Source organism: Rhizorhabdus antheiae (genome assembly GCF_049889055.1).
GTDB lineage: Bacteria > Pseudomonadota > Alphaproteobacteria > Sphingomonadales > Sphingomonadaceae > Rhizorhabdus.
Genome location: NZ_JBLTWO010000002.1, coordinates 55,403 through 111,438, shown reverse-complemented (window position 1 = coordinate 111,438; position 56,036 = coordinate 55,403). Strand labels below are relative to the sequence as shown.

General features: G+C 66.2%; 56 protein-coding genes (1 of these 56 cut by a window edge). 23 read left to right on the top strand and 33 right to left on the bottom strand.

Going from position 1 to position 56,036, the window contains the following annotated elements; all coding sequences use genetic code 11:
* Positions 1-2,538, top strand: the 3' portion of a protein-coding gene (locus ACNI3R_RS04875; RefSeq protein WP_426180448.1) for an MSCRAMM family protein. 147 nt of this gene lie to the left of the window's left edge; the window shows 2,538 of its 2,685 coding nt (coding positions 148-2,685); its start codon lies beyond the left edge, outside the window; the stop codon is at positions 2,536-2,538.
* A complete protein-coding gene (locus ACNI3R_RS04870) occupies positions 2,535-3,533 on the top strand; it encodes a DUF4402 domain-containing protein (RefSeq protein ID WP_426180446.1) in 999 nt (332 codons plus the stop codon). The genes ACNI3R_RS04875 and ACNI3R_RS04870 overlap by 4 nt, the downstream gene beginning before the upstream one ends.
* Before the next feature lie 27 nt (positions 3,534-3,560).
* On the opposite strand, the gene ACNI3R_RS04865 is transcribed toward ACNI3R_RS04870, so the two are convergent.
* The 9 genes from ACNI3R_RS04865 to ACNI3R_RS04825 form a co-directional block, all read right to left on the bottom strand.
* The gene (locus ACNI3R_RS04865; RefSeq protein WP_426180444.1) at positions 3,561-4,145 is read right to left on the bottom strand and encodes a 2OG-Fe(II) oxygenase; all 585 of its coding nucleotides are present in this window, start codon (positions 4,143-4,145) and stop codon (positions 3,561-3,563) included.
* A 76-nt stretch (positions 4,146-4,221) separates the two neighbouring features.
* The gene (queA, locus tag ACNI3R_RS04860; protein ID WP_426180442.1) at positions 4,222-5,253 is read right to left on the bottom strand and encodes a tRNA preQ1(34) S-adenosylmethionine ribosyltransferase-isomerase QueA; all 1,032 of its coding nucleotides are present in this window, start codon (positions 5,251-5,253) and stop codon (positions 4,222-4,224) included.
* A 1-nt stretch (position 5,254) separates the two neighbouring features.
* Positions 5,255-6,118 carry a peptidylprolyl isomerase gene (locus ACNI3R_RS04855; protein ID WP_426180440.1) on the bottom strand — a complete coding sequence of 288 codons (864 nt, stop codon included), beginning with the start codon at positions 6,116-6,118 and terminating at the stop codon, positions 5,255-5,257.
* Between the two features lie 78 nt (positions 6,119-6,196).
* Positions 6,197-6,697 (bottom strand): pantetheine-phosphate adenylyltransferase, encoded by a 501-nt coding sequence (coaD, locus tag ACNI3R_RS04850; RefSeq protein WP_426180438.1) that lies wholly within the window; start codon positions 6,695-6,697, stop codon positions 6,197-6,199.
* An 18-nt stretch (positions 6,698-6,715) separates the two neighbouring features.
* Positions 6,716-7,606 carry a polyprenyl synthetase family protein gene (locus tag ACNI3R_RS04845; RefSeq protein WP_426180436.1) on the bottom strand — a complete coding sequence of 297 codons (891 nt, stop codon included), beginning with the start codon at positions 7,604-7,606 and terminating at the stop codon, positions 6,716-6,718.
* Between the two features lie 4 nt (positions 7,607-7,610).
* Positions 7,611-7,856, bottom strand: a complete 246-nt coding sequence (locus tag ACNI3R_RS04840) for an exodeoxyribonuclease VII small subunit (protein WP_426180434.1) — start codon at positions 7,854-7,856, stop codon at positions 7,611-7,613.
* A gap of 140 nt (positions 7,857-7,996) precedes the next feature.
* Entirely contained in the window at positions 7,997-8,680 is a 684-nt protein-coding gene (locus tag ACNI3R_RS04835; RefSeq protein WP_426180433.1) for a DUF1013 domain-containing protein, read from the bottom strand.
* 120 nt (positions 8,681-8,800) lie between these two features.
* Complete coding sequence (locus ACNI3R_RS04830) at positions 8,801-9,829, bottom strand: glycosyltransferase family 4 protein (RefSeq protein ID WP_426180431.1); 1,029 nt, start codon at positions 9,827-9,829, stop codon at positions 8,801-8,803.
* Between the two features lies 1 nt (position 9,830).
* On the bottom strand, positions 9,831-10,673 hold the full coding sequence (locus ACNI3R_RS04825; protein WP_426180429.1) for a UDP-2,3-diacylglucosamine diphosphatase: 843 nt from the start codon (positions 10,671-10,673) through the stop codon (positions 9,831-9,833).
* Between the two features lie 233 nt (positions 10,674-10,906).
* Between ACNI3R_RS04825 and ACNI3R_RS04820 the strand changes: the two genes are divergently transcribed.
* Complete coding sequence (locus ACNI3R_RS04820; RefSeq protein ID WP_426180427.1) at positions 10,907-11,485, top strand: glutathione S-transferase family protein; 579 nt, start codon at positions 10,907-10,909, stop codon at positions 11,483-11,485.
* A 59-nt stretch (positions 11,486-11,544) separates the two neighbouring features.
* On the opposite strand, the gene ACNI3R_RS04815 is transcribed toward ACNI3R_RS04820, so the two are convergent.
* From ACNI3R_RS04815 to ACNI3R_RS04780, 8 genes are all read right to left on the bottom strand, one after another.
* Positions 11,545-12,099 carry a peroxiredoxin gene (locus tag ACNI3R_RS04815; RefSeq protein WP_426180425.1) on the bottom strand — a complete coding sequence of 185 codons (555 nt, stop codon included), beginning with the start codon at positions 12,097-12,099 and terminating at the stop codon, positions 11,545-11,547.
* A 176-nt stretch (positions 12,100-12,275) separates the two neighbouring features.
* Positions 12,276-13,034: an ABC transporter ATP-binding protein gene (locus ACNI3R_RS04810; protein ID WP_426180423.1), complete on the bottom strand. Its 759-nt coding sequence runs from the start codon at positions 13,032-13,034 to the stop codon at positions 12,276-12,278.
* On the bottom strand, positions 13,034-13,816 hold the full coding sequence (locus ACNI3R_RS04805) for an MlaE family ABC transporter permease (RefSeq protein WP_426180421.1): 783 nt from the start codon (positions 13,814-13,816) through the stop codon (positions 13,034-13,036). The genes ACNI3R_RS04810 and ACNI3R_RS04805 overlap by 1 nt, the downstream gene beginning before the upstream one ends.
* A gap of 13 nt (positions 13,817-13,829) precedes the next feature.
* A complete protein-coding gene (alr, locus tag ACNI3R_RS04800; RefSeq protein WP_426180419.1) occupies positions 13,830-14,873 on the bottom strand; it encodes an alanine racemase in 1,044 nt (347 codons plus the stop codon).
* A 27-nt stretch (positions 14,874-14,900) separates the two neighbouring features.
* Complete coding sequence (locus ACNI3R_RS04795; protein ID WP_426180417.1) at positions 14,901-16,481, bottom strand: MFS transporter; 1,581 nt, start codon at positions 16,479-16,481, stop codon at positions 14,901-14,903.
* 75 nt (positions 16,482-16,556) lie between these two features.
* Positions 16,557-17,465: a tyrosine-type recombinase/integrase gene (locus ACNI3R_RS04790; RefSeq protein WP_426180415.1), complete on the bottom strand. Its 909-nt coding sequence runs from the start codon at positions 17,463-17,465 to the stop codon at positions 16,557-16,559.
* A gap of 53 nt (positions 17,466-17,518) precedes the next feature.
* Positions 17,519-19,351 carry a hypothetical protein gene (locus ACNI3R_RS04785; protein ID WP_426180413.1) on the bottom strand — a complete coding sequence of 611 codons (1,833 nt, stop codon included), beginning with the start codon at positions 19,349-19,351 and terminating at the stop codon, positions 17,519-17,521.
* A complete protein-coding gene (locus ACNI3R_RS04780) occupies positions 19,332-19,469 on the bottom strand; it encodes a hypothetical protein (protein ID WP_426180411.1) in 138 nt (45 codons plus the stop codon). Before ACNI3R_RS04780 ends, ACNI3R_RS04785 begins: the two co-directional genes overlap by 20 nt.
* 82 nt (positions 19,470-19,551) lie before the next feature.
* Here ACNI3R_RS04780 and ACNI3R_RS04775 point away from each other — a divergent pair, with 82 nt between their 5' ends.
* The 4 genes from ACNI3R_RS04775 (at position 19,552) to ACNI3R_RS04760 (ending at position 23,587) form a co-directional block, all read left to right on the top strand.
* Positions 19,552-20,094, top strand: a complete 543-nt coding sequence (locus ACNI3R_RS04775) for a shikimate kinase (RefSeq protein WP_426181447.1) — start codon at positions 19,552-19,554, stop codon at positions 20,092-20,094.
* Complete coding sequence (gene aroB, locus ACNI3R_RS04770) at positions 20,091-21,191, top strand: 3-dehydroquinate synthase (protein ID WP_426180409.1); 1,101 nt, start codon at positions 20,091-20,093, stop codon at positions 21,189-21,191. The genes ACNI3R_RS04775 and aroB overlap by 4 nt, the downstream gene beginning before the upstream one ends.
* Positions 21,192-21,272: 81 nt before the next feature.
* Positions 21,273-21,890 (top strand): YqiJ family protein, encoded by a 618-nt coding sequence (locus ACNI3R_RS04765; protein WP_426180407.1) that lies wholly within the window; start codon positions 21,273-21,275, stop codon positions 21,888-21,890.
* The gene (locus ACNI3R_RS04760) at positions 21,887-23,587 is read left to right on the top strand and encodes a flotillin family protein (RefSeq protein ID WP_426180405.1); all 1,701 of its coding nucleotides are present in this window, start codon (positions 21,887-21,889) and stop codon (positions 23,585-23,587) included. Before ACNI3R_RS04765 ends, ACNI3R_RS04760 begins: the two co-directional genes overlap by 4 nt.
* Positions 23,588-23,623: 36 nt before the next feature.
* Here ACNI3R_RS04760 and ACNI3R_RS04755 read toward each other — a convergent pair whose 3' ends face one another.
* The 6 genes from ACNI3R_RS04755 to mutM form a co-directional block, all read right to left on the bottom strand.
* The gene (locus ACNI3R_RS04755; RefSeq protein ID WP_426180403.1) at positions 23,624-23,977 is read right to left on the bottom strand and encodes a DUF423 domain-containing protein; all 354 of its coding nucleotides are present in this window, start codon (positions 23,975-23,977) and stop codon (positions 23,624-23,626) included.
* Positions 23,964-25,760 carry a cation:proton antiporter domain-containing protein gene (locus tag ACNI3R_RS04750; protein ID WP_426180401.1) on the bottom strand — a complete coding sequence of 599 codons (1,797 nt, stop codon included), beginning with the start codon at positions 25,758-25,760 and terminating at the stop codon, positions 23,964-23,966. The genes ACNI3R_RS04755 and ACNI3R_RS04750 overlap by 14 nt, the downstream gene beginning before the upstream one ends.
* Positions 25,757-26,218, bottom strand: a complete 462-nt coding sequence (locus tag ACNI3R_RS04745) for an iron-sulfur cluster assembly scaffold protein (RefSeq protein WP_426180399.1) — start codon at positions 26,216-26,218, stop codon at positions 25,757-25,759. The genes ACNI3R_RS04750 and ACNI3R_RS04745 overlap by 4 nt, the downstream gene beginning before the upstream one ends.
* A gap of 89 nt (positions 26,219-26,307) precedes the next feature.
* On the bottom strand, positions 26,308-27,717 hold the full coding sequence (gene dnaA / locus ACNI3R_RS04740; RefSeq protein ID WP_426180397.1) for a chromosomal replication initiator protein DnaA: 1,410 nt from the start codon (positions 27,715-27,717) through the stop codon (positions 26,308-26,310).
* A 441-nt stretch (positions 27,718-28,158) separates the two neighbouring features.
* Positions 28,159-28,422, bottom strand: a complete 264-nt coding sequence (gene rpsT, locus ACNI3R_RS04735; protein WP_426180395.1) for a 30S ribosomal protein S20 — start codon at positions 28,420-28,422, stop codon at positions 28,159-28,161.
* Between the two features lie 110 nt (positions 28,423-28,532).
* A complete protein-coding gene (gene mutM, locus ACNI3R_RS04730) occupies positions 28,533-29,345 on the bottom strand; it encodes a bifunctional DNA-formamidopyrimidine glycosylase/DNA-(apurinic or apyrimidinic site) lyase (RefSeq protein ID WP_426181444.1) in 813 nt (270 codons plus the stop codon).
* Between the two features lie 134 nt (positions 29,346-29,479).
* Between mutM and ACNI3R_RS04725 the strand changes: the two genes are divergently transcribed.
* From ACNI3R_RS04725 to ACNI3R_RS04700, 6 genes are read left to right on the top strand one after another with little or no spacing between them, the layout of a single operon-like run.
* Positions 29,480-30,211: a class I SAM-dependent methyltransferase gene (locus tag ACNI3R_RS04725; RefSeq protein ID WP_426180392.1), complete on the top strand. Its 732-nt coding sequence runs from the start codon at positions 29,480-29,482 to the stop codon at positions 30,209-30,211.
* Complete coding sequence (ubiB, locus tag ACNI3R_RS04720; protein WP_426180390.1) at positions 30,208-31,740, top strand: 2-polyprenylphenol 6-hydroxylase; 1,533 nt, start codon at positions 30,208-30,210, stop codon at positions 31,738-31,740. Before ACNI3R_RS04725 ends, ubiB begins: the two co-directional genes overlap by 4 nt.
* Positions 31,741-31,744: 4 nt before the next feature.
* Positions 31,745-32,962: a bifunctional phosphopantothenoylcysteine decarboxylase/phosphopantothenate--cysteine ligase CoaBC gene (gene coaBC, locus ACNI3R_RS04715; RefSeq protein WP_426180388.1), complete on the top strand. Its 1,218-nt coding sequence runs from the start codon at positions 31,745-31,747 to the stop codon at positions 32,960-32,962.
* On the top strand, positions 32,949-33,398 hold the full coding sequence (gene dut, locus ACNI3R_RS04710; protein WP_426180386.1) for a dUTP diphosphatase: 450 nt from the start codon (positions 32,949-32,951) through the stop codon (positions 33,396-33,398). Before coaBC ends, dut begins: the two co-directional genes overlap by 14 nt.
* A gap of 6 nt (positions 33,399-33,404) precedes the next feature.
* Positions 33,405-34,154: a HesA/MoeB/ThiF family protein gene (locus tag ACNI3R_RS04705; RefSeq protein ID WP_426180384.1), complete on the top strand. Its 750-nt coding sequence runs from the start codon at positions 33,405-33,407 to the stop codon at positions 34,152-34,154.
* Positions 34,142-34,498 carry a DsrE family protein gene (locus ACNI3R_RS04700; RefSeq protein ID WP_426180382.1) on the top strand — a complete coding sequence of 119 codons (357 nt, stop codon included), beginning with the start codon at positions 34,142-34,144 and terminating at the stop codon, positions 34,496-34,498. The genes ACNI3R_RS04705 and ACNI3R_RS04700 overlap by 13 nt, the downstream gene beginning before the upstream one ends.
* 6 nt (positions 34,499-34,504) lie before the next feature.
* Here the strand turns inward: ACNI3R_RS04700 and ACNI3R_RS04695 are convergent, their stop codons facing one another.
* On the bottom strand, positions 34,505-34,774 hold the full coding sequence (locus ACNI3R_RS04695) for a type II toxin-antitoxin system HicB family antitoxin (RefSeq protein ID WP_426180381.1): 270 nt from the start codon (positions 34,772-34,774) through the stop codon (positions 34,505-34,507).
* Positions 34,775-34,995: 221 nt separating this feature from the next.
* Complete coding sequence (locus ACNI3R_RS04690; RefSeq protein WP_426180379.1) at positions 34,996-36,099, bottom strand: NAD(P)/FAD-dependent oxidoreductase; 1,104 nt, start codon at positions 36,097-36,099, stop codon at positions 34,996-34,998.
* A 48-nt stretch (positions 36,100-36,147) separates the two neighbouring features.
* Between ACNI3R_RS04690 and ACNI3R_RS04685 the strand changes: the two genes are divergently transcribed.
* The 8 genes from ACNI3R_RS04685 to ACNI3R_RS04650 all read left to right on the top strand — a co-directional run bounded on the left by ACNI3R_RS04685 (position 36,148) and on the right by ACNI3R_RS04650 (position 43,835).
* Positions 36,148-36,621, top strand: coding sequence for an A24 family peptidase (locus ACNI3R_RS04685; RefSeq protein WP_426180377.1), 474 nt, complete (start codon positions 36,148-36,150; stop codon positions 36,619-36,621).
* Positions 36,622-36,688: 67 nt separating this feature from the next.
* Positions 36,689-37,690, top strand: coding sequence for a Flp pilus assembly protein CpaB (gene cpaB / locus ACNI3R_RS04680; RefSeq protein WP_426180375.1), 1,002 nt, complete (start codon positions 36,689-36,691; stop codon positions 37,688-37,690).
* Positions 37,690-39,276, top strand: coding sequence for a type II and III secretion system protein family protein (locus ACNI3R_RS04675; RefSeq protein ID WP_426180374.1), 1,587 nt, complete (start codon positions 37,690-37,692; stop codon positions 39,274-39,276). The genes cpaB and ACNI3R_RS04675 overlap by 1 nt, the downstream gene beginning before the upstream one ends.
* Positions 39,277-39,296: 20 nt before the next feature.
* Complete coding sequence (locus ACNI3R_RS04670) at positions 39,297-39,923, top strand: CpaD family pilus assembly protein (RefSeq protein WP_426180372.1); 627 nt, start codon at positions 39,297-39,299, stop codon at positions 39,921-39,923.
* Entirely contained in the window at positions 39,920-41,188 is a 1,269-nt protein-coding gene (locus tag ACNI3R_RS04665; protein WP_426180371.1) for an AAA family ATPase, read from the top strand. The genes ACNI3R_RS04670 and ACNI3R_RS04665 overlap by 4 nt, the downstream gene beginning before the upstream one ends.
* 21 nt (positions 41,189-41,209) lie before the next feature.
* Positions 41,210-42,184: a type II secretion system F family protein gene (locus ACNI3R_RS04660; protein ID WP_426180370.1), complete on the top strand. Its 975-nt coding sequence runs from the start codon at positions 41,210-41,212 to the stop codon at positions 42,182-42,184.
* A gap of 7 nt (positions 42,185-42,191) precedes the next feature.
* The gene (locus ACNI3R_RS04655; protein ID WP_426181442.1) at positions 42,192-43,184 is read left to right on the top strand and encodes a type II secretion system F family protein; all 993 of its coding nucleotides are present in this window, start codon (positions 42,192-42,194) and stop codon (positions 43,182-43,184) included.
* A 78-nt stretch (positions 43,185-43,262) separates the two neighbouring features.
* The gene (locus ACNI3R_RS04650) at positions 43,263-43,835 is read left to right on the top strand and encodes a hypothetical protein (RefSeq protein ID WP_426180368.1); all 573 of its coding nucleotides are present in this window, start codon (positions 43,263-43,265) and stop codon (positions 43,833-43,835) included.
* A gap of 12 nt (positions 43,836-43,847) precedes the next feature.
* Here the strand turns inward: ACNI3R_RS04650 and ACNI3R_RS04645 are convergent, their stop codons facing one another.
* From ACNI3R_RS04645 to ACNI3R_RS04625, 5 genes are all read right to left on the bottom strand, one after another.
* Positions 43,848-45,020: a DUF418 domain-containing protein gene (locus ACNI3R_RS04645; protein ID WP_426180366.1), complete on the bottom strand. Its 1,173-nt coding sequence runs from the start codon at positions 45,018-45,020 to the stop codon at positions 43,848-43,850.
* A gap of 96 nt (positions 45,021-45,116) precedes the next feature.
* Entirely contained in the window at positions 45,117-47,786 is a 2,670-nt protein-coding gene (gene ppdK / locus ACNI3R_RS04640) for a pyruvate, phosphate dikinase (protein ID WP_426180364.1), read from the bottom strand.
* Positions 47,787-47,845: 59 nt separating this feature from the next.
* Entirely contained in the window at positions 47,846-49,936 is a 2,091-nt protein-coding gene (gene glyS, locus ACNI3R_RS04635; protein ID WP_426180363.1) for a glycine--tRNA ligase subunit beta, read from the bottom strand.
* The gene (locus ACNI3R_RS04630) at positions 49,936-50,064 is read right to left on the bottom strand and encodes a hypothetical protein (protein WP_426180361.1); all 129 of its coding nucleotides are present in this window, start codon (positions 50,062-50,064) and stop codon (positions 49,936-49,938) included. Before ACNI3R_RS04630 ends, glyS begins: the two co-directional genes overlap by 1 nt.
* A 191-nt stretch (positions 50,065-50,255) precedes the next feature.
* Entirely contained in the window at positions 50,256-51,131 is an 876-nt protein-coding gene (locus ACNI3R_RS04625; RefSeq protein ID WP_426180360.1) for a glycine--tRNA ligase subunit alpha, read from the bottom strand.
* A gap of 127 nt (positions 51,132-51,258) precedes the next feature.
* Between ACNI3R_RS04625 and ACNI3R_RS04620 the strand changes: the two genes are divergently transcribed.
* Entirely contained in the window at positions 51,259-52,185 is a 927-nt protein-coding gene (locus ACNI3R_RS04620; RefSeq protein ID WP_426180359.1) for a TraB/GumN family protein, read from the top strand.
* Between the two features lie 364 nt (positions 52,186-52,549).
* Positions 52,550-53,245 (top strand): response regulator transcription factor CtrA, encoded by a 696-nt coding sequence (gene ctrA, locus ACNI3R_RS04615; RefSeq protein WP_426180357.1) that lies wholly within the window; start codon positions 52,550-52,552, stop codon positions 53,243-53,245.
* Positions 53,246-53,318: 73 nt separating this feature from the next.
* Here the strand turns inward: ctrA and ACNI3R_RS04610 are convergent, their stop codons facing one another.
* Genes ACNI3R_RS04610 through ACNI3R_RS04600 form a run of 3 tightly spaced genes read right to left on the bottom strand, consistent with a single transcriptional unit; the run spans position 53,319 to position 55,911 of the window.
* A complete protein-coding gene (locus ACNI3R_RS04610) occupies positions 53,319-53,795 on the bottom strand; it encodes a GreA/GreB family elongation factor (RefSeq protein ID WP_426180356.1) in 477 nt (158 codons plus the stop codon).
* Positions 53,792-54,568, bottom strand: coding sequence for a DUF1365 domain-containing protein (locus ACNI3R_RS04605; protein WP_426180354.1), 777 nt, complete (start codon positions 54,566-54,568; stop codon positions 53,792-53,794). The genes ACNI3R_RS04610 and ACNI3R_RS04605 overlap by 4 nt, the downstream gene beginning before the upstream one ends.
* Positions 54,565-55,911: an NAD(P)/FAD-dependent oxidoreductase gene (locus tag ACNI3R_RS04600; protein WP_426180352.1), complete on the bottom strand. Its 1,347-nt coding sequence runs from the start codon at positions 55,909-55,911 to the stop codon at positions 54,565-54,567. Before ACNI3R_RS04600 ends, ACNI3R_RS04605 begins: the two co-directional genes overlap by 4 nt.
* Positions 55,912-56,036 lie beyond the last annotated feature (125 nt).

Genomic DNA, 56,036 nt, shown 5'->3' with positions numbered 1-56,036 from the left:
ACCGACTCGCTGCCAGTCTATGCCTCGCAGGTCGGTCTGCTGATCCCGGTCGGCGAATTGTCGCGATTGCTCGATGCCGATCTGAACGTGCAGCTGGGTGAGAAACGGATCGTCGGCACGATCGGTGAGGCCCGGCGCTCGGTCGTCGCGGATCTGCCCAGCGGGGTCGTCCGGGTCGACGGCAATCTGCAACTGCTGCTCGCCGGCGACATGGTGGTCGGCGCCAACGATATCTATGTCAGGGCGTCATTGCTCGAAAAGCTGCTGCCGGTGCGTGTCCGGCTGGATGAAGCGGCCCTGCGTCTGGAGCTTGTCGCGCGCGAACCGCTGCCGATCCAGTCACGCCTCGACCGGTTGGCAAAGCTCCGCGGGCTGCAGAGCGGAGGCAGCACGCCCGCCGACGTTTATCGCGTCGACTCTCCGCCTGCGCTGGTGACCCTGCCCAGCTTCGATGTGCTGGTCGAGGCCGGCGCGCAGGAGCGCCCGCCCCCCTACCCCTATCGCTACGATGTCCGCGCGGGCGGCGATCTTCTGTTCAGCAACTTTCAGGGCTATGTCGGATCGGATCAGAAGGGCCGCCCGGTCACCGCGCGGATGCTGCTCGAACGGCGCGATGCCGATGGCGAAGCGCTCGGACCGCTCGGTTTCACCCGCGCTTCGGCCGGCGACATCTTCACCCCGGCCCTGCCCCTCGGCGCGCGCAGCCTTGCCGGACGGGGCGTGTCGCTGAGCACCGCGCCGCTGACACAGACCAGCATTTTCGGCCGGGTCGACCTGCGCGGCGAACTCCCGCTGGGCTATGATGTCGAACTCTACGTCAACGACGTGTTGCGCAGCGGCCAGTCGACCCCGGTTCAGGGGCGCTACGAGTTTCGCGACGTACCTCTGCAGCGCGGTGTCAACATCATCCGAATCGTCGCTTATGGCCCGCGCGGCGAACGCACCGAGGACGTGCGGGTCGTGAATGTCGGCGGCGGCCAGCTCGAACCGGGCCAGTTCAACGTCGACCTCGGCGTCGCGCAACAGGAGCGGACGGTGATCCGCTTCCCGTCACGCGACTCCAACGTGATCGCCAGCCCCGGCGTCGGCGACATGCGGATTACCGCCAACATGGCCTATGGCCTGTCCGAGAATGTCACGCTCGCCGGCGGCGTCGCCAGCTATTCGCCCAGCGGCAGGGGCGAACGGCTGTTGGCCACCGCCGGGGTGCGCACCTCGATTGCCGGCGTCGCGACCCAGATCGACGGCGCGGCCGACGAGCGCGGCGGGACGGCGGTCGCGCTGGCCCTGGCCGGCGAATGGATGAAGATCTCGACGATCGTCCGCCATTCGGAATATGGCGGCGGCTTCGTCGACGAGACGATTCCCCGGGGCGGCGACGGCAGACCATTGCGGCGGTCGAGCGAGCTCAACCTCGACTGGCAGCTGCGCCCGTCGCGCGGTTTCTCCATTCCCTTCTCGTTCCGCATGACGCGCGACCAATTTGCCAATGGCGACCGGAACTGGGCCGGCCTGTTGCGCGCCTCTGCGCCTATCGGCGGCCTCTATGTGTCCACCGGTTTCGATTTCGAACGGACCGAACCGGTGCTGGGCAGCGCGATCAACCGCCTGTCGGGACTCATCAGCCTGTCCTCCTTCGCCCTGTTCCAATGGCAGCTGCGCGCCGCAGTCGACTATCAGCTGCTGCCCGACCTGCGCCTCGGCGCGCTCTCGATCGTCGCCGATCGCAACATCGGTGAAAGCACCGCCGTGCGCATCGGCCTGGGCCAGAGCTTTCAAGGCGACCGGGACAGCACGATTCAGGTCTCCGCGATCCGGCGCCTGCCCTTCGCCGACCTGTCGCTCGACGCGCAGTATAGCCGCCCGCGCAACGACTGGCGGCTGGGGCTCCAGCTGGCGTTCAGTCTGGTTCCCGATCCGCTCGGCGGCGGCTATCTGCCGCGCAGGCCGGGGGCAGCCTCGGGCGGCAACGCCGCGATCCAGGCGTTCCTCGACGATAATGGCAATGGCCGCTTCGACCGGGGCGAGGAGCCGGTTGCCGGTGTCGTGACCAGCGGCTCGGGCGGTGAGGAGATCGTCACCGACGACAAGGGCCGGGCGCTGGTCACCGGCCTCGGCTATGGCACGGTCGCGCAGGTCCGCACGAGCCTCGACAACGTCCAGCTCGACAATGTCGCGGGACCACCGCCGGTGGCCGAATTCACGCCTCGCGCCGGCACCGTTGCTGTTATACGCTATCCCATCCAGGCGAAGGGCGAGGTGATGATCACCATCACCGTCCGGCGCGGGGATCGGAAGGTGGGGCTTTCGGCTGTGATGCTGCGTGTCGTGAATGAGAATGGGGAAGCCCATGAGGGCCGGACGGAGTTCGACGGCAGCGCGCTGTTCGATGCGCTGCGACCTGGAACCTACCGGCTGGAGATCGAGGAGACGCAGGCTCGCCGGCTGAACATGCGGCTAGCCGAACCGGTCAGCTTCACGATCGGCGCGCAGGGCGGTCCGGCACCGGATGTTCAGGCAATGGTGATATTCGAATGAGCGGCCGCTATATCCTGGTGGCGTTGGTCGCCCTTTTCGGCGTGGCATCCTATCCGGTGGTGGCGCAGACCTATACCGTCAATGCGATCAGCCCGATCACCGCCTATGGCGAAGTCGCGGCTGCGGTGTCCGGCACCACGGTGTTCGCCCAGACCAATACGACGGTGACTGTGCAGTCCGGCAGCGGCGCCCGGATCAAGGGCACGGTCCGTCGCGCGACGGTGACGATACGTTGCGCCGGCAGCGGCTCCCCCAACACCTGCTCCGTCGCCGGCAACCGGGCCCGGATTCGCGTCGGCGCGTTGAGCAGCACCGGTCGGGCGGGACTGATTCAGGAGTTCACGGCGATCAACGGGACCGGGACGATCACCGGGACGACGACGGGTTCGCTGCTCGATTTCACGATGACCGGCTGGACGAGCACCGGCAACCTCACCTTCCTGCTCGACACCAAGCTGCCGGTAGCGGGCGACAATACCGGCGGCGCGACCGGGGCCCAGACGAGCACCTTTTACGTCTATGTCGCCAAGGATCCGACGGTACCGACCACGGGTTCGACGGCAGCTGCAACCATCACCATTCGTCGGCCGCTGCAGATGGTGAAAGTGTCGGACCTCAGCTTCGGCACCCTGGTCCGCCAGCCTTCCGGAGCTTCGGCTTCGGTCATCGTCAACAACAGCACCGGCATCAGAACCCAAACCGGCAACGTCAATCTCATCGCCCTGCCGAGCCCAGCTCCCAGCCGCGCTCAGTACACCATCACCGGCCAACCGAGCACGACATTCGCGATCAGCTATTCGCCCACCGGCAATATCGTCATGTCGAACGGAGCCAGCACGTTGAGCGTTACGACGTCGAAGACCGCAACCGGCAATCAGACGATGCCGGCGACAGGCACGCTGACCCTTGGCGTCGGCGGGACGATCAGCGTGCTCTCGACTACGGCCCGCGGGCAATATTCGGGCAACCTCACGGTGACGGTGACCTACAACTGACGTCCAGGCCTCAGCTTCGGTGAAGCCTCAAGGCCGGTAATGCGCGGGGTCGCGGGTGTACCAGCTGCTCAGGGTCACGCGGTCGTTGCCGACCACCGGCCTCACACCGTGCGCCGCGCGTTCGTCGCTCGGGTAAAAGACGAGGCTGCCCATCCTGGGCCGGGACACATAGTGCCCACCCTGCCCGTTCCGGATGAAGGTCTCGCCGCCTTCGAAATCGTCGTTGCAATAGGTGACCGCCGAATAATGGCGGACCCCCAGCAGCGGATCGTCGCCGGGATAGCCGTCATCCTTATGCTCGGCCATCGCCTTGCCGGGGCGCCAGCGCACCAGATCGGTGAAATGGGGATAGACCACCTCGCGCTGGCACAGGCAGATCAGCTGGGCGATCAGGATACGGTAGGCGCCGATCGCCCTTCGCAGCTCGCCCTGCTCCCAATGATCGAAGGAAAAGGTATCGCCCGCATGCCATGGCAAGCGCTGATCGCCCGCCGCCAATATCTGCGGCCCGGTCCTCTGCCCGAGCAAAGCGCATAGCTGCTGGCACAGGACCGGATCGAGCGCATCGTCGAACCTGTGGATGAAGGGACTGCCCGTATCGATCTTCTGCACGTCTTCACCAGCCCCCCGATGGAGCACGACGCATAGCGCGTTTCAGCTGCCTTTCCACCCCGCCAATCCGAGCGGATCAGGGTATCAGCAGCGAGCTGTCGCCATAGCTGTAAAAGCGATATCCCTGTGCGATCGCATGCGCATAGGCCGCCTGCATCCGTTCCCGGCCCATCAGCGCGCTGACGAGCATGAACAGGGTCGACTTCGGCAGGTGGAAGTTGGTCATCAGACCATCGATCGCGCGAAAGCGATAGCCGGGCGTGATGAAGATCGAGGTGTCTCCGGCAAAGGGTCGGATGACCCGGTCCTCACCCGTGGCGCTCTCCAGCAGCCGAAGGCTGGTCGTGCCGACCGAGATCACCCGCCCGCCTGCGGCGCGGACGGCGTTGAGGCGATCGGCGACGTCGGCCTCGATCCGCCCCCATTCGGCGTGCATCCGATGGTCGTCTGTATCGTCGGCCTTGACCGGCAGGAAGGTGCCTGCGCCGACATGGAGCGTCAGCGTCTCGCTGGCGATGCCCGCCGCCGCCAGCGCCTCCATCAGGCGCGGGGTGAAGTGCAGCGCGGCGGTCGGAGCCGCCACCGCGCCCTTCTCGCGCGCGAACATCGTCTGATAATCGTCGAGGTCACGCTCGTCGGCGGCGCGCTTGCCGGCGATATAGGGCGGCAGCGGCATCGTTCCCGCCCGCTCAAGCAGAAGCTCGACCGGTTCGTCGCCCTCGAACTCGAGCAGAATCGAGCCATCGCCTCCACGATCGACCGCAAGGGCGAAGACGTCCTGGCCGAAATCGATGCGATCGCCGATCTTCACGCGCTTGGCGTTGCGGACGAAAGCACGCCAGCTGCGCAGCCCCTCGCGCTTGTGCAGCGTCGCGCCGATGCGCGCTTCGCCGCGTCGCCCTTCCAGCTGCGCCGGAATGACCCGCGTATCGTTGAACACCAGGCAATCGCCCGCGCGAAGGAGTTTCGGCAGGTCGCTGACCCGCCAATCGTCGAACGGCGCGCTCGGCCCGCGCACGTTCAGCAGCCGCGCGCTGTCCCGTGGGTCGGCGGGCCGGAGCGCGATATTCTCTGCGGGAAGGTCGAAGTCGAAGAGATCAACGCGCATATCAGTTCGGTTTGGCCGGAGCCTCTTCGGTTGCGACCTGATCGACCGCATTTGCGGTAGGCGACGGGCTGATCGCGTCGACGGCGGCGGCGGTACCGGTGGCCGGGCGGTCGCCTTCCTCACGCGCAGCCTTGGCCTGTTCCTTGGCCGCCTTGCGCTCGGACTTTTCCTGTTTCTTCTTCGCCTTGGCTTCGGCCTCGGCCTTTTCCTCGGCGTCCTTGCGCGCCTGCTTGGCCGCCTTGCCGGTCAGGACCGGAGCCGCCTCTGCGGCCTTTGGCGGCGGCGGCACGAACGCGGCCGGGGCCTGGCCGAGATCGTCGGATTCAATCGAGGCATGGACGATCTTCGACGGATTCGCGGGCGGTTCGCCCCGCTCGAGCGCATCGACGAACTGCATGCCCGACACGACGCGACCGATCACCGTATAGTTGCGGTCGAGCGTCAGGTTTGGCTGAAGCATGATGTAGAACTGACTGTTGGCGCTGTCGGGGGACTGGGCGCGCGCCATCGCCATCGCTCCGCGGACGTGCGGCAGATCGTTGAACTCGGCCTTCAGGTCGGGAAGGTCGGACCCACCCTCTCCGGTGCCCTGCGGATCGCCGCCCTGCGCCATGAAGCCCTCGATGACGCGGTGGAAGATCAGGCCATCATAGAAATGGCGGCGCGTCAGCGTCTTGATCCGGTCGACCGAATAGGGCGCCTGATCCGGGCGCAGCTGGATCTTGACCCGGCCGCCGGTGGAAAGGTCGAGGTTCAGGATATTCTGCGGGTCCTGCGGCGGAGGCACGTCCCCCGCGACCTGTGCGACACTGGTTCCGGCCATGAACAGGCCGGCAAGGGCCGCGACAATCAACTTCGAACGCATCAGATCCATTCTCCAACCGCGCAGGGCGCGGGTTCCTTACTCGCAGCGGGCTTGCGGTCGGCTGAACCGCCCGGCCCTTCAGCTACCCTTCTTACCGATCTTTTCGACGCGCGCGACGACTTCCTGCACCACCTGCGCGGGAACGAAACGATCGATCGCGCCGCCATAGAGCGCGATTTCCTTGACCAGGCGGGATGCGATCGGCTGCAGGGCGACATCCGCCATCAGGAAGACCGTCTCGACCCGGTTGTTCAGTTGCTGGTTCATCCCCGCCATCTGATACTCATATTCGAAGTCGGCGACGGCGCGCAGGCCGCGGACAATGATCGACGCGCCCATGCGCTCGGCGAAATCCATCAGCAGCGAGTCGAATGCGACGATCTCGATCCGGTCGCTCAGATCGGCAGTTTCCCTGCGGACCATCGCCAGCCGCTCGTCGAGTGTGAACATCGGCGACTTGGAAGGGTTGGTGGTTACCCCGACGACCAGCCGGTCGACCAGCTTCGCGCCCCGTCGGATGATATCCATATGACCCAGGGTGACCGGGTCGAACGTGCCCGGATAGACGCCGATGCGCATGTGCATTCCCCCCTTATATCAGCGGTCTCGCCGGACCGTGTAGGCGGCGATATCCCGCAACAGATCGGCTTCCGCGCCGAAGGCGGACAGATGGCCGATCGCCTGTTCGCTCAACAGCGCCGCCTGTGCGCGTGCGCGTTCGATGCCGAGCAACGAGACGAAGGTCGCCTTGCCGGCTGCTTCGTCCTTGCCCACCGCCTTGCCGGTCGTGGCGGCATCGCCCTCGACGTCGAGAAGATCGTCGGCGATCTGGAAGGCGAGACCCAGATCATGCGCATAGCCGCGCAGCCGCGCCCTGCCTTCAGGCGGCACGCGCCCCAATATCGCCCCCGCCTCGACCGAGAAGGCGATCAGCGCGCCGGTCTTCAGCTGCTGCAGCCGCGTGACGATGCCGAGGTCCTGCACGAGCGAGGGCGCCGCCATGTCCATCGCCTGCCCGCCGACCATGCCGGCCGGGCCGGCCGCCGCCGCAAGCGCGGTGACGAGTTCGCAGCGCACGAAGGGATCGGGATGAGTCGCCTCGCTGCCGATGATCTCGAACGCGAGCGCCTGGAGCCCGTCACCGACCAGGATCGCCGTCGCCTCGTCATAGGCCTTGTGGACGGTCGGCTTGCCCCGACGCATGTCGTCGTCGTCCATCGCCGGCAGGTCATCATGGACGAGGCTGTAGACATGCACCGCCTCGATCGCGAGACCGACCCGCAGCGCGCATTCGGGGTCGACCGCGAACAACCGGGCAGCAGCCGAAACCAGCAAAGGACGCAGCCGCTTGCCTCCGCCGATCGCTGCGTGGCGCATCGCCTCATAGAGCGGGCGGCGGCTGTCCTCGGGCGGCGTCAGCAAAAGGTCGAAGCGGGCGTCGATCTCCCGCGCGATCGCGGCTATTTCGGTGGCGAGGCGGTCGCTCATCCGCTCAGCCCGCGTCGAAGGGCTCGGTTCCCCGGGGCACGCCATCGGCACCGAGACTGATCTTCTCGATCCTGGCCTTTGCCGCATCGAGGCGCTGCTCGCACAGCCGCTTCAATGCGTCACCCTTGGAATAAAGCGAGATCGACTGGTCGAGCGGGACCTCGCCCGATTCCAGCTGCCGGACGATCGTCTCCAGCTGCTTCAGGGCATCCTCGAAAGAGAGGTCGGCGATGGCGGCACTGTCATCCATGGGCGAGGCTTTTGGGCTGGCGCGCGCCGGGGGTCAAGCCGGGACTGGCGATGACGGCCGGGCCTGCGCGCACCGAACGCGCGAATGGACCGCAGCGGGTGAACCGGGAACGGGCCGCCAGCGCGGCGGCCCGTTCGGCGTCAGATCTTCTTGAACGGATCCTGGAAGGTCGCACCACCGAAGGTCGACGACTGGTCGGCATGGACTTCGTCCACGCGGCGCGCGGCGGCATCGCGCTGGGCCCGCAGTTCTTCGATCAGAGCCTCGCGATCACCCTCCAGCCGGGTATCAGGAACGGCCTCGATGCCGGCGGCCTTCGCCGCCTTGGCGACGATCGCGTCGAGTTCGCGCTGCGAACAGAGACCGAGCGTGACCGGGTCCTTCGGAACAATGTTGGAGATGTTCCAGTGCGTCCGGTCGCGGATCGCCGCAATGGTGGTGCGGGTCGTGCCGATCAGCTTGGAAATCTGGCCGTCCGAAACCTCGGGATGGTTGCGGATGATCCAGGCGATGCCGTCGGGCTTGTCCTGACGCTTCGACACCGGCGTGTAGCGCGGGCCCTTGGTGCGGCGCAGCTGATCGGGGCCCTTCTGCATCACCAGCCGGTAATTGGCGTCCTTCTGGCCCTTTTCGATCTCGCTCATGGTCAGCTCGCCCGCGCGGACCGGATCGCGGCCGGTCAGCTTGGTAGCCGCCATGTCGTCGGCGATGGCCTGGATCTCGAGGATGTGCAGACCGCAGAACTCGGCGATCTGCTGGAAGCTGAGCGCGGTGTTGTCGACCAGCCACGAAGCGGTGGCGTGGGGCATGAGCGGCTGGGCCATGGCGGTCCTCCAAATAAAAGGGCCGCCCCTTCACGGAGCGGCCTGAGCGTTGCCATGATGTACTGAACCCGCGCGCGAAGCACAAGGCTGGACGTGCGATGGGCGGTTCCGGCCCAGGCGTCACGCGGCCTGGCGACTGCGCCCTACGCCTTGAGGGACCAGCGCCGCGAGAAACTGCTCCGCGCTGCGGCGCCAGCCGAAGGTCGCTCCATAAGCCGCGGCGGCGCCCCGATCGCATGTCAGGGCCTCGCGGATAGCGACCGACAGATCCTCTTCCATCGCGGAGGATGCGCGATCGAGCACGTCGATGGGACCGGTTACCGGAAAGGCTGCAACCGGCGTGCCGCAGGCAAGCGCCTCGATCATTACCAGCCCGAAAGTATCGGTGCGGCTGGGGAAGACGAAGACATCGGCTCCGGCATAAGCGGAGGCGAGATCCTCACCATGCAGCGCGCCCAGGAAGACCGCATCGGGGTAGCGCCGTTCGAGCCCCGCCCGGGCGGGACCGTCGCCGACCACGACCTTGGTGCCTTCGACACTGCCCGAGAGGAAGGCCTCGACATTTTTCTCCACGGCGACGCGCCCGACGTAGAGCTGAATTGGACGCGCCAAAGCGGCGAAAGCGGGATGCGCCGGACGGTCGGGGCGGAACAGCGCAAGGTCCACCCCCCTGCCCCAGCGCCGCACCGGGCCGATCCCGCGTGCATCGAGGACCGCCTCGATCGACGGCGTCGACGCCAGGATCGCAGCGGACGGGCCGTGGAACCAGCGGATGTAGCGCCAGAACCAGTCGGCCGGCATGCCGGTGCGCTCGGCCACATAGTCGGGAAACTGCGTGTGATAGGCGCTGGTGAAAGCCAGTTGGCGCGACAGGCAATAGCGGCGGGCCGCCAGACCGATCGGCCCCTCGGTCGCGACATGGATGGCATCGGCGCCGAATTCGGCGATGCGCCGGCCGACCCCGCCATGGGTGGTCAGCGCCAGTCGGATCTCGGGATAGCTGGGACAGGGCAGCGTGCGGAACTGGTCGGGCGCGATGACGCAGACCTCATGGCCCATAGCTGCGAGTTCGGCGGTCACTGCCTGCAGCGTCCGGACCACGCCGTTCACCTGCGGCGACCAAGCGTCGGTGGCGATCGCGATGCGCATCTCAGGCCGCCATAGCCGGAGCGATTTCGCGGCGGGCCGCGATCTCGTCGGCCCAGTGGAGCACCTCGAGCCGGCCGTCGAAATGTTCGACCAGCGCAGTGCAGCCTTCGACCCAGTCACCGTCGTTGTAATAGACGATCCCGCCGAAATCGCGGATTTCGGCCGTGTGGATGTGGCCGCAGACCACGCCGTCGACGCCGCGATCGCGCGCCTCATGCGCCACCGCTTCCTCGAAGCGGGAGATGAACTCGACCGCGTTCTTGACCTTGTGCTTGGCGTGCTTGGACAGCGACCAATAGGGGAGGTCGAGCCGCTGCCGCACCGCGTTGATCACGATGTTCAGCCGCATCAGCCCCGAATAGGCAGCGTCCCCCAGGAAGGCGAGCCAGCGATGGCACATGACGACCGCGTCGAACTCGTCGCCATGCGTTACCATCAGGCGGCGGCCATCGGCGGTATCGTGGATCGCCTGACGCCGGATCTCGATCCCGCCGAAGGTCAGGCCGGAGAATTGCCGGAACATCTCGTCATGATTGCCGGGAATATAGACGACCCGCGTGCCGCGCTTCGCGCGCTTCATCACCCGCCAGACGATGTCGTTGTGCGCCGAAGGCCAGTACCAGCTGCGGCGCAGCTTCCAGCCGTCGATGATGTCGCCGACCAGATACATGGTCTCGCTGTCGGTCGAATCGAGAAAGTCGATCAGCATCGCCGCATTGCAGCCGCGCGTGCCCAGATGGACGTCCGAAATCCAGATCGTCCGGAAACGCTTCCGCTTTCTGTCCGCTTCCGGAATGGTCGGGCGCAGATCCTGGAAGTCCGCGATCCGGGTGATGGCATTCATCGCTCGTCTCCTGGCTGGATGACGTGCGAAGCCTATGATTCAACATTGTTACAGCCGCCTTGGGGTTTCGCTTACGGCTTTGTGACAGCTGTTGAGGCCTCGTCTCAGAAGGCGGCAAATTATCCCAGTCAGTCCAATTCGATAACCAAACAACGTCAGATCGGCGAACAAGTCGGTTTCTGTCCGGGAAAGGAGCGGCTAAGCGCACGCCGGGCCAAGAGGGAGGCGCAAACATGCAGGTCTATGGCGATTCGATCTCGGGCAATTGCCTGAAGGTCAAATGGGCGGCGGCGATTCTCGGCATCGCGATCGAGTGGATCGAGACCAGCGTGCTCGCTGGATCGACACGCAGCGCAGCCTTTCTGGAAAAGAACCCGGCCGGCCAGGTGCCCCTCCTCGTCCGCGACGACGGCAGCTGTCTGGCGCAGTCCAATGCGATCATGCTGCATCTGGCCGAGGGCAGCCCGCTCGTACCGACCGATCCGATTCTGCGGGCGAAGATGTACGAGTGGCTGTTCTGGGAGCAGTATAGCCACGAGCCCTATGTCGCCGTGGCGCGCTTCCAGATGCATTATCTGGGCAAGGCGCAGAGCGAAGTGGAGCCGAAAATCGTCGAACGGGGCAAGGCCGCGCTCGCGCTGCTCGATCGCCAACTGACGGGAGCGGACTGGCTCGTCGGCGACGGCCTCACCCTCGCCGACATCGCACTGGTCGCCTATAGCCGCGTCGCACATGAAGGCGGGTTCGACCTTGGCGACTATCCGGCGCTGCAACGCTGGATCGCACGGGTCGAGGCAAGATTGTGCATCTGAGCATAGCGCCATCCCGGCGGGAACCCGGGATGGCGCATGTGCTGGTACCGAACGCCGCGTCAGGCGACCTGATGGTCGGCCGCGACATTTTCGCGCAGCCAGGCGAGAACATTGTCGGGCGAGCTCACACCATAGGGGTCTTCGTCCGAACCGTCGTCATTGATGCCGGGCTCTTCGAACCAGGCGACGACACGGCCATCCTCGACCACCATCGAATAGCGCCAGGAGCGATCGCCGAAGCCGAGATGATCCTTCTTGATCAGCATGCCCATGCGGCGGGTGAAGTCGCCCGACCCGTCGGGCAGCATCTTGACCTTGTCGACGCCCAGATGCTTGCCCCACTGGTACATCACGAAGGCATCGTTGACCGACAGGCAATAGACGTCGTCGGCACCGGCCGCGCGAAGGTCCTCATAGGAGCGCTCGTAGGCAGGGCACTGTTCGGTGCTGCATGTCGGGGTGAAGGCGCCCGGGAGCGCGAACACTACGACGCGGCGGCCCTTGAACAGTTCGCCGGTGTGGACATCCTGCCAGCGGAACGGATTGGGTCCGCCGACGCTTTCGTCACGGACACGGGTTTTCAGGGTAACATCGGGAACGGTACGGCCCAGCATCGATAATCTCCTTGATCTGCGGTGACAGCCATATGCCCGAGCCCCGTTGATCGATCCAATTGGATTATGTGCTTTGAGTGATCGATTTTCTTACGCAGACAGCCGTATATGACCGAATCCGCCCACAACGCCCGATCAGCGCTGGGCTGGGTGCCGCGCCAGCCGAAATAGGGTGTCTAGCTGATAGGCCCTTCGGCGCGGCCCTGGACGAACTGGTCCACATAGGGATTGCCGCTGTCGTACAGACGGTCGCGCGGACCGGTCCAGACGATCCGTCCCTGATAGAGCATCGCGACACGGTGCGCGATCTTGCGCGCCGACGCCATGTCATGGGTGATCGTCAGCGCGGTCACGCCCAGTTCCTCGACCAGTTCGACGATCAGGTCGTTGATCACGTCTGCCCGGATCGGGTCGAGACCCGTCGTGGGTTCGTCGAAGAAGATGATCTCCGGCCGGGGTGCGATCGCACGGGCCAGCGCGACGCGTTTCTGCATACCGCCCGACAGTTCGCTCGGGCGAAGGTCGAGGACTTTCGCGTCGAGGCCGACCCGCTCCAGATTTTCGGTGGCGATGCGCCGCATATTGGCAGCATCGCGCAGCCGGCCCTGGGTCAGCGCGAAGGTGACGTTGCGCCAGATGGGCAGCGAGTCGAACAGCGCCGAACCCTGGAACAACATGCCGAATTTGGCGCGGGCCCGCTCGAGCTCACGCGTCGACATCGAGGCGAGGTCTTCGCCATCGACCCGGATCTCACCCCGGTCGGGACGGATCAGGCCGAGGATGCATTTGAGCATCACCGACTTGCCGCTGCCCGACTGGCCGATGATGACCATCGATTCGCCGCGCTCGATGGTGAGGTCGACCCCGTCGAGGACCCGGTTGGTGCCGAAGGCCTTGCCGACACTGCTGAGGATGATCTTCGGTTCGCTCGCCATCAGCCGAACGCCACAAGGGTGATGATCATGTTGCTCAGCAGGATGAGGATGAAAGCCGACACGACCGCGTCGGTGGTCGCACGGCCGACACCGGCGGCGCCGCCCTGCGCCTTGAAGCCGTGATAGCATCCCATCAGGGCGATGAAGAAACCGAAGAAAGCTGACTTCACGACAGCCATCTGCAGGTCGGTCGCCGTCAGATACTGGCGGGTGGTCTGCAGATAGCCGATCGCGTTGAAGTCGAGCTTGTACACCGCGACGAAATAGCCCCCGAAGATACCGATCGCATTGGCGATGAGCACCATCAGCGGAATGGCAATCAGCGCGGCGATGAGCCGGGGGGCAATCAGATAGCGATAGGGATCGGTGCGCAGGGTCGTCAGCGCGTCGAGCTGTTCGGTCACGCGCATCGTACCGAGTTCGGCCGCCATCGCCGACGACACGCGGCCCGCCACCATCAGGCCCACCAGCACCGGGCCGAGTTCGCGGACGATGCCGAGCACAACGATCGCGGGCACGGTCGAGGTGGCGTTGAAGCGTGAGCCTGCGGTGAAGGTCTGCTGCGCCAGCGCCGCGCCCGAAAAGATCGCGGTCATGCCGACGACCGGCAGCGAGAACCAGCCGATCTGGAGCATCTGCTCGAACAGCCTGGCGGGATAATAAGGTGGCCGGACCGCCCGGGACAATGTGGTCGACGCAAAGACGGCGACCCGTCCGATGGCACCAAGCGCATTGATCAGGACACGCCCGATCGACGCGAAGAAAGCGATGATTGGCTGCAAAACCGCGTACGTCCTACTCTGTCCAAAGCCGCTGATAGCGGGAGCCGAGCCCTGTCAGCAACTCATATTGCGACAAGCCGGTAAGGCCGGATGCCTCGTCGAGCCGATAGTCGATGGCAAGCCAGTCGCCCTCCCCGACCCCGACCGAACCCACATCGACCGCAATTAGATCCATCGAAACGCGTCCGACCAGCGGGCAGGCGGTGTCGCCCAGCCGGGCCCCGCCCTTGCCCGCAAAGGCGCGCAGATAGCCATCGGCATAGCCGAGGTTGAGGATCGCGATCCGCGTCGGCCGTTCGGCAACGAAGGTCGCGCCATAGCCGACGCTCTGCCCCGGCTGCACGGTGCGGAGCTGAAGGACCTGAGCCTCGATCCCGGCCACCGGGCGGATATGCCCCTGCGCTGCCGGATGGGGAATGCCGCCATAGAGCGCCAGACCCGGACGCGTCAGATCGAAGCCGAAAGCCGGACCAAGGCAAGCGCCCGCCGAATTGGCGAGACTGTAGCGCCGGGCGGGGATGCTGGCCGCAAGCTCGGCGAAGGTGGCGCGCTGTCGTTCGGTCAGCGGATGGCCCGGCTCGTCGGCGCAGGCGAGATGGCTGAGCAGCAGATCGATGGCCAGTCCGTCGAGCAGACCCGAGCAGGCCTCTTCCACGGTCAGGCCAAGCCGGTTCATGCCGGTGTCGACCATCACGTCGCAGGGGCGATCCGGTGCCGCCTGCTTCCAGCGGGCGATCATCGCGGCGCTGTTGAGCACGGGGCGCGCGGATGAGGCCAGCGCCGCCTCCATATCCTCCTCCCGAACGCCATGGAGAACCGACAGTGCGGCGCCCGGCGGGAGGCCAAGCTGGTCCGCCTCGGCCCAGGTCGCAACGAAGAAGTCGCGGCATCCGGCCTTCGTCAGGCGACGGGCGACCTCGGACGCGCCGAGCCCATAGCCATCCGCTTTCACCGCCGCGCCGGCCGGAGCGCCGCCCTGCCCGGCCAGCCAGCGCCAGTTCGCGACGAGGGCGTCGGCGTCGAGGGTCAGACGGAGGGGCAGATGCGCGGGGATCACCCGAGCGCGATAGCCGCCCCTGCCGCGCTATTCCAGTTCTTTGCCTGCGGTTTCCGGAAGCCAGAGCAAAGTCACCACCAGCGCCATCGCCGCGACGCCGACCGTGTACCAGAGACCGGCAAATGGATCGCCCGACCGCGCGACCATATATTGGCTGATGAAGGGCAGGAATCCGCCGAAATAGCCGGTGCCGATATGATAGGGCACCGACATCGAGGTGTAGCGGACCCGGGCCGGAAACATCTCGACGAGGAGCGCTGCGGCGGGGCCATAGGTCATGCCTGAAAGACAGCCGATCGCGATGATGCCGAGCGCGATGCGCAGGCCGGCGCCGAAGCTTGGCGTGATCTTGTCCAGTCGATAGCCCGCCTCGGTCAGCGCCACATCCAGCGCTGCGGGATCGTCGATGTCCACCGGCATTCCGCCGATCGTCACGACCGGCGCGCTGCCGTCCGTCGACTTGGCCGTCTGATAGGCCACGCCCTTGCGCGACAAGGCGTCGAGGATGCGGCCGCAGGCGGTCGCCTGCTCCTTGGCGAAGGGGTCGTAGCTGCAATCGCTCCCGCGCACGACCACCGGGGAGCGCTCCATCGCCGCCGCCAAATCGGGATTGGCGGCATTGCCCATCCAGTGAAAGATCGGGAACATGAGCGCGATCGTCAGCACATAGCCCGCGACTATGATCCGCCGCCGGCCCAGCTTGTCGGACAGCCAGCCGAACAGGATGAACCAGCCGAGGCTGAACAGCGCGCCCACCCCGATCACGAGGCGCGCGGCGTCATCCTCGAGGCGGAGGCTGTTCTGAAGGAAGTAGAGCGCCTGAAACTGCGCGGTGTACCAGACGACGGTCAGGCCGGCCGCGACCCCGAACAGCGCGACGAGCACCATGCGGATCTTGGGCCAGCTGTCGAAACTCTCGCGTAGCGGGTTGCGTGCGACCTGGCCGGCCTCCTTCATCGCCTTGAAGACCGGGCTCTCCTTGAGCTTGAGCCGGATCCAGAGCGAGATGCCGAGCAGTACCAGCGAGAAGAGAAAGGGAATGCGCCAGCCCCAGGCCTCGAACTCCGCATCGCTGATCACCAGCCCTGCACCGAGCACGACGATCAGGCTGAGCAGGAAGCCACCGACCACCCCCGACTGGATGAAGCTGGTGTAGAGCCCCCTCCGGTCGGACGGCGCATGTTCGGCGACATAGATCGCCGCACCGCCATATTCGCCGCCGAGCGCCAGGCCCTGAAGGACGCGGCACAGCACGAGCAGGATCGGCGCCGCGACGCCGATCGTCTCATAGGTCGGCAGAACACCCACGGCAGCAGTGGCGACGCCCATCAATGCGATCGTGACGAGGAAGGTATATTTGCGACCCAGCCGGTCGCCGAGCACCCCGAAGAAGACCGCCCCCAGCGGCCGCATGCCGAAACCGACGCCGAAGCTGGCGAGGAAGATCAGGAAGCTGACCGCCGGATTGTCGGACGGAAAGAAGTGACCCGCGACGATGCCGGCGAGCGTGCCGTAGATGAAGAAATCATACCATTCGAACACGGTACCCAGGGTGGATGCGAGGATGACCAGACGGTCCCGCTTCGCATCGATCGTGCCTGCCCCCAACGTCGCTCTCCCCGCCGTCTGTTTATCGGGCGGACTATGGCAGAGCCGGCACGCACGACAAGGGCGAGAGCGTCTTCAGTCCGTCGCCGGAGCCTGAGCCTTTGGCGGGTCCATCAGCGGATGCTTGGCGTTGACCAGCTCGACCAGATGCGCGCTGTTCACATGGGTGTAGATCTGCGTCGTTCCGATATCGGCATGGCCGAGCATCGTCTGCAGCGCGCGCAGATCGGCACCACCTTCGAGCAGATGGGTGGCGAAGGCGTGGCGCAGCACGTGCGGGCTGATCCGCTCGGGCGGTATCCCGGCCTCGGCGGCGAGCTCGCGGACCAGCTGGAACAGCCGGACCCGGCTGAGATGGCTATGGCCCGAGGGAAACAGCCAGGGCTGGTCGGCAGGGACATGCGCCGACCAGTCGGCAACTGCCGAGCGCGCGCGGTCGGAAATCGGCACCAGCCGCTCGCGTCCGCCCTTGCCGCGCAGGATCAGGAAGGGCCGGTCGCCCCGCAGGGCATGGCGCGGCAGAGAGACGAGTTCGGTCGCGCGCAGGCCCGATCCGTACAGCAGTTCGAACAGCGCGATCAGCCGCAGCGTCAGCGGATCGCCATGACGGTCGCGGCGTCGCTCCTCCAGCGCCGCGAACAGCCGATCGATATCGCCATGGCCGAGGGTGCGGGGCAGCGCCCGCTGCACCGCAGGACGCGGCAAGGCATCGGAGGGATCGTCGCGGCGGATACCCTCTTCTTCCAGAAAGGCGAAGAAGCGCCGCAGCACCGAGGATTTACGCGCCACCGAGGTTCGGCTGAGCGGCATCCATTCAGCGCCGAGCCGCTGGATATCCTCCGCACCTGCGGAAACCAGCAAACCACCCAACGTCGACGACGCCGCCCGCAGATCCGAACCATAGGCCAGCAGCGTATTGCGTGCCGCGCCGCCCTCGGCCGCGAGCATCTCCAGAAACTGTGCGATGGCCTCGACATCCTTCATCGGATTTCAGTTCCGCCGCGCGGTCGCGAAGTCGAGCGCGGACGGCCCCTCCGTCACAGCCGGGTCATCGCCTCCGCAGCGATCATCCGCGCCTCGCCGTCGAGTCCCGCATTGTGAAGTGCGCGGATCATCGTCGCGAACATCGGCGACGAAATCCCGCCCCAGCCGGTGCGCTGCATGCCCGCCGCGACCATCAGCAGCACGGTGCCCGTCTCCTTCCGATCCGCCGCCTGCAACAGGATCCGAGCCCAGTTGCTGCGATTGTCGAAGCCAACGCCATTGTCCGACAGCAGCTTCATCTGATCCTCGGTCTGCAACCGGTCCAGCCCGGCGAGCGCACCCAGCAGCAGGCGCAGCTTGTGCGGGTTGGTGTCGGCCCAGCGCTCGGCAACGGCCGAAAGACGGTCGGCGGAAACATCGACCGAGATAGTGGGCGTTCCTACGGCGAGGATCGCCCAGGCCGGATCGCCCTTCTCGCCCGACATGCCCGACACGACCGGCGACCAGCCGGCGGCCTTGCGATCGAGGCCCGCCGCCATCATCGCGCCGACCAGTTCGGCGGCATCGCCGGCATGGTCGCTGTCGGGCCTGATGCGCGCGGCGGCTCGGGCGGTGAGGATCAGCGCGGCGTAGCGGTCGCCCTTGCCTTCCTCGCCCCAGGCCTCCCCGGTCCAGAAGGCGCGCATCGCTGCCAGCCGCGCATCGTCGCTGTCGGCGACGTAGCAGGCGCGCAGGCGAGCGGCCGGGCTGTCCCCGGTGAATTCGCCACTGTCTTCGGCCGCCTGCGAAAACAGATCGACCAGCGCGGAATTGGAGAAGACACCCAGACGCGCCGCCGTCAGCGCCGCCGTCATGCGTTCGGCGGCAGGGATCATCGGCGCGCGCGCGCCCCAGGCGATCGTCTGCGGACCGACCGTACGATAGAGATCGGCAGGGATCGTCAGTCCGAGCGCATTGGCCATGCCGAAGCGCCAGCTGGTCAGCTGGTTCACCCCGGTCCATTCGACCTCGACGCTGCGACGCCCGGCCCCGTTGACCGCCATCATGCGCTCGGCCAGCTGAACGTCGATCCCGCGCGGGTCGCGGGTGCGGCGGCGGGCCTGGTCCATCAGCACGTCGGCGATCGCGGTGTCGCCCGACAGGGCCGAGCAGACCGCGCGCGCCATCGGCCAGATCGGCTCGCGGCTGCGGATCGCACCGCCATCGGCAAGCGGGCAGAGCCCCGAGACATCGGCGGTCGCCAGCGCGGCCTGTCCCGCCACGGCATAGAGCTTGGCGTTGAAGCGATCGACGTCGACGCTTTGTACGAGCATCGCCGCGCCGTCCGCCTCGCCCATCCGCAGCAGCAGCCAGGCGCGTTCCGCCACCCAGTCGGGCGCGGAGACATTGTCCGGCGTCGGTACCTTGGTGACCAGCGCGCGGCGGAGCGCGATCGAGGCCCAGCGCGAGGCGAGCGGCGCATCGAGGCGGCGCATCATCGTCGACAGGAAGCGGCCATCGCGCGCTCCCCAGCTGGCGCGGCCATAGCCGCTGCCAAGCCCGACCATGTCGATCGAACGCCGCGCCGAATCGGGCAGCTCGGCCTGTCGCGACACGGGCTGCGGCGGTGCCACCGTCGCGAAGATCGCTGGATCGAGCACCAGCGAAGGCGTCGGCGTAGCCGGCGACGCCGGGTTCTGCGCCGACGCGTTCGCAGCGGTCTGGGACGGCGCAGGCGTGGGCGTGGGCTGCGGTCGGGCAGCCGGCGGCGCCTGACCGAAGCCCGGAGGCAGCAGCGATTCCTGGGCAATCGCAGCCGCAGCGGCGAGAGCCGTCAGGCCGGTGCCGACCGCGAGCAGCAGGCGTGCGCGCGGCCGGCCCGAAAGCTTATTGCGCGGCGGCTTCATTCAGCATCGCCTTTTCGACGGCCACCGGCGCCTGTTCGGTATCGACGAAGCTCAGTCCCACGAGGGCGAGAACGATGACCAGGACGATCGAAAGGAGAATGAAACTGAACCGCGACATGGAATTCCCTTGGGTGGACGGGCAGGTTGCAATCGACGGGCTTTTGCCCGAGGGGGCGCCCATGTGTATAGCCCTCGACGACATGTCGCAAAGCCTGCCTCCCACGACCCCGCGTTTCGACCGCCCGTTGGTCCTGATCGGTCTCATGGGCGTGGGCAAGTCGACGATCGGAAAGAGGCTGGCAGGCCGGCTGCATCTGCCCTTCGTCGATGCCGACCACGAGATCGAGCGCGCGGCTGGCCTCACCATCAGCGAGATTTTCGCGCGCTTCGGCGAAAAGGAATTTCGGGACGGTGAACGCCGGGTCATCGGCCGGCTGATCGACGGAAAGCCCAAGATCATCGCGACCGGCGGGGGGGCCTTCATGCAGGAAGAGACCCGCAACCTGATTCTCGAAAAGGCGCTGGCGATCTGGCTCGACGCCGATATCGAGGTGCTCGCCGACCGCGTCTCCCGGCGCGAAGGCACCCGCCCGCTGCTGAAGAACCGCGACCCGCGCGAGGCGCTGACCGAGCTCGCGGCCATCCGCAACCCGATCTACGCGCTTGCCCCGATCCACGTGCGCAGCCAGCCGCTGCCGCATGACGCCACGGTCGACGCCATAATGAAAGCCCTGTCCGCATGACGATCCGCGTCGCGCTCGGTGAGCGCAGCTACGACATCAGCATCGAGAATGGCGCGCTCGACCGCGCCGGCGAATTGCTCGCGCCTTATGCGGCGCGCAGCCGATTCATCGTTGTCACCGACCGCAATATCGTTCCGAATCAGCTCTATAGACTGGAAACTTCACTGACGGCCGCAGGTATTGCCTGCGCCGTCGAGGTGCTGCCTCCCGGCGAGTCCACCAAGAGCTGGGCGATGCTGGAGAAGCTGACCGACGCGATGCTCGCTTATGGCGTCGAGCGGAACGACACGATCATCGCGCTCGGCGGGGGCGTGATCGGCGATCTGGTCGGCTTCGCGGCCTCGATCGTCAAGCGCGGCTGCCGCTTCGTCCAGGTGCCCACCACCCTGCTGTCGCAGGTCGATTCCTCGGTGGGTGGCAAGACCGCGATCAACAGCCGCGCGGGCAAGAATCTGATCGGCGCCTTCTACCAGCCGGCGCATGTTCTGATCGATCCGACCACGCTCGACACCCTTCCCGTCCGAGAAGTGCGCGCCGGCTATGCCGAGGTCGTCAAATATGGGCTGATCGACGACCCGACCTTCTTCGCCTGGTGCGAAGCCAATGTCCGCCATTTGCTCGGCGGCGCGTCCGAAGCGCGGCTCGAGGCGATCGGCAAGAGCGTGGCGGCAAAGGCTCGCATCGTCGGCGAGGACGAACGCGAGACGAGCGGGCGGCGCGCGCTGCTCAACCTCGGTCACACTTTCGGCCATGCACTGGAGGCCGAAACGGGCTTCTCGGATCGCCTGCTCCACGGCGAAGCGGTGGCGGCCGGGATGGCCCTCGCCTTCCGATTCTCCGCATCGCAGGGCCTGTGCAGCGCCGAGGATGCCCGGCGGGTCACCGAACACCTCGCCGCCGCCGGCCTGCCGACGACGCTCGATGCCGCTGGCGTCGATGCGCGCGGCGAAGCGCTGGTCGCGCACATGTTGCACGACAAGAAGATGGAAGGCGGCCGCCTGCCCTTCCTGCTCGCGCGCGGGATCGGCCAGACCTTCCTCGACAAGCAGGTCGATCTGGCGACGGTCGCCCGCTTCCTCGACACCGACCGCGGCTGAGCGGGTCACCTCCGTTTCCGATCCTTCGTCGGTTGGCCATGAAGGCGGGCTAGGATAGGCTCCTCGGATTGAGGAGATTCTGTGCTTAGCTTTCTTGCCGCAGGGGAAAATCTGGTTTTCGTGATCGCGCTCGCGGTCATGCTCCTCGTCGGTATCGTCGAAGTTGCGGGCCTTGGCGCAAGCGCACTGGGCTCGGATCTCGACATCGATGCGGACAGCGATTGGCTAGGCTGGCTCGGCTTCGGGCGACTGCCGCTCCTCATGCTGATCGTCCTGTTTCTCGGCTGTTTCGCTGTTACCGGATTGATCGGTCAGCAGATCGCGCGGGACCTGTCGGGATCGCTGTTGCCCGGCTGGGCGGCGGTGCCTGGCGCCGGTCTGCTCGCCCTGCCCCTCACCGGGCTGTTAGCGCGCGGCATCGCCCGAGTCATGCCGCGCGACGAGACCACCGCCATCGCCCAGGACCAGCTGGTCGGTCTGCACGGCCATATCGTGGTCGGCACGGCCAGCCGGGGCCATCCCGCGCGGACCCGGGTCCGCGATTTTCACGGGCAGGACCATTATGTAATGGCCGAACCCGACATGCCCGACACGCGCTTCGCGGAAGGCGACGAGATCCTTCTCGTGCGCCGCGAGGGCCAGATCTTCCGCGCGATCAGCAGCGGCGCTCCCCCCTTCTCACAGTGGATCGAACGATGAGCAATTTGCCGATATCCGCCTCCGACAGCCTCATCGAAGGCGGGCGGAGCATCTACCTGATCGCACCGGCGGTCGTCGTCCTGACGCTCCTCGTGCTAGGCTTCATTCTGGCGCGTCTTTATCGTCGTGCATCGAAGGAGATCGCCTTCGTCCGCACGGGCTTCGGCGGAGAGAAGGTGGTGATGAACGGCGGCGCCATCGTGCTACCCGTCTTCCATGAGACGATGCCGGTGAACATGAACACCGTGCGCTTGGCGGTCGAACGCAAGAATGCCGACGCGCTGATCACGCTCGATCGGCTGCGCATCGACGTGAAGGCCGAATTCTACGTCCGAGTCCGCCCCGATCGCGAGGCCATCGCCATGGCCGCGCAGACATTGGGCATGCGCACGATGCGTTCGGAGGACCTCAAGGAACTGGTCGAAGGCAAGTTCGTCGATGCGCTGCGATCGGTCGCGGCGGGCATGACGATGAATCAGCTGCACGAGCAACGCTCCGACTTCGTCCAGAAGGTGCAGCAGGTTTCGTCCGCCGACCTGGCGATGAACGGTCTCGAACTCGAATCGGTCTCGCTGACCGGTCTCGACCAGACATCGATCGAGCATTTCAACGCCAACAACGCGTTCGACGCCGAAGGCCTGACCAAGCTCACCGAGCAGATCGAGTTGCGCAAGAAGGCCCGCAACGACATCGAGCAGGACACCCGCGTCCAGATCGAAGCCAAGAATCTCGAGGCGCAGCGTCAGTCCTTTCTGATCTCCCGCGACAATGAGTTCGCCCGGCTCGAGCAAGAGCGCGAGATCGAGATGCGCCGCGCCGAGCAGATGTCCGAGATCGCGCGCCAGCAGTCCGAGCGCCAGCGCGAGGCGGAGCAGGCGCGGATCGAGGCGAAGCAACTGACCGACGCCGCGCAGATCGAGGCCGATCGCGCCGTGCAGGAAGCGAAGATCGCCCAGACCCAGGCGCTCGAAATCGCCCGCCAAGAGCAGCAGATCGCGGTCCAGAACAAGAGCCGCGAGGAGAGCCAGGCCAAGGCGGAGGCGGACAAGGCGCGCGCCGCCGCCGTTGCCGCCGAGGAACAGGTCACGACCGCGCGCGAAACCGAGATCGCCGAGCGCGCCAAACGGATCGAGCTGATCCAGGCGGCGAAGGAAGCCGAGCGCCAGGCGCTGGGCATCAAGGTCGAGGCCGAGGCCGAGAAGCAGGCTGCCGCCGACCGCGCCGCTGCGGTGCGTGCTGCGGCGGAGGGCGAGGCCGAAGCCGAGAAGCTGCGCGCCGAGGCCTCGCGCGTCCGCTTCGAGGTCGAGGCCGCCGGCAAGCGTGCCGTCAACGAAGCCGCCAACCTGTTATCTTCGGAGAATATCTCGCTGCAGGCGAAGCTCGAACTGCTGCGCGTCCTGCCCGACATCATCCGCGAGGCCGCCAAGCCGATGGAGGCGATCGATTCGATCAAGATCGTGCAGGTCGACGGGCTGACCGGCGGCGGCGCTTCGGCAGGCGAAGGCTCAGGCGGCGGGGGCGAGGGCAATCTCGCCCAGTCGGCGGTCGCCGCAGCGCTCCGCTATCGCGCGCAGGCGCCGGTGGTGGACGGGCTGATGAAGGAACTCGGCCTCGACGGGTCGAGCCTCGATTCGCTGGTTTCAGGTGCAACGTCGCCCATCCGCGAGGAGGAAGACGTCAAGCCGAAAAAGGACTGAGTGATCAGGGGCGGCCGGCGTTTCGGTCGCCCTGCATCACTTGCCCCGGAGATAGCCGACGGCCAGCCATATCCAGCCGAGGATCAGCGCTAGTCCGCCCAGAGGCGTAACCGCACCCAGCCAGCGCGGCGCGCCGAAGGCCATGGCGTAGAGCGTGCCGGCGAAGATCGTCATGCCGAACAGGAAGAAGGCGGCCGTGCCCCGGCTCCGCGCGAGAATCGCCAACCCCGCGACGGCGTGGACGATCTGGTAGATCGAGCCGGTCGACAGCCATTCGGCCGCCTTGCCGCTCGCTCCATGCGTCCCATAGGCGCCGGCGATCACCGCCACCGCACCCGACAGCGCCAGCAGCGCGGCGAGGGCATCGCCCGAATTCTTAGCGCGTGCCATGATTCTGCTCCGTCTGCGCTTCGGTCGAAAGGTCGAGGCTGCGCTCATGGCTGAACATCATCTCGCGGTTGACCGTCACATCGCCCGACGCGATCTGCGCTTCGAGTCGCAGGCCGTCGCGGCGGCGATATTCGGTCTCGATCATCTCGATAGTCTCCGCCGTGAAGCCGAGCCGGTCGAGCGTCTCGCGGCCGAGCAGCACGGCCGATTCGAACAGCTCACGGACGGCTCCTGCCAGATCGAGCTTGCTCAGCGACATCATGTGAAGCCGGTCATAGGCGCGCACGAGGATCGCCGCCTTGGGAAAGGCTTCGAGAATGGGCTGCAGTTGCGCCTTGTCGAGGCCGTTGCCATCGACACAGAAGATGATCGCCTGCGCATCCGCCCCGCCCGCATTGCGGAGCAGGTCGATGCGGGTGCCGTCGCCATAGAAGACTTTTACGTCGAACTTCTGGGCGACGTCGATCTGTTCTACCCGCCGGTCGATCAGGGTGATGCGGACCCCGGCGGCGAGCAGCATCTGCGCCACCGTCTGCCCGAAGCGGCCATAGCCGACGATGATGACCGCCGGGCTGATCGAGCCATCGGGGCCGGGACGATCCTCGCGCGTCGGCGGGGGCGTCAGGCAACGGCGCGAGAACATCATCAGGAAGGGCGTGGTCGCCATCGACAGGGTGACGATGGCGCCGAACAGGCTGGCCGCTTCCGGCGCGATCAGCAACGCGCCCGCCGCCTGCGCGAACAGCACGAAGGCGAATTCGCCGCCCTGGCTGAGCAACAGGCCGAAGCTGAGCGCCGCACGCGCCGGCACGCCGAAAAGGCGCGCGACACCGAACATCACGATGCTCTTGGTGGCGACGACCGCAGCGGCCATGGCAATCACGAACAGCGGGCGTTCCATGACCACCTGCAGGTCGAGCAACATGCCCACCGCCAGGAAGAAGAGACCCAGCAGGATCGTGCGGAACGGTTCGACATCGGCCTCCAGCTCGTGCCGATAGGGCGAATCGGCGAGCATCACGCCGGCGACGAAGGCGCCGAGCGCGGTGGACAGATGAAGCATCTCCATCACCGCCGCCGCCGCGAGCACCGTGAAAAGGCCCGCTGCGACGAACAGCTCGCGCTCGCCCATATTGCCGATGAGCCGGAACAACGGATTGAGGATGAAGCGCCCGGCGAGGACCAGGCCGACGACCGCGCCGACCGTGTAGAGGCCGAGCAGCCATCCCGGAGGGGCGCCAGGCACCGGGGGCGTGCGCGAAAGCGTGGCGATGATCGTGATCAGCGGGATCAGCGACAGGTCCTGGAACAGGAGGACCGAAAAGGCCCGTTCGCCGGCGGGCGTGTTGAGGCGCCCGGCGGACTGGAGCATCGGCAACACCTGCGCGGTCGAGGACAAGGCAAGCGGCAGCCCGAGCGCGAGCGAGGCCGCCGGCGAGAAGCCGGTCGTCAGGTAGATGACCCCGGCGATCGCCAGCCCGCAGGCGACCACCTGCACCAGACCCAAACCGAAGATGTCGCGCCTGAGGCGCCACAATCGGTTAGGGTGAAGTTCGAGCCCGACGAGAAAGAGCAGCAGGACGATGCCCAGTTCGGCGATGCCGAGCTTGGCCTCCGCCCCGCCGATCAGGCCAAGCCCCTGCGGACCGATCAGCGCGCCCGCGACGAGGTAGCCCAGAGTCGCACCGAGGCCGAGCCGCCGGAAAACAAGCACCGATCCGATGGCAGCGCCGAGCATGACGACGCCGTCGCGAATCAGGAAAGCCTGGGATGCTTCGGTCATCGCGTCGGACTTTCCTGACTATCGGATGAGGTAGCGTCCTGAGCGGCGGCGGCAGCCTCGGCCACCGCCTCGAAGGCAAGACGGATCGACGGATGCCTCGCCGCATGCGGCCGCGCGGGCAGGAATATTTCCAGTCCCGGCCAATCACCCGCATCTTCGCGCTCACCGGCAAGGAAGGCGGCCAGCGCATCGCGCGCATGGGCCAGCTCGGCCGGGCTCCGCCCGATCGCATGTTCGCCCATCAAGGCCGCCGAGGCCTGGCCGAGCGCACAGGCGCGAACCTCCTGCCCCAGCGCCGCGACTCGCCCTTGCGGGTCGAGCGCGACATCCACCGTCACCCGGCTTCCGCAAATAGGGGATCGGCGCGAGACCGTCGCCTGGGGCTGGTCGAGTCGCTGCTGATGGGGAATGGCGGTCGCGAGCCGCAATATCTGCGCATTATAGAGCGTGGCCGACATGCCGTCCCTTTAGGACGATATCGCCGCCCCGTCATCCGCCCTGGGGGGAAAAAGGGGCGGCCGGACCGGCCTGCCCCATCCCGGCGGCGTCAGCCCTCGAGCTGGCGGATCAGCAGGCGGACGTCGGCGTCGAGTTCGGCGTCGGTCTGGCGGAGCTTCTCGATCTGCTTGACCGCGTGGATGACGGTCGTGTGGTCGCGCCCGCCGAAGCGGCGACCGATCTCGGGCAGCGAGCGCGGAGTCAGCTGCTTGGCCAGGTACATCGCGACCTGACGCGGGCGGGCGACCTCGCGGGCGCGGCGCGCGCTCGACATCTCGGCCTGGCGGATCCGGTAATGGTCCGACACCTTGCGCTGGATCTCATCGATCGTCACGCGGCGCTGATTGGCGCGCAAGATATCGGCGAGGGTCGCCTGGGTGAAGTCGATGTCGACCGGCTTGCCCGACAGTGCGGCGTAAGCGACGACGCGGTTGAGCGCGCCTTCCAGCTCGCGCACATTGGCGCTGATCCGGCGGGCGAGGAACATCACCACATCCTGCGGCACCTGCGCCTGCGGCATGCCCTGAAGCTTGCGGGTCAGGATGTTGAGGCGCAATTCGAAGTCGGCCGGGTTGACGTCGGCGACGAGACCCCAGGACAGACGCGACAGGATTCGGCTCTCGATCCCGTCCAGATCCTGCGGGCTGCGGTCGGCGCTGATCACCAGACGACGGCCGGCCGAGATCAGCTCGTTCATCGTGTGGAAAAACTCTTCCTGGGTCGATTCCTTGCCCGCGATGAACTGGACGTCGTCGATCATCAGCACGTCGGCCGCCCGCAGCTTCTGCTTGAAGCTGAACGTGTCCTTCGCCCGCATCGCCGAGACGAACTCGAACATGAACTTCTCGGCCGACATATAGACGACCTTCGCGCCGGGGTGGCGCGCGAGATAGTCATGGCCGATCGCGTGCATCAGGTGGGTCTTGCCCAGCCCGGTGCCACCGTGGAGGAAGAGAGGGTTGAAGGCGAGCTTGCCGCCCTCGGCCAGCGTCCGGGCCGCATTGTACGCGACTTCATTGGCCTTGCCGACGACGAAGCTGTCGAAGGTATAGCGGGCTTCGAGCGGGGTACCGCAGCGGAGTTCGGCCTCTGGCGCGCCAGCGGTCGATTCGTCGACAGGCGCTTCACCAGAGGTCGCGGAATCGGCCGAGAACAGCACCGGGCGCTCGGCGACAGTGCCGGCAACGATCGAAACCTGACGCACCTGCGGCAACAGGGCACGCCAGGCATGGAGCAGGTGCTCGGCGAAATGGGTGTTGGCCCAATTCGCCATGAACTCGCTCGGCGCGACCAGCTTGAGCAGGCCCTCGGCAAGATCGCACTCGCCCAGCGTCAGCGGCTTCAGCCAGCCGTCGAAGGTCCGCACGCCGATGCTCCGGCGCAACCCAGACCGAATTGTTTCCCAAGCCTGGGCGAGCGCGACGTCCACATCGGCACTGGCCGACGCCGCTCCGCTCATTCCCAAACCCAAACCGTCAGACACGCAGCATCCTTCCCGAGCGAACGCCGTCCGCCCCCCTGAAATCCGAACATCACGAAGGGCAAAGGCCTCCCTGATCCGAAGTCGACGACTCCGGAGCCCCCTTCTGAAAATCTCATTGAAGCCGTTGCGACAGATTCGCGCCCCGGCCTTGCAGGCACTCTATGAAGAAGCCGCAAAGCGGATCAAGAGCATCAATTTCGTCACAAGCCCGCAATATGGGCTTGACTCCCGATGGTACGGGCCTTCGCCTGTGGAAAAATATTTTATCGTCTATTTTCAGATATTTGAAACGACCATCTTAGTCAGGCTGGCAAGAATCACGATAATTCCGAGGGTTACGTTTTTGTGACCCGAACGTGACGAAGCCCGCCGGCAATATGCCGACGGGCTTCGTCGAAACCAGCCTTGGCCGTAGCGTTAGCCGAGCGCGGCAACCCGCTTCGACAGGCGCGAGAACTTCCGGGCAACGGTGTTCTTGTGCAGGACGCCCTTCGAGACGCCACGGAACATCTCGGGCTGAGCAGCGGCCAGAGCGGCCGAAGCGGCGCTCTTGTCGCCGGAGGCGAGCGCGGACTCGACCTTCTTCACGAAGGTGCGGATCCGGCTGACCCGTGCACCGTTGATCTCGGCGCGACGGTCGTTGCGACGGATGCGCTTCTTTGCCTGCGGCGTATTCGCCATGCTCGTTCAAACCCTAGCTATGATGACAGAAGCGGCGCGAGCGTTAAGCCCTCACCGGGAAGGCCGGCCCAATACACAGAAGCCCCCGCCCGGTCAACCTCGCAGGGCCCCTATTTCTGGCATTTGGAGCAGTAGAAGGTCGATCGGCCGCCATCGACGCGACGCTTGACCAGCGCCCCGCAATGGCAGGCTTCACCCTCACGGCCATAGACCAGCCATTGCTTCGCAAAATAGCCCAGTTCCCCATCGGGCCGGGCATAATCCCGCAATGTCGAGCCCCCGGCCTCGATCGCCGCGCTCAAGACGGTCCGGATCGATTCGACCAGCCGGTCGAGGCGCACACGCGACAACCGTCCGCCCATCGTCCCCGGCGCTATGCCGGTCATGTGCAGAGCTTCGCACACATAGATATTGCCGAGTCCGGCAACGATCCGCTGATCGAGCAGCAGCAGCTTTATAGGCGCGACCCGGCCGGCCAGCGCGCGCTCCAGATAGGCGCCTGTCAGGTCCGGGCCCAGCGGTTCGGGCCCCAGTGCGGCGAAGGGCGCGAAGGCTGGAAGCGCGTCGGCCCGCACCAGATCGACCGAACCGAATCGGCGGGGATCGCACAGGGCCAGCACATGGCCCTGATCGGTCTCCAATATCAGATGGTCATGCTTGCCGATCTCCGACGGGTCGATCCGCCATCGCCCCGACATGCCGAGGTGGAAGATCATCACATCGTCGCGATCGGTTTCTATGAGGCCATATTTGGCGCGTCGCCCGAGTCCGGTGACCGTGGCCCCGGTCAGGCGCTGGCGCAGGTCTGCGGGAAAGGGCCGGCGCAGATCGCTGCGCCGCGTTTCGACGCGGGTCAGGCGGTGGCCTTCGAGAGGGGGGCGCAGGCCCCGGACGGTGGTCTCGACTTCGGGTAGCTCGGGCATCGCCTGCCTGTACTGGAGTGCGCGCGACGGCGAAAGCATCGGCGACATGCCGCCGTCCCACCGATAGGAAACTTTGGGGAATCGGCGGAGACTCGGTTTGCCGTCGGGCCTGCCTGCCGCTAGAGCGTCGATCCATGACCGACATCGTTTCCTTCGGCTATGCCGACGTCACGCCCGAAGAGAAGACCGCCCGCGTCGGCGAGGTCTTCCGCAATGTCGCAAGCCGCTACGACCTGATGAACGACGCCATGTCGGGCGGCATGCACCGGCTTTGGAAGGATCGCTTCGTCCGCCGGGTGAAACCCCGCGCGGGCGAGGATATCCTCGACATGGCCGGCGGCACCGGCGATATCGCCTTTCGCCTGGCCCGCTCGGGCGCCGCGATAATGGTGTCCGACATCAATCCCGCAATGCTCGACGTGGGTCGCGAGCGGGCCGCCAAGCGCGGGATCGAAGGGCTGTCCTGGTCCGAGCAGAATGCCGAAACGCTGAGCTTCGAGTCTTCGCGATTCGATGCCTATACGATCGCCTTCGGCATCCGGAACGTCACCCACCGCGCGCAGGCGCTCGCCGAGGCGCATCGCGTCCTGAAGCGCGGTGGCCGCTTCTTCTGCCTGGAATTCTCTACGACCCTCTGGCCGGGCTTCAAGGAAGTCTACGACGCCTATTCGCACCGCATGGTGCCCAAGCTCGGCAAGATGCTGGCGGGAGACGAAGAGAGCTATCGCTACCTCGTCGAATCGATCCGGCGTTTTCCCGCCATGGAGGAATTTCGTGCGGAGATCGCTGCCGCAGGTTTCGTCCAGACCAAGGTCGAAGCGGTGCTCGGCGGGCTCGTGGCCATCCATAGCGGCTGGAAGATTTGACCGCCACGATCGTCCATCTCACCCGCCTGTTCCGGTGGGGCCGCACGCTTGCGCGCCATGGCGCGCTGCGGGGGATCGAGCGTGACCCGCTGGCGCCGTCCCAGATTCGACGGCTTGTGCGCATCGCGCGTTTCGGTGCACGCGTTCCCGAACGCCCGGCCTATGCCGACGCCTTCGAAGCGCTCGGCCCTGCGGCGATCAAGCTGGGTCAGGCGCTGGCGACCCGCCCCGATCTGGTCGGGGAGGATGCCGCTGCCGACCTGGGCAGATTGCAGGACGCGCTGCCGCCCGCCCCCTTCCAGCTGATCCGCAGCGCAATCGAACAGGGGCTGGGCAAACCGATCGAGTCGGTCTTTCAGTCGATCGAGGAGGTGCCCGTCGGCGCAGCCTCGATCGCGCAGGTCCACCGCGCGGTAACCACCGATGGCCGGACCGTCGCGGTGAAGGTGTTGCGTCCGGGCATCGAGGAAGACCTCGCCCGCGCGATCGAGACTTATGAATGGGCGGCCGCCCATGCCGAGACGATCGGCGGGGAGTTCGCCCGGCTTCGCCCGAGGCTCGTGATCGCCACTTTCCGCCAGTGGACGGCCCGCGAACTCGACCTGCGCCGCGAGGCAGCCTCCGCTTCGGAACTGGCCGAGAATATGCAGGCCGTGCCCGGCTTCGTCGTGCCGGCCATCGACTGGTCGCGGACCAGCCGCCGTGTCCTGACGATGGAGTGGATCGACGGCATCAAGATGGCCGACCGCGCCGCGCTCGTCGAGGCCGGCTTCGACCGCAAGGTGCTTGCCGCCAGACTGGTGCAGGCCTTCCTGCAGCAGGCGATCGCCGACGGTTTCTTTCACGCCGATCTTCACCAGGGCAACCTCTTCGCCCTGTCCGACGGCCGCATCGCTGCGATCGACTGCGGCATCATGGGGCGGATCGACCGCCGGGCGCGCATCTGGCTGGCCGAGATTCTGCACGGCCTGATCACCGGCAATTATCGCCGCGTCGCCGAAATCCATTTCGAGGCAGGCTATGTCCCGCCGCATCACAATATCGGCGAGTTCACGACCGCGCTGCGCGCCGTCGGCGAGCCGATCCGGGGGCTGCCGGCCAAGGATATCTCGATCGGGCAGATGCTGGACGGGCTGTTCGGCATCACCCGCGACTTCGACATGCCCGTCCAGCCGCATCTCCTGCTGCTGCAGAAGACGATGGTGATGGTCGAGGGCGTCGCGACCACGCTCGATCCCGATCTCAACATGTGGGACACCGCCGAGCCCTTCGTCCGCGAATGGCTGCGGTCGGAGCTTGGCCCCGAAGTCTGGCTGGCCGACCGGCTGGTCGACGATCTGCGCACCTTCGCATCGCTGCCCGACCTCATCCGCCGGATCGAGGCGCGCTTCCCGGCGCCGGGCGGAGCGCCGCCGCCACCGCCGCTGCGTGAGGTGCAGGTCATCCGCATCGGCATGGGCTGGCGCTATGCGGCCACCGCATTGCTGGCGGGCGCGGCTGGCGCGGCGGCGATGCTTCTCCTAAGCTGATCCCATGATCGCGCCCCGGATATTGCTGATCGTCGGCGGCGGCATCGCGGCCTACAAGGCGTGCCAACTCGTGCGTCTCATCCGCAAGGGGGGCGGCAGCGTGCGCTGCGTGCTGACCGAGGCAGGCGCGCAGTTCGTCACCCCGATGACGCTCGCAGCGCTGTCCGAGCAGGAGGTCCACACCAGTCTGTGGGACCTGAAGAACGAGACCGAGATGGGCCATATCCAGCTCAGCCGCGAGGCCGATCTCGTTGTGGTCTGCCCCGCGACCGCCGACATGATGGCGAAGATGGCGGCCGGCATCGCCGACAATCTGGCGACCACGCTGCTGCTGGCGACCGACAAGCCGGTGCTCGCGGTGCCCGCGATGAACGTCCGCATGTGGCTGCACCCCGCGACCCAGCGCAACGTCGCGCAGCTGCATGCCGACGGGATCATCGTGATGGACCCGGACGAAGGCGCGATGGCCTGTGGCGAGTTCGGCCCCGGCCGGCTGCCCGAGCCCGAGATGGTCTGGCAGCGTGCCCTGACGATGCTGGCTGCGCCGCGCCAGGCGCCCCAACCCGGCCTCAAGGGCGGGCCGCTCGCGGGGCGGCATGTGATCGTGACCGCAGGTCCGACGCATGAACCGATCGACCCGGTCCGCTACATCGCTAACCGTTCCTCGGGCAAGCAAGGCTATGCGATCGCCGGCGCACTGGCCGCTGCCGGAGCGCGGGTGACGCTGGTCTCCGGGCCCGTGACGCTCCCTACGCCCGCCGGCGTTCACCGCATCGATGTGGAAAGCGCGCGCGAGATGGCGGCTGCGGTCGACGCAGCCCTGCCCGCTGATATCGCAGTGATGGTGGCGGCGGTCGCCGACTGGCGCGCCGAGAGCGCCGCCGGGCAGAAGATCAAGAAGGATGGCTCGGGTGCGGCGCCGACGCTCGCCCTTGCCGAAAACCCGGACATTCTCGCAGGGCTGGGTCAGAGCCAGTTCAAGCCCCGCCTGCTGATCGGCTTCGCCGCCGAGACCGAGAAGGTCGTCGAGCATGCCGTCGCCAAGCGCGCGCGCAAAGGCGCGGACTGGATCGTCGCCAATGACGTGTCCGGCGATGTGATGGGCGGCGACAGCAACAGCATCCATATCGTGACCGCGACCGGGGTCGAAAGCTGGGAACGGCTGCCCAAGGATCAGGTCGCCGCCCGCCTCGTTGCAAGGATCGCCGATGAGTTCGCCTGACATCGCCATTCGCCTCAAGCGCCTCGACCATGGTGCCGGCCTGCCGCTCCCCGCTTACGCGACCGACCATGCCGCAGGCCTCGACGTGGTTGCGGCGGAGGACGTCACGCTGGCACCCGGCGCGCGCCATGCCGTGGCGACCGGCTTCGCCATCGCCATCCCCGAAGGCTATGAGGTGCAGGTCCGCCCGCGCTCCGGCCTGGCACTCAAGCACGGCATCACCTGCCTCAACACGCCGGGCACGATCGATGCCGATTATCGCGGCGAGGTGAAGGTCATCCTCGCCAATCTGGGCGATGCCCCCTTCGAGGTTAAGCGCGGGGAGCGGATCGCGCAGCTGGTGCCTGCCGCCGTGCAGCGAGCCAGCTTCGCCGAAGTCGCCGAACTCGACGACACCGCACGCGGCAGCGGTGGCTTCGGATCGACCGGTCGCTGAGGGCGCATGGCGCTGACCGACGGACAGCTCGACCGCTATGCACGGCACATCATCCTCAAGGAGGTCGGCGGCGCGGGGCAACAGGCGCTGCTGAACGCCTCGGTGGTCGTTGTCGGCGCGGGCGGGATCGGATCCCCGGTCGTTCAATATCTTGCCGCAGCGGGCGTCGGGCGGCTGCGCCTGATCGATGATGATGTGGTCGACCTGTCCAACCTGCAGCGTCAGACGATCTATGGGATGAGCGACATCGGCCGACCCAAGGTCGACGCCGCAGCAGATTGGGTGCGGGCTGCTAATCCCGATGTGACGGTCGAGCCCATCCAGGCGCGGATCGATGCGGGAAATGTCCTGGACCTGCTCGCGGGCGCCGATACGATCATCGACGGCTGCGACAATTTCGCGACGCGGCTGGCCGTATCGGATGCCTCCGTCGCTTTGCGCATTCCGCTCGTGTCGGCTGCGGTCGGCCAGTTCGACGGACAGTTGGCGACCTGGCGCGGCTGGGAGGCTGACCAGCCCTGTTATCGCTGTCTCGTCGGGTCGGACCCGGCGCGCGACGAGCTCAGCTGCGCCGATCAGGGCGTGCTCGGCGCGATCACCGGGATCATGGGCAGCCTCGGTGCGTCCGAAGTGCTGCGCGTCCTCACCGGCTTCGGCGACGATCCGGCCGGCAGGCTGCTGCTGGTCGACGCGCTCGCCTTCCGGTTCCGCACGATCAAGGTGTCGAAGGACCCTGCCTGCCGATGCGCGGCCTGATCCTGCTCGTCGCATCCGGCGATCCCGAGCGGCTGCACGCCGCTCTGAGCCTCGCCGCCGCTGCCGCCGCCAGCGGACGCGACACCTCGGTCCATCTGCACGAACTGGCCGTCGGCTTGCTTGCTGCGCCGCTGATCGCGCCCAGCGATACCCGTCGACAGGCTGTCGGCCTGCCCACGCTCGCACAGATTTTCGAAGAAGCCCTGGAATTGCGAGTCGTGGTCAGCGTCTGCCAGAGCGGCCTTGCGCTTCACGACCTGTCGCTGGATCGACTCGATGCCCGGATCGATGTCCGGGGCCCTGTGTCGATCGTCACGACGAACGAAGAAAAGCTGGTTTTCTAACCGCGGTCAGAGCGCCGGCGCGGGAATGAACGCGACATAGCTGTCGGGCAGACGATGTTCGCGGGCGGGAATCGACGGCAGCGGCAGATGCCGACCGTAACGCCCCAGCATCTGCGCATGCTGTTGCAGCACCTCGGCAGCAGCGACCTCGGCCTCGATCGCCGAAGACCCATAAGCCCGGCAGTGCGGAATATCGATGAAATCGGCCTGGTAGAAGCCACCCTCGCAATGAACCCTGGCCGGATAGAGCTCCAGACCCTTGAGATAGATGCCCATGCTACGCCACCCTGTTTTGGATCCTCTCCGATGGCTTTCGACTATGGTTAACAGGGCTTCGTGACAGGATGGTAATTCTTCGTAAGACCTTCGTATAATGTTCAAAATCGACTGCACCAGGCCCGACACCCCTTGGTTCCGTAGGGTAAGGCGCAAGGGGGTGCGGGTACCCGCAACACCTTTGTACAGGGGGCTTAGCCTAAAGGATGGGAGCCGCCCGGTCAGCCCACGCGGCGAGGGAGATAGCGACTCGGGTCGACCGACCCAAGCGACTCGGGAAGAGAGGTCCCCAGCAGAATAGCGGCGCCGATCGCGGCGGCTGCGGGGGCGGTCTGGATGCCGAACCCACCCTGCCCTGCAAACCAGAAGAATCTGTCGCCAGGTTCCGCCGGGCCATAGACGGGGACCCGATCAGGGGCGAAGCTGCGCAGCCCTGCCCAAGCCCGCTCCTTGCGCGCGATCGACCAGTCGACCACCTGTTCGAGCCGGTCGATGGCCCGCGCGACGTCGATCTCCTCAGGCGCCACGTCGCAAGGGTCGATCGGTGTTTCGTCATGCGGGGACAGCCACAGCCGCCCCCCCGCCTCAGGCTTGAAATAATAATGCCCTGCGGCGTCCATCACGAGCGGCATGTCCGGCCCGGTCGCAGGCTTCACGGCAAGTTGGACCATGGTCCGACGCAAGGGAGAGATGCCGAGCGGTTGCTGGCCGGCGAGGACCGCCACGGGATCGGCCCACGCGCCAGCCGCGTTGACGAGGATGTCGGCGCGCACCTCGCCGGCTGCCGTCGTCAGGAGCCATCCACCGGCGTCCCGCTCGGCCGAAAGCAGCCGGGCGTTCGTCCTCAGGTCCACGCCAGCGCGGCGCGCTTCGGCCAGATAATGCGCGTGCAGCGCGGCGACGTCGATGTCGCGGCAGGTCGGTTCGGCCAGCCCCTCGTCAAAGCCTGGCCGCAAGCCGGGGATCCGTTCTTCGAGCATGGCCCGGTCGAGGCGATCCAGCCGCACCCGACCAGCGAACTCGGCTTCGAGCCGGTCGAGGTGACGGCCATCGCCGGGCGCCGCCAGATGCACCGCGCCCCGGTCACCGAGAAACCCGCCATATTCGAGGAATAGGAAGGATGCGCTCGTCAGCGGCTGCACCGCCGGGCCGCCATAGGTTTCCGACCAGAAGGCGGCAGATCGGCCGGTGCTGTGATAGCCGGCGACGTCCTCCGCCTCCAGCAAAACGATCCGCGCCGCCTTGCCCAGGGCCGCGGCCAGGCTTGCGCCCGCCATGCCGGCACCGACGATCGCGATGTCCGCCTTGTTGATCGGCTCGTTCATGGTCCGCGTTTAGATTTTGGTAAGCGCGGCCGTCTACCCTTCTTAACCATGCCCACACAATTGCCCGACCTGTTCGGCATTCTCCTGGCCGTGCTGCTGCTGATGGCGGCATGGACGGACATCCGTTCGCGGACGATATCGAACGAACTCAATGCGGCGATTGCGATTTTCGCCATTGCCTTCTGGTGGGCAGCGGGCGAGCCGCTCTGGCCCGACGTCGCACTCCGTATCGGTCTGGCGCTCGGCCTGTTCCTGCTGTTCGCTCTCCTCTTCTTCTTCCGGATGATCGGCGGCGGCGACGTGAAGATGATCGCAGCCCTCGCGTTGTGGCTGCCTGCGCAGGCGCTGCTGCCGATGCTGACGGTCATGGCGCTGTCGGGCGGCGTGATCGCGGTCATTCTGCTGGTGCGGCAGCGCTGGCGCCCCAATGCCGCGAAGCCGGAGCTCCCCTATGGCGTCGCGATCGCCATGGGCGGGCTGTGGGTGATCGCAAACGGGTTGTTAACCACAACGACCGCATAGCCCGGACGGGGTCCCGTTTCGGGACAGTCCTTATGGCCCGGAAACGGGCGAGAACGGGTCTTGAACAATGGATGCCAGGAAGTTGCTGCTTCTGATCATGGCGCTCGTGATGGCGGGGATTTCCGCCGTCGTCTTCCGCTCCATGTTCGGCGGACAAAGCGAAGCGGAGGCCGCGCCGACGGCCGTTGCAGTGGCACCGCAGCCCAGCGGCCCCGAAGTCGCCGTCGCGATCCGTCCGCTTCCGGTCGGCACGATCATCAGCCCCGAAAGCATCCGCTATCAGCGCTGGCCCGCCGAGCTGGTCGGCAACAGCTATTACATCAAGGGGCAGAGCGACCTCTCCGCGCTCAACGGCTCGGTGGTCCGCTATGCGATCACCGCCGGTGCGCCGCTGACCCAGGGCGCGCTCGTCAAGCCGGGTGATCGCGGTTTTCTCGCCGCAGCGCTGGGCCCGGGCATGCGCGCCATTACCATTTCGGTCTCGGCGCAGTCGGGCGTCGCCGGCTTCGTCTTTCCCGGTGATCGCGTCGATCTGATGCTCACGCAGGAAGTACCCGGCGGCGGCGATGGCCCGCCGCTCAAGGCAGCCGAGACGATCATCCGCAACCTGCGCGTGCTGGCGACCGACCAGCGCACCGACAAGACGGTCGACGAGGAAGGCAAGACGGTCGTCGCCAACACCTCGAACGTCACGATCGAGGCGACCCCGAAGATCGCCGAGAAGATTGCGGTCGCCCAGTCGATCGGGCAGCTGTCGCTCGCGCTGCGCTCGATCGCGGACAATCGCGCCGAACTCGAGGAACGGATCGCCAGCGGCAACGTGAAGCTGCCCGCCGACGCCGATCCTCAGACCGAGCGGCAGATGCTGCTCGAACTCACCTCGCGGCCGGTCGACGACAATCCAAGCTATACCGTGGGCGCCGATGTCTCGCGCTTCCAGCGGTCGAGCGTGCCGCCCCGGCCATCTGGTGGCGCGCAGACAACCCCGGTCGCACCGGCACCATCGCAGTCCGGCGTACGCGTCGCGCGTGGTAATGCGGTAACGCTCAGCACGGCGGGGGCCAAGTGATGCGCCGCGCCATCGGAACCCTGCTGCTGGCCTCGGTCGCGCTCTCGCCCGTCATCGCCGAGGCGGCTGCAGTACGCGGCGCCACGACCGTTCGCACCGCGACCATCAGCCGACCCAGCGACACGCTCACCCTGTCGATCGGCTCGGGCGAGATGATCGCGCTGCCGACTGCCATGACCGACCTTTTCGTTGCCGACGACAAGATCGCCGACGTCCAGGTCCGCTCCTCGACGCAGCTCTATCTGTTCGGCAAGGGACCGGGCGAGACCGCCGTCTATGCTACCGACCGGGCCGGAAAGGTGATCTGGTCCTCGATCGTCCGCGTAGGCGCGAACATCAGCAGCGTGGATACGATGCTGAAGCTCGCCATGCCCGAAGCGGCGATCACCGCGACGACGATGAACGGCATCGTGCTGCTGACCGGCACCGTCGACAGCCCCAGCACGGTCGCCGAGGCCCAGAAGCTGGTCGAACAGTTCGTCGGCAAGGATACGCAGGTGGTGAACCGCCTGAAGTCGGCCGTGCCGCTGCAGGTCAATCTGCAGGTCAAGATCGCCGAGGTCAGCCGCGAGTTCGCCAAGTCGATCGGGGTGAACCTGCTCAACCGCGACACGACCGGCGGCTTCCTGTTCGGGATTGCGCAGGGCCGCAGCTTCGGGAGCATCACGAACACCGACATCAGCAGCCTGCCCCGCATCGACGCGTCCTCGCAGTTCGGCTTCCCGACCGGCACGCTGTCGCTGCCTTTCAATCCCGCGACAGGCCAGTTCGTGGTCTCGCCGGGAACGACCTATAATCTCAGCTCGCTCGGCAAGGGTGCAGGATCGGGGACCTCGCTCGGGCTCGCGGGGAAATTCCTCGGCCTCGACATCGCCGCGGCGCTCGATCTGGCCGAGGCTGACGGCCTCGTTTCTACCCTCGCCCAGCCCAATCTGACCGCGATCTCGGGCGAAACCGCGAGCTTCCTCGCCGGCGGCGAAATCCCGATCCCGCTGTCGCAGGGGCTCGGCGCAGTTTCGGTCGAGTTCAAGCAATATGGCGTCAGCCTGTCCTTCACGCCGACCGTGCTGGCCGATGGCCGCATATCGCTGCGGGTCCGCCCCGAAGTGTCGCAGCTGACCGACGCCGGATCGGTGCGCCTGTCCGGCTTCACCATCCCCGGCATCACCACGCGTCGTGCGGAAACCACGGTGGAGCTCGGCTCCGGCCAGGCCTTCATGATCGGCGGCCTGATGTCGAACGGCCAGAACAGTAGCGTCGACAAGGCGCCTCTGCTGGGCGACCTCCCGATCCTTGGCGCGCTGTTCCGCTCGAGCGCGTTCAAGCGCAACGAGACCGAGCTGATGATCGTCGTCACGCCCTATCTCGTGAAGCCGGTCTCGCCGCAGCAGATCGCGCTACCCACCACGGGGATGAAGGCTGCGACAGATGCCGAGCGCTTGATCGCCGGACAGACCTTCATGGGCCGCTCCGGCGCTCGCGACCCTGCGCCAAGACTGGTGCCGCCGCGCACCGTTCCCGCAACCGAGCCGCCCTCGGCCGCGCGGCAGCAAGCCGTGCCCGACGCCGGCTTTTCCACCAATTGACCGGCATGCGGGAGAGCCAGATGCGCGCGCCTATCATCCTCATCGCTATGGGCCTCGCCGTCGTGCTGGCGGCGCCCGCCGCCGGACGCTCGAACCGGGGCGTCGAATCGGTCCATCAGCCGATCGTACAGCGCAGCGATTTCACCCTCGACGTGCCCGCCGGCGACCTCACCGCCGCCGATCGTGCGCGGGTGCTGCAATGGTTCGATGCGCTCGGTCTCGACTATGGGGACAGGGTGAGCGTGGATACGGGTGCGTTTCCGGGCCGGGCCAATGCGGCGATCGCGCCGCTCGTGGCGCGCTATGGCCTGCTCATCAGCGACGGAGCGCCGGTGACGGCCGGCGCGCTGGCACCGGGCCATGTGCGGATCGTCGTCAGCCGCTCGGTCGCGGCGGTTCCGGGCTGTCCCGATTTCAGTGCCGCGTCGCAGCCCAATTTCACCGGTGGAGCCTCGAGCAATTTCGGTTGCGGGATCAACTCCACGCTCGCGGCGATGGTCGCCAATCCCGAAGATCTGGTGCGCGGGCAGCGCGGACGCGGCGACACGGCCGACACCGCAGCCAAGGCGATCAAGGTGTGGCGCGACGCGGTGCCGACCTCGCAGAACGGCCTGAAGATCGAATCGACCAAGGGGGGCGGAGAATGAACGCGCCTTTCAATGCCAAGCAGCAGCAGACCCGCAATCCCTTCGCGGCCTTCGTCACCGACGATCTCAGCGCCGAACTGCTGAAGCCGCTGGTCTTCGAACTCGGCTGGCCCCCCGAATCGGTCAACAAGGGCGGCCTGCGCGCGGCCATCCAGTCGCTTTCGGTCTCGGCCAGCCCGACGATCCTGCTCGTCGACCTCAGCGAATCGATCGATCCTCTCAACGACGTCAACGCCTTGGCCGAGGTGTGCGAGCCCGGTACGATCGTGATCTCGGCGGGCATGGTCAACGATGTGCGGCTCTACCGCGAACTGCTCAACAGCGGCATCCAGGATTATCTGCTCAAGCCCTTCACCGCCGACCAGATCCGAGACGCGCTTGCCCAGGCGCAGATGATCCTGATGGGTCCGCGCCATGGCATGGCGGAGGACGCCAAGATCCACACGATGACCGCCGTCATCGGCGCGCGCGGCGGGGTCGGCGCCTCGACCGTCGCGGCTTCGCTCGCCTGGCTGATGGGCGAGGCGGCGGAAATCAGCACCGCGCTGCTCGACCTCGACGTGCATTTCGGCACCGGAGCGCTGGCGCTCGACCTCGAACCGGGACGCGGGCTGACCGATGCGATCGACAATCCCGCGCGCATCGATGGGCTGTTTCTCGAACGCGCGCTGGTCAAGGCCAATGACAAGCTGTCGGTGCTGTCGGCTGAGGCGCCGATCAACAACCCGATCATCACCGATGGCGGCGCCTATTTTCAGCTGCAGGAAGAGATGAAGGGCGCCTTCGAGTGCACCATCGTCGACATTCCCCGCATGATGATGGTGCAGCACCCCCACCTGTTTCACGAAGTGCAGTCGGTGGTGCTGGTCGTCGACCTGACTCTCGCCGCAACGCGCGACACGATCCGCATCCTCGCCTGGCTCAAGAACAACGCGCCGCAGGCCGGTGTGCTCGTCGTCGCCAACAAGGTCCATCCGAGCCTGACCGAGATCGGCCGCAAGGATTTCGAGAATTCGATCGAGCGCGAGATCGACTTCCTGCTGCCCTATGACCACAAGCAGGCGGTCAACGCCGCCAAGCTGGGCAAGCCGATCGCCGAAGCGGGCAAGAGTTCCAAGCTCGGCCAGGCCTATCAGCAGATGGCAGACAAGCTGATCGCGCTCTCGAACGACGATCCCGACGCAGAGAACCGCTCGGCCAAGTCCTCGCTCCTCGACGAGTTCATGGCGATCTTCCAGCCCAAGTCGAAGATTGCCCGGAAATGACGTGCCGGGGATGAACGTCACATGCTGACGATCCTCTTCCTGATGGTCATGGCGGTCGTCATGACGGTCTTCTTCTATGTGCTGGCCCGGCCGCCGGCGCAGCGCGCGCTTGCGCGGCGGCTGTCGACCGTGCGCGGCCGCTACAATGTGTCGGGCGAGCCGCCGGTCAACGAGCAGGTCCGCAAGCTCCTCGCCAGCCGCGCGACCGTGCAGCAGCGCCCCAGGACGCTGGTCAACCGCTTCCTCCCCGACCCCGCCGAGATCATCCGGAAGATGGAAGCGGCGGGCAAGAAATGGACGCTCCGCCAATATTTCATCGGCTCGGGCATCGCATTCGCCCTGCCTCTGTTCGGCCTGACCATTGCCGGCCTGCCGGTGTGGATGGCGGCGATCGTCGCGATCGCGGCGGGGCTCGGCCTGCCGCCGATGCTGCTCGACATGCTCGCCAAGCGGCGCCTCGACCAGTTCACGCAGCGCTTCCCCGATGCGATCGACCTGCTGGTACGCGGGCTGCGCGCCGGTCTGCCCGTGGCGGAGACGATGGCTGCGATCGCGTCCGAAATCGAAGGCCCCGTCGGCAGCGAGTTCCAGGCGGTCAGCGACCGGATGAAGATCGGCCGAACGCTGGAGGCCGCGCTGCAGGAAACTGCCGATCGCCTCGGCACGCCCGAGTTCCAGTTTTTCGTCATCACCCTCGCCATCCAGCGCGAGACCGGCGGTAATCTGGCGGAGACGCTGTCGAACCTGTCCGAGGTGCTGCGCAAGCGCATGCAGATGAAGCTGAAGATCGCGGCGATGTCGTCCGAATCCAAGGCATCGGCCTATATCATCGGCGTTCTGCCCTTCATCGTATTCGGCCTGATCAGCTTCATCAGCCCGACCTATATGGGGAGCTTCTTCACCGACCAGCGGCTGGTGATCGCGGGCATCGCCGGGCTGGGCTGGATGAGCATCGGCGCGTTCATCATGCGCCAGATGATCAATTTCGAGATCTGAGGGCATGATGGAGCACAGCGTCAGCCCCCATTTCTTCAGCACGCTGCTCTCGATCGGCATCGCGCTCGCGACCGCCGTGGTCATGCTGATCGTCGGACACCATCTCGTCCGCTCCTTTGCGCGCGATCCGATGGCGCGGCGCGTACGCGCGCTCAACGATCGGCGCGAGCAGCTCAAGGCCGGCGTCGCTGCCTCAAAGACGCGCCGCCGCGCCAAGATGGAGAAGAAGAGCAGCGTTTCGGTCGACCGCATGCGCGTCATCCTGGGCAGCATGAAGATGCTGCAGGATTCGCAGCTCAAGACGGCGACGCTGAACCTCGCGCGGGCCGGCATCCGGTCCAAGGACTCGGCGATCACCATCATCTTCTTCCGGCTGGTCGCGCCGATCCTGATCGGCGGCACGGCGGCGATCGGCGTCTATCTGCTCAACTGGTTTCCCGAAGCGAGCGCGCTCAAGCGCTACCTGATCGTCGCCGGGTCGCTGATCGCCAGCTACAAGGCGCCCGATATCTATGTGAAGAACCTGATCTCCAAACGGCAGACCGCGATCCGCAAGGCGCTGCCCGACGCGCTCGACCTGCTCGTCATCTGCGCCGAGGCAGGCCTGTCGGTCGACCTGGCCTTCAACCGCGTCGCGCGCGAACTGTCCAAGGCCTATCCCGAACTTGGCGACGAGTTCGCGCTCACCGCGATCGAGCTCGGCTTCCTGACCGACCGGCGGCAGGCGTTCGAGAATCTCGCAAACCGGGTCAATCTCGATTCGATCAAGGGCGTCGTCACGACGATGATCCAGACCGAGAAATATGGCACCCCCCTCGCCGCCGCGCTGCGCATCCTGTCGGCCGAGTTCCGCCACGACCGGATGATGCGCGCCGAAGAGAAAGCCGCGCGCCTGCCGGCGATCATGACGGTGCCGCTGATCGTCTTCATTCTGCCCGTGCTGTTCGTCGTCATTCTGGGGCCCGCCGCCTGCTCGATCAGCGACAATGTGATGAAATAGCCGCCCCCCGCTCCGCGCCGTGTGCGGAACGGATGAGGTGCCCGGCGGTTCTAACCCTCACTGATAGGAGGGCAGTCGATGCCGGCATTCACCACCAACCAATGGATCATCGTCGCGCTGGTCTTGCTTCTGGGCTGGCTGCTCGGCCTGCTGACCCTGTCGGGCAGCCGCAAATGGAAAAAGGCCTTCCAGAACGAGCGCGCCGCGCGGGTGACCGCCGATGGCGAGGTCGTCCGGCTCTCCAACGAGGTGGAGCGGCTGTCCGCCGAGCGCGATCAGAGACTGGCGGTGGAGAAGGAGCGCGACGCGCTGCTGGCCCGCAGCGCTGCCGCCAATGAGCGTATCGCCGAACTGGAAAAATATAGCCCCGCGATCGGCAGCCGGACGGCCGGCACCATCGCCGCCGCCGCCTCGGGCAAGCGGGACGACCTTGCCCGCATCTACGGCGTCGGGCGCAATGGCGAGGTGCGGCTCAACGAGCTCGGACTTCACCGCTATGTCGACGTCATCCAGATGTCGCCCAACGACGAAGCCTCGCTCGAAGGCTGGCTTGGCATGGCACCAGGGACCATCGCCGAAGAGCGCTGGCGCGAGCAGGCCGACATGCTGCGCCGGGGCGAATTTGACGAACATGCGCGCCGCTTCGCCTGAAGCGGCATCCGCTCAGCGCGTGAGCGCGGCGCGCCTGCCATAGGTCCCCCATCGCCATAGCCATTCGAGCGGGCCATAGGCGAAACTGCGGAACCAGATCCAGGCGAAGGCCGCTTCGGCGATCAGGATGGCGATCGCAACCAGCCAGAGTTCCGGCCAAGTGAGGCTGTTCCAATAGCCGAGCCCGAAGCCTGCAAAGATGCAGGCGCCGGCTATGCTCTGGCCGAGATAGAGGGTCAGCGGCATGCGGCCCATCCGCTCCAGCACAGCCATCGCGCCAGCTATTGTCCCGAGCCGCCAGATCGACAGGAAGAGCGAGAGATGCCCGAACGTCATCAGCAATCGCGCCGGCTGGTCGACGAAAGCCGAGAAAGTCGTGGGCGCGCTTCCGCCGGGCCAGATCAAGAGCAGTTGCAATAGCCGCAGCGAAAGCCCGCCGCCGTAGCAGATCGCCAATATCCGCAGGAGGGGCATCGTTCGGCCTTCGCCGCGGAACCAGTCGAGCTTGTGGAACGCCATGCCGAGCAGGACGAACATCAGCGCATCGCCGATCCAGAAATAGAGAAAACCGCTCTTCGCCCAGATCCAGCTGACGAGCGTCATATAGGCGAGACTGTCGCCATAGCTGCCCAGCCGGGCAGCCCCTTCACGGGTCAGCATCGGCGCCGAGTAGACCATGTCCACCGGCCGGATTCCCGGCGCCTCGACCGCGCCCCAGGTCGACAGGAGCAGCATGACGATCCCGGCCAGCCCCAGCAGACGGGCCGGGGGCAGACGCCGAAAGCAAAGCGCTATCGCACCGGCCAGCGCATAGGTGACCAATATGTCGCCCGGCCACAAAAGCAACGTAGCGTCGACGATGCCGAACAGCAGGAGCAGAGAAAGCCGGCGGAGCATCGCCGGCAGCCGCTCCTCCTCGCTCCCGCCGCCCAGGAATAGAAGCAGGCCGACTCCGAAAAGGATCGAGAACAGGCCGCGCATCGTGCCGGTCAGGAAAAGCTGGCTGATCGTCCAGATCTGCCAGTCGGGATTGGCCAGCGACGGATCGCCGAGCGGCCGGTTCATCGCGATCGGCCCGCCCATGTCGATGATGTTGACGAACAAGATGCCGCAGAGAGCGAAGCCGCGAAGCGCGTCGAGCAGGCCTAGCCGGCTCGATGCGGCGACGGGTCGGAGCGGAAGCATGTCCCGGTGGTAGCGCCTCCGAAGAGAGGCGTCACCTCACCGCATGCCGCAGATGAACGGCGGGAGGACCGGGCCGCTCCCGCCCTCCCTGCCCGCTTACTTCCGCGCCTTGAGCGCTGCCTGGGCAGCAGCGAGGCGGGCGATCGGCACGCGATAGGGCGAGGCCGAGACATAATCGAGGCCGATCTGCTCGCAGAAGGCGATCGACGCGGGGTCGCCGCCATGCTCGCCGCAGATACCGAGCTTGATGTCGCCGCGCGTCTTGCGTCCGCGTTCGGCAGCAAGCTCGATCAGCTCGCCGACGCCTTCGATGTCGAGGCTGACGAACGGGTCCTTGGGATAGATGCCCTTGTCGACATAGGCCGTCAGGAAGCGGCTCGCATCGTCGCGGCTGACGCCCAGCGTCGTCTGCGTCAGATCGTTGGTGCCGAAGGAGAAGAACTCGCCGACTTCGGCAATCTCTCCCGCCTTGAGCGCGGCGCGCGGCAGTTCGATCATCGTCCCGACCAGATAATCGATCGTGCGCCCCTTTTCGGCGAACACGGCCTGCGCCGCCTTGTCGATCACGATCTTCATCAGTTCGAGCTCGCGACGGGTCGCGACGAGCGGGACCATCACCTCGGGGATCGGGGCCGCGCCCGACTTCTCGGCGACGTCACAGGCCGCCTCGAAGATCGCCCGCGCCTGCATCTCGTAGATTTCGGGATAGGTCACACCGAGGCGGCACCCGCGATGGCCGAGCATCGGGTTGAACTCGTGCAACTCGGCCGCGCGACGCTTGAGCGCCTCGACGCCGATGCCGGTTGCGGCCGCGACGTCGGCGAATTCCTCTTCCTCATGCGGCAGGAATTCGTGCAGCGGCGGATCGAGCAGACGGATCGTCACCGGCAGGCCCGCCATGATCTCGAAGATCTCGGTGAAGTCCTTGCGCTGCTCGGGCAGCAGCTTGTCGAGCGCGAGGCGGCGGCCCTTCTCGTCCTCGGCCAGGATCATCTGGCGCACGGCCGTGATGCGGCTGGCGTCGAAGAACATATGCTCCGTCCGGCACAGGCCAATGCCCTCGGCACCGAAGATGCGCGCGGTCTTGCAGTCGAGCGGGGTTTCCGCGTTGGTGCGGACCTTCAGGCGGCGAACCTCGTCGGCCCAGCCCATCAGCGTACCGAAATCGCCCGCCAGTTCGGGCTGCACTGTCGGCACGGCGCCCAGCATCACCTCGCCGGTGGCGCCGTCGATGGTGATGATGTCGCCCTCGCGGACCTCACGGCCCGACACCCGGAACAGCTTCGCCTTGGCGTCGATCGCCAGCGTGCCGACGCCCGACACGCAGGGACGGCCCATGCCGCGCGCGACGACCGCCGCGTGGCTGGTCATGCCGCCACGCGCCGTCAGGATGCCCTTGGCGGCATGCATGCCGTGAATATCCTCGGGGCTGGTCTCGACCCGGACGAGGATGACGGCATCGCCCAGTTCGGCGCGCTTCTCGGCGGTCTCGGCGTCGAACACGACCATGCCCGATGCGGCGCCCGGCGAGGCCGGCAGGCCCTTGGCGATCACGTCGCGCGGCGCCTTCGGATCGAGCGTCGGGTGGAGCAGCTGGTCGAGCGCCGACGGGTCTACGCGGGCGACGGCCTCCTCGCGGGTGATCAGGCCCTCATTGGCCATGTCGACCGCGATCTTGAGCGCGGCCTTGGCGGTGCGCTTGCCCGAGCGGGTCTGCAGCATCCACAATTTGCCCTGCTGCACGGTGAACTCGATGTCCTGCATGTCCCGATAATGGGTTTCGAGCAGGTCGAACACCTTGGCGAGCTCGCCATAGACCTTGGGCAGCGCCTCTTCCATCGACGCTGGCTTGGCGCCCGCCGTCTCGCGCGCGACCTTCGTCAGATATTGCGGGGTGCGGATGCCGGCAACGACGTCCTCGCCCTGCGCGTTGATCAGGAACTCGCCATAATAGGCCCGGTCGCCCTTGGACGGGTCGCGGGTGAAGGCGACGCCGGTGGCGGAGGTGTCGCCCATATTGCCGAACACCATCGCCTGGACGTTGACCGCGGTGCCCCAGTCGCCCGGGATGTCGTTGAGGCGGCGATAGACCTTCGCGCGCTCCGACTGCCACGACTTAAAGACCGCGCCGACCGCGCCCCAGAGCTGCTCGTGCACGTCCTGCGGGAAAGGCTTGCCCCACAGTTCGACGACGATGTCCTTGTACTTCGCGACCAGCGCCTGCCAGTCGTCGGCGGTCAGCTCGGTGTCGAGCGAATAGCCCTTGTCTTCCTTGGCGATCTCGAGCGCTTCCTCGAACGCGCCATGGTCGAGCTCGAGGACCACGTCGGAATACATCTGGATGAAGCGGCGATAGCTGTCCCAGGCGAAACGGGCATCCTGCGACACGGTCGCCAGACCGACGACGGTCTCGTCATTGAGGCCCAGGTTGAGGACGGTGTCCATCATGCCCGGCATCGAGACGCGCGCGCCCGAGCGGATCGAGACCAGCAACGGGTCGGCGGCGACGCCGAACTTCTTGTTCGTGATCGCCTCGATATGGGCGATGCCGTTGGCGACCTCGGCCTTCAGGCTGTCGGGAAAGCGCTCGCCCTCCTCATAGAAGCGACGGCACATCTCGGTCGAAATGGTGAAGCCGGGCGGAACCGGAAGGCCGATCGAAGCCATTTCAGCAAGGTTCGCACCCTTGCCGCCCAGCAGATTCTTGTCGCCCTTCCCCCCGTCGGAGACGCCGCCACCGAAACGATACACGTACTGCGTGGTCATATAGTCGTCACTTTCCCTATCACGACCCACCTCCTTGTGCGGGAGGCGCGGCAATCGACTCAGGCTTCGATTTTCGAAAAGTCCGCGACGTTGTGCACCGCAGCACGGATTTTTTCAAGCAAGGCCAGACGAGTGTTTCTTTTGGCCTCGATAGGATCATTGACGATCACCGCCTCGAAAAAGGCGTCGATCGGCCCGCGCAGCGACGCCAATGCCGACATGGCGGCACCGAAATCCTCAGCCTCGACAGCGGCCGCCGCGCGCGGCTCGGCCGCATCCAGCGCGTCGATCAGCGCCTGTTCGGCCGGCTCCGGTGCATAGTCGGGGGTCGCTGTCGCACCCGCCGGGACGCCGCCTTCCTTCTTGAGGATGTTCGCGGCACGCTTGTAACCGGCAAGCAGGTTCGCGCCATCTTCGGTCGCGACGAACGCCTGCAGCGCCTCGACCCGCGCCAGCAGGCGGACGAGATCGTCCTCCCCACCCAGCGCGAATACCGCGTCGATCAGGTCGTGGCGGATGCCGGCCTCGCGCTGCTGGACTTTCAGGCGGTCGGCGAAGAACTCCCCGACCTTCTCCTCGATGCGGCCCGAAAAAACGCTACTAAAGTCATCAAGATCGTCTTCGACACTTGTTAGCAAAGCACTCTCTAGTCGAAACCTCAGCTGATTTTTAAGGATCAGGCCAATAACCCCCAGAGCAGCTCGGCGCAGTGCGAAAGGGTCTCTGGAGCCGGTAGGCCCCTCGTTAATCAAGAAAAATCGAGTCAGACTATCCAGCTTGTCTGCCAGGCTCACCGCGACCGTAACGGGCGCAGTGGGGATTTCATCGCCTTGTCCAACCGGCTTGTAGTGGTCGCGAATCGCGTCGGCGACGGCGTCGGGCAGGCCTTCCGCGCGGGCGTAATAGCCGCCGATGATGCCCTGAAGCTCTGGGAACTCGCCGACCATCCCGGTCACAAGATCTGCCTTGGCGAGACGCGCCGCCTGTTCAGCCTGATCTGCAATGGCCGCGTTAGACGCGCTTCGGTCCCCAACGATACCCTGCTCGACCAGCCACCGCGCCAGCTTGGCCACGCGGTCAACCTTGTCGGCAACGGTACCAAGCTTCTCGTGAAACACGATCTGATCGAGCTTATTCGCCTGCTCGGCGAGCGGCACCTTCAGGTCCTGCTCCCAGAAGAACTTCGCATCCGACAGGCGGGCGGCGAGCACCTTGCCGTTGCCGGCGACGATGCCCTCGCCGCCATCCTTCGCGCTGATATTCGCGGTGCAGATGAAGGCCGGCGCGAGCCGCCCCTCGGCGTCGTTCAGCACGAAATATTTCTGGTTGGTGCGCAGCGTCAGCTGGATCACCTCGCGCGGCACTTCGAGGAAGGCCGGGTCGAAATGGCCGAGCAGCGGCACCGGCCATTCGGTCAGGCCGGCATTTTCGGCGACCAGCCCCTCATCCTCGACGACGACCAGTCCGGCGGCGGCGGCGAGGTCAGCGGCGCGGCTGCGGATGATCTCGCGGCGCTCGGCCGGGTCGACGATGACATGGCAGGCGCGCAGCTTCTCGACATAGTCGGCGGCGCTGCCGATCGTGATCTGGCCCGGATGGTGGAAGCGATGGCCGACGGTCGCGGCACCGCTGACAATGCCGTCGATCTCGATCGGGACGATCGCCTCGCCCAGCAGGGCGACGATGCCCTGGAGCGGGCGCACCCATCGCAGCGCAGATGTCGACGAAGAGGCCGTACCCCAGCGCATCGACTTCGGCCAGGGAAAGGCGCGGACGATCGCGGGTATCGCCTGCGACAGCAGCTCGACCGTCGAGCGGCCGGGCTTCTCGATCACCGCGAACAGGACACCGTCCCGCTCGACCAGCTGCTCGCGGGTCAGGCCGGTCTTGCGGAGGAAGCCTTCGAGCGCCTGCGGCGGCGCGGAGGCCTTGGGGCCTTTGACCTCTTCGGACGAGGCCGCCGTCTGGACCGGCAGGCCGTGCGCGATCAGCGCGAGCCGGCGCGGCGTCACATAGCTGGTGATCTTTTCGGCAACGATGCCGGCCTTGCCCAGTTCGTCGGTCAGCATGCGGGCGAGATCGGCCGAGGCCTTCTCCTGCATCCGCGCCGGAATTTCCTCGGACAGAAGCTCGAGCAGGAAATCGGTCATCACAGCTCCTCCCCGGTCACGGGGAGGGGGACCGCGAAGCGGTGGAGGGGTGCCGTCGCCAGCGCCACCATCGCGTTCATGCCCGCCACCGCCGAACGCGGCGTCTTCACCAGAGTCTCAGCAGCCACTCTCAGCACCTGATATCCATTCTCTTCAAAAAGCGACGGGCCAGGGGCGAGCGTCGCTACCCCTCCACCGGCTGCGCCGGTCCCCCTCCCCGTCCCGGGGAGGATCATGCCCGCACCCACGCCAGAATATCCGCCATCACAGGTCCTCCCCGGCCACGGGGAGGGGGACCGCGAAGCGGTGGAGGGGAGGATCATGCCTCCCACCCGTTATGCGCCATCCAGGCGGCGCAGGCGCCCTTCGCCAGGTCGCGGACGCGGCCGATATAGGCCTGGCGTTCGGCGACCGAGATCACCCCGCGCGCCTGCAACGTGTTGAAGATGTGGCTCGCCTTGATCGCCTGGTCATAGGCGGGCAGCGGCAGCGGCTTTTCGCGGTCGAGCAGCGCGCGGCATTCGTCGGCGGCCTGGGTGAATTGGCGGAACAGCGTCTCGGTGTTCGCCGCCTCGAAATTATAGGCGCTGAACTGGCGCTCATTTTCGAGGAAGACGTCGCCATAGGTGACGCCGTCGTCGTTGAAAGCGAGGTCGTACACCCGGTCGACGCCCTGGATGTACATCGCCAGCCGTTCGAGCCCGTAGGTCAGCTCGCCGGCCACCGGCTTGCAGTCGAAGCCGCCGACCTGCTGGAAATAGGTGAACTGGGTCACCTCCATGCCGTCGCACCAGACTTCCCAGCCGAGGCCCCAGGCGCCCAGCGTCGGGCTTTCCCAATCGTCCTCGACGAAACGGATGTCGTGCGCCAGCGGGTCGATACCGATCCGCTCGAGGCTGCCGAGATAGAGCTCCTGCAGATTGGGCGGGCTCGGCTTCAGGATCACCTGATATTGATAATAATGGCCGAGCCGGTTCGGGTTCTCGCCATAGCGGCCATCGGTCGGGCGGCGCGACGGCTGGACATAGGCCGCCTTCCAGTGCTGCGGACCCAGCGCGCGGAGCGTGGTCGCCGGGTGAAAGGTGCCCGCGCCCATCTCCATGTCATAAGGCTGCAGGATCACGCAGCCCTGCTCGCTCCAATAGTCGTGGAGCGTCAGGATCAGGCGCTGGAACGAGAGCGGCTTGGTCGCCAAGACGAAGGTCCTTCGGGCGGGATTGAACTTGCCGCGCCCTTTGCGTCAGGGGGCCTTGCGGGTCAAGGAAAACGGCCTTGCACGCGCGGCCCTCGTAATTGCGCCTGGCTCTTTCTACATGGAGTGAATGAAGCTGTTTCGACGCGCCGTCTCGGCCCTCCTCGCCCTGCTCATTGCGTCGCCGGCCGCGGCCGCCCCCGCCCTGTGGAAGTTCGGCGACGCCGACACGACCATCTATCTGTTCGGGACGATCCACGCGCTGCCGCCCGGCTACGTCTGGGAGGACGAGCGCATTCGCAAGGCGATGGAATCGTCGGACACGCTGGTGATCGAGACGCTGGTCGACAAGGACCCCCGCGCCATGGCCTCGTTGTTCCCGCCGCCGGACGGCAGCCTGCCGCCGATTGTCGAGCGCGTCGCGCCCGAGGCGCGGCCGGCGTTCGAGGCGCTGCTGGTCAAGGCGAAGATCGATCCCGCAATGCTCAGCCGCATGCCGACCTGGCAGGCCTGCTTCGTCCTGATGGGCGCGATGATGCGCGATCTGGGCGTGCAGCGCGAGGCCGGGGTCGAAGACGGCCTGACCAGCGCCTTCGCCGCGCCGTCGGCCGCGCCCGTCGACAGCGCCCCGCCGTCGACACTGCCCGCATCTGCAACGACGAAGAAGATCGAAGGACTGGAGACGGTCGCCGACCAGCTGGCGATGTTCTCTACCCTGTCCGAGGCCGATCAGCGCGAGATGCTGACCAGCTTCGCTACCGGCAAGTCCGATGCCAAGGCCGATTATGACCGGCTGCTCAAGGCGTGGAGCACGGGCGACGAAGCGGCCATCGCCAGGCAGTTCGACGAGGACGAGGACCTGACCCCGCATCTGCGCGAGATATTGCTGCGCAAACGCAACGCCAATTGGGCGGCCTGGCTCAAGCAGCGGCTCGATCGGCCGGGCACGCTCTTCGTCGCGGTCGGCGCCGGGCATCTGGCGGGACCGGTGTCGGTGCAGAAGATGCTGTCGGCCGAAGGGATCGCCGTCGAACGGGTCGAACCGGCCAGCCGTTAACGCCGCTGCACGCTGCGGCGAGTCGTGACGAGGTCATCCGGCGCATCGCCGGTCATGTCCATGTTCACCTATTTTCGACGAAGCGTTGATGCCGCAAGGACTGCCGGAATGGCGGGCGGGGCGCTCGGAAATCACGCAAGGCCCATATCACGGGATCAGAAGCGACTCGCCCCGACATCTGACCCGAACGAATCCGTCCAAACTAAGCGCTCGGAAAGACACGGATTTTTTACCTAGGTAAAATTGGCAGATGGATTTTAAGAGCGCGTTAACCTTTTACCTTCATTAACGGCATGGTTAACACAGGTTGACGGGCAGCGCGGAGCGGCTGGGCTCCTCCCCCGGGTAAACAGGAACGGATCCTATGCGGGTTTTGCTGATCGAGGATGATCCCACCACCGCCAAGAGCATCGAGCTGATGCTCGGCGCCGAAGGCTTCAACGTCTACACCACCGACCTGGGCGAGGAAGGCCTCGATCTCGGCAAGCTGTACGATTATGACATCATCGCGCTCGACCTCAACCTGCCCGACATGCACGGCTATGACGTGTTGAAGAAGCTGCGCAGTTCCAAGGTCCAGACCCCCGTCATGATCCTGTCGGGCATCGGCGAGATGGACTCCAAGGTCCGCGCGCTCGGCTTCGGCGCCGACGATTATGTCACCAAGCCCTTCCACCGCGAAGAACTGGTCGCCCGGATCCACGCGATCGTCCGCCGCTCGAAGGGCCACAGCCAGTCGGTCATCCGTACCGGCAAGCTGGCGGTCAATCTCGACGCGAAGACGGTCGAGGTCGACAGCGCCCGCGTCCATCTGACCGGCAAGGAATATGCGATGCTGGAGCTCCTCTCGCTCCGCAAGGGCACCACGCTGACCAAGGAAATGTTCCTGAACCACCTTTATGGCGGCATGGACGAACCCGAACTCAAGATCATCGACGTGTTCATCTGCAAGCTGCGCAAGAAGCTGGCGCTGGCCTGCGGTGGCGAGAATTATATCGAGACCGTATGGGGCCGCGGCTATGTGCTGCGTGACCCGGAAGAAGGCGCCGTCGCCGCCTGATCACCCATTTTGCTACAGGGGCAAAAGCGAAGGCCGCGGTCCGGAAGGAGCGCGGCCTTCTTCGCGTCAGCGGTCAGCCGAGCGGGCGAACCTCGACGATCTCGATCGCATCGGCCTTGCCCCCGAAATCGGCATAGTCCCCCTCGCCCGCACCGATCAGCGCACGCGCCAGCGGCGACGAGAAGGAGATGGTGCGAGCGGCGGGATCGGCCTCGTCGTCCCCGACGATCGACACCTCGGCCTCCTTGCCTTTCAGCCTGTATCGCACCGCCGTGCCGAAGGCGGCCACATCGCCGGTCGCGGCGGGCTGCACCTCCATCGTCGCGCGACGGGTGGCCCAGTAGCGCTGATCGCGTCGCAGCGCCTTGATCTCGTCCTCCCCGGCCTTCCGCTCGACAGCCTCGGCGATCGCGGCCTCGATCGCCTCCAGCCGCTCGATCGTCAGCCGCGCGCCTCGCTCGGTCACGCGATTGGGGCCGGGCGGGATCGGCAGCTCGAATTTGGGTTCGAGATGTTCATCGTCGCTCTCGCGGCGGAAGGCGACGCTCATGCCCGCACCACGATCGAGACGCCATCGCCTGGCGTCGCGACATGACGGCGCACACCGACCTTCTTGAGGAACAGCCACAGCGCCTCGACATGGATGCCGGCCACGACCTTCAGCGTCAGCAATGGGTGGCGCAGGAAAGCGCCAAGCAGCGCCCGATCGCTCAGTTCGCGGCGATCACCCTGGAAGGCGGCAACGATCAGCGGCCCGTCGGCATCGCCGCCGGCCACGACGACACGTGTCTTCCCCATCGGAGGCTCGACCGTGAAATCATAGCGCATATCGAGATCCATGAAGGGCGAGACGTAGAAGGCCTTGTCACAGGTCTGGCGGATCAAGGCTCCGTCCGCGCCTGCATCGGTCACGGGAATGACGTAGCTGTGGCGCTCCTTGAAGGTATTTGTCACCTCATAGATGATAGTCGACAGGGTCCCGTCGCGGCGGTGGCAGAACCAGACGCTCAGCGGATTGAAGACATGGCCCAGCATGCGCGGCATCGTCAGCAAACGGATGGCGCCGCCGTCGGGTTCCTGACCGGCCTGCCGCATCAGAGCCTCGATCTGCGGCCGCAACGGTTTCCCCGAGCGATCGGCATAGTCCCGGTCCTGAAAGGAAAAGAGGTTCCAGCGGTTGCGCGAGAAAAGCCGGCATGCGCCGTCGATGCGGTCGATCTCGTCGAGGTCGAACAGGCATTGGAACATGCGGTAGCGCAGGGTGTGGCCGCGCGGCCGGAAACGGCGGTGGAAAACCTCCCCCGCATAGATGGCAGATTTCACTCGGCGGCTTCCCGAACCGGGGCCAGATCGAGCGACAGGCGACCATTGGCGTCCTCGACCGTCCACGGCCGCCGCGCGCCGAGCATCTCGGCTACGGCAAGCCCTGCCTGCAACCCATCCTCGTGGAAGCCGGCGCCGAGATGCGCGCCGCAGAAGAAGGTGTTGCGCTGCCCCTGGATCGCCCAGATCCGGTGCTGGGCGTCGAGTGCGGCATGGTCGAAGATCGGGTGATCGAAGCTGGTGCGGCTGATCTCCAGCTTGGGGTCGATCGGCCGGTGGGGATTGAGCGTGACGACCAGCGGATCGCGCGTGTAATAGCCCTGCAGGCGGTTCATCCAATAGCTGACGCACAGATCGCCGGTCGCGTCATTGGCATAGCGCCGTCCGAAATAATTCCATGCACCCCACAGCATCTTCCGCTTGGGCAGCAGCGTGGCATCCTGGTGCAGGACCGTCAGGTTGCGGCTGTAGCGGAACGCGCCGAGCAGTTCCTGTTCCTGCGGGCTCGGATCGGCGAGCATCGCCAGTGCCTGGTCGGCATGCGACGCGATGATCACATCGTCGAAGCGGTCGGACTGGCCCGAGCCATCGATGATGGTGACCTGTCCCGCCTTGCGCTCGATCCGGGCGACCGGGGTGCCGAGGCGCACCTCCCCCCGGAAGCCGGCGATCAGGCGATCGATATAGGTGCGGCTGCCACCGACGACAGTGCGCCATTTGGGCCGCGTGCCGAGGTCGAGCAGGCCATGATTGTTACAGAAGCGGACGAAGGCCTCGGCGGGATAGTCGAGCAGCGACTGCGCGGGGGCCGACCAGATTGCGGCGGCCATCGGCAGCAGATGGTCGTCGCGAAACGCCTCGCCATAGCGGCCCTGCTCGAGCAGCTGGCCGAGCGTCATCCCGCCGAAACCATCGGTGCGCGCGCCCATGTCGCGGTAGAAACGGACGAGGTTGCGCAGCATCGACCAGAAGCGCGGCGAGACGATATTCGACGGCTGGACGAACAGCTGCCACAGGCGGTCGCCCGCCGCATATTCGAGCTTCCCGTCGTCGAGCGACACCGCGAAGCTCATGTCCGTCACCCGGGTCGGCACGCCCAGATGTTCGAACATCGCGATCAGGTTCGGATAGGTGCGGTCGTTGAAGACGATGAAGCCGGTATCGACTCCCAGCACGCCGCCGACGCCGGTGTCGACATCGATCGTTCGCGTATGTCCTCCGAGACGATTTTCCGCCTCGTACAGCACCACCTCATTGTCCCTGGACAAGAGCCAGGCCGACGAAAGGCCGGTGATACCGCTGCCGACGACGGCGATACGCCGTCCTCTGCGGAAATTGGTCATGCTCCCACTACCCTTTACCCAACGCATTGCCCGTCTTGAGCTACGGCCCGACGGACGAACAGGTTGCGCCTTTGCCCTGGGTCGACTGCTACCCCGACGTCGACAAAGCGCAATGCGAAATTTCG

Coding starts and splice junctions, on each gene's coding strand:
- coaD (WP_426180438.1), bottom strand. CDS start 6,697: ATGCGCATCGGCGTCTATCCGGGCACGTTCGACCCGGTCACCCTGGGT.
- ACNI3R_RS04670 (WP_426180372.1), top strand. CDS start 39,297: ATGCGCGCGCCTATCATCCTCATCGCTATGGGCCTCGCCGTCGTGCTG.
- mutM (WP_426181444.1), bottom strand. CDS start 29,345: ATGCCCGAGCTACCCGAAGTCGAGACCACCGTCCGGGGCCTGCGCCCC.
- cpaB (WP_426180375.1), top strand. CDS start 36,689: ATGGATGCCAGGAAGTTGCTGCTTCTGATCATGGCGCTCGTGATGGCG.
- ctrA (WP_426180357.1), top strand. CDS start 52,550: ATGCGGGTTTTGCTGATCGAGGATGATCCCACCACCGCCAAGAGCATC.
- ACNI3R_RS04840 (WP_426180434.1), bottom strand. CDS start 7,856: ATGGATGACAGTGCCGCCATCGCCGACCTCTCTTTCGAGGATGCCCTG.
- ACNI3R_RS04705 (WP_426180384.1), top strand. CDS start 33,405: ATGGCGCTGACCGACGGACAGCTCGACCGCTATGCACGGCACATCATC.
- ACNI3R_RS04815 (WP_426180425.1), bottom strand. CDS start 12,099: ATGCTGGGCCGTACCGTTCCCGATGTTACCCTGAAAACCCGTGTCCGT.
- ACNI3R_RS04610 (WP_426180356.1), bottom strand. CDS start 53,795: ATGAGCGTCGCCTTCCGCCGCGAGAGCGACGATGAACATCTCGAACCC.
- ACNI3R_RS04785 (WP_426180413.1), bottom strand. CDS start 19,351: ATGAAGCCGCCGCGCAATAAGCTTTCGGGCCGGCCGCGCGCACGCCTG.
- ACNI3R_RS04685 (WP_426180377.1), top strand. CDS start 36,148: ATGCCCACACAATTGCCCGACCTGTTCGGCATTCTCCTGGCCGTGCTG.
- ACNI3R_RS04695 (WP_426180381.1), bottom strand. CDS start 34,774: ATGGGCATCTATCTCAAGGGTCTGGAGCTCTATCCGGCCAGGGTTCAT.
- ACNI3R_RS04660 (WP_426180370.1), top strand. CDS start 41,210: ATGCTGACGATCCTCTTCCTGATGGTCATGGCGGTCGTCATGACGGTC.
- ACNI3R_RS04675 (WP_426180374.1), top strand. CDS start 37,690: ATGCGCCGCGCCATCGGAACCCTGCTGCTGGCCTCGGTCGCGCTCTCG.
- ACNI3R_RS04755 (WP_426180403.1), bottom strand. CDS start 23,977: ATGGCACGCGCTAAGAATTCGGGCGATGCCCTCGCCGCGCTGCTGGCG.
- ACNI3R_RS04855 (WP_426180440.1), bottom strand. CDS start 6,118: ATGCGTTCGAAGTTGATTGTCGCGGCCCTTGCCGGCCTGTTCATGGCC.
- ACNI3R_RS04750 (WP_426180401.1), bottom strand. CDS start 25,760: ATGACCGAAGCATCCCAGGCTTTCCTGATTCGCGACGGCGTCGTCATG.
- ACNI3R_RS04700 (WP_426180382.1), top strand. CDS start 34,142: ATGCGCGGCCTGATCCTGCTCGTCGCATCCGGCGATCCCGAGCGGCTG.
- ACNI3R_RS04690 (WP_426180379.1), bottom strand. CDS start 36,099: ATGAACGAGCCGATCAACAAGGCGGACATCGCGATCGTCGGTGCCGGC.
- dut (WP_426180386.1), top strand. CDS start 32,949: ATGAGTTCGCCTGACATCGCCATTCGCCTCAAGCGCCTCGACCATGGT.
- ACNI3R_RS04745 (WP_426180399.1), bottom strand. CDS start 26,218: ATGTCGGCCACGCTCTATAATGCGCAGATATTGCGGCTCGCGACCGCC.
- ACNI3R_RS04760 (WP_426180405.1), top strand. CDS start 21,887: ATGAGCAATTTGCCGATATCCGCCTCCGACAGCCTCATCGAAGGCGGG.
- ACNI3R_RS04830 (WP_426180431.1), bottom strand. CDS start 9,829: ATGCGCATCGCGATCGCCACCGACGCTTGGTCGCCGCAGGTGAACGGC.
- ACNI3R_RS04645 (WP_426180366.1), bottom strand. CDS start 45,020: ATGCTTCCGCTCCGACCCGTCGCCGCATCGAGCCGGCTAGGCCTGCTC.
- rpsT (WP_426180395.1), bottom strand. CDS start 28,422: ATGGCGAATACGCCGCAGGCAAAGAAGCGCATCCGTCGCAACGACCGT.
- queA (WP_426180442.1), bottom strand. CDS start 5,253: ATGCGCGTTGATCTCTTCGACTTCGACCTTCCCGCAGAGAATATCGCG.
- coaBC (WP_426180388.1), top strand. CDS start 31,745: ATGATCGCGCCCCGGATATTGCTGATCGTCGGCGGCGGCATCGCGGCC.
- ACNI3R_RS04655 (WP_426181442.1), top strand. CDS start 42,192: ATGGAGCACAGCGTCAGCCCCCATTTCTTCAGCACGCTGCTCTCGATC.
- ACNI3R_RS04665 (WP_426180371.1), top strand. CDS start 39,920: ATGAACGCGCCTTTCAATGCCAAGCAGCAGCAGACCCGCAATCCCTTC.
- ACNI3R_RS04725 (WP_426180392.1), top strand. CDS start 29,480: ATGACCGACATCGTTTCCTTCGGCTATGCCGACGTCACGCCCGAAGAG.
- glyS (WP_426180363.1), bottom strand. CDS start 49,936: ATGACCGATTTCCTGCTCGAGCTTCTGTCCGAGGAAATTCCGGCGCGG.
- ACNI3R_RS04820 (WP_426180427.1), top strand. CDS start 10,907: ATGCAGGTCTATGGCGATTCGATCTCGGGCAATTGCCTGAAGGTCAAA.
- aroB (WP_426180409.1), top strand. CDS start 20,091: ATGACGATCCGCGTCGCGCTCGGTGAGCGCAGCTACGACATCAGCATC.
- ACNI3R_RS04810 (WP_426180423.1), bottom strand. CDS start 13,034: ATGGCGAGCGAACCGAAGATCATCCTCAGCAGTGTCGGCAAGGCCTTC.
- ACNI3R_RS04825 (WP_426180429.1), bottom strand. CDS start 10,673: ATGAATGCCATCACCCGGATCGCGGACTTCCAGGATCTGCGCCCGACC.
- ACNI3R_RS04780 (WP_426180411.1), bottom strand. CDS start 19,469: ATGTCGCGGTTCAGTTTCATTCTCCTTTCGATCGTCCTGGTCATCGTT.
- ACNI3R_RS04600 (WP_426180352.1), bottom strand. CDS start 55,911: ATGACCAATTTCCGCAGAGGACGGCGTATCGCCGTCGTCGGCAGCGGT.
- ACNI3R_RS04775 (WP_426181447.1), top strand. CDS start 19,552: ATGTCGCAAAGCCTGCCTCCCACGACCCCGCGTTTCGACCGCCCGTTG.
- ACNI3R_RS04620 (WP_426180359.1), top strand. CDS start 51,259: ATGAAGCTGTTTCGACGCGCCGTCTCGGCCCTCCTCGCCCTGCTCATT.
- ACNI3R_RS04835 (WP_426180433.1), bottom strand. CDS start 8,680: ATGGCCCAGCCGCTCATGCCCCACGCCACCGCTTCGTGGCTGGTCGAC.
- ACNI3R_RS04870 (WP_426180446.1), top strand. CDS start 2,535: ATGAGCGGCCGCTATATCCTGGTGGCGTTGGTCGCCCTTTTCGGCGTG.
- dnaA (WP_426180397.1), bottom strand. CDS start 27,717: ATGAGCGGAGCGGCGTCGGCCAGTGCCGATGTGGACGTCGCGCTCGCC.
- ACNI3R_RS04650 (WP_426180368.1), top strand. CDS start 43,263: ATGCCGGCATTCACCACCAACCAATGGATCATCGTCGCGCTGGTCTTG.
- ppdK (WP_426180364.1), bottom strand. CDS start 47,786: ATGACCACGCAGTACGTGTATCGTTTCGGTGGCGGCGTCTCCGACGGG.
- ACNI3R_RS04845 (WP_426180436.1), bottom strand. CDS start 7,606: ATGAGCGACCGCCTCGCCACCGAAATAGCCGCGATCGCGCGGGAGATC.
- ACNI3R_RS04790 (WP_426180415.1), bottom strand. CDS start 17,465: ATGAAGGATGTCGAGGCCATCGCACAGTTTCTGGAGATGCTCGCGGCC.